General features: G+C 39.8%; 49 protein-coding genes (1 of these 49 only partly in view). 13 read left to right on the forward strand and 36 right to left on the reverse strand.

What is annotated here, in order from left to right; all coding sequences use genetic code 11:
• Window positions 1–8: 8 nt before the first annotated feature.
• The 13 genes from R9C00_07215 to R9C00_07275 all read right to left on the reverse strand — a co-directional run bounded on the left by R9C00_07215 (window position 9) and on the right by R9C00_07275 (window position 10,873).
• Complete coding sequence (locus R9C00_07215; GenBank protein WPO37234.1) at window positions 9–242, reverse strand: SDR family NAD(P)-dependent oxidoreductase; 234 nt, start codon at window positions 240–242, stop codon at window positions 9–11.
• A gap of 242 nt (window positions 243–484) precedes the next feature.
• A complete protein-coding gene (locus R9C00_07220) occupies window positions 485–1,168 on the reverse strand; it encodes a DUF6503 family protein (protein ID WPO37235.1) in 684 nt (227 codons plus the stop codon).
• Between the two features lie 273 nt (window positions 1,169–1,441).
• Complete coding sequence (locus R9C00_07225) at window positions 1,442–2,095, reverse strand: peroxiredoxin-like family protein (GenBank protein ID WPO37236.1); 654 nt, start codon at window positions 2,093–2,095, stop codon at window positions 1,442–1,444.
• A 253-nt stretch (window positions 2,096–2,348) separates the two neighbouring features.
• Window positions 2,349–2,906 (reverse strand): carboxymuconolactone decarboxylase family protein, encoded by a 558-nt coding sequence (locus R9C00_07230; protein ID WPO37237.1) that lies wholly within the window; start codon window positions 2,904–2,906, stop codon window positions 2,349–2,351.
• A 60-nt stretch (window positions 2,907–2,966) separates the two neighbouring features.
• Window positions 2,967–3,530 carry a TetR/AcrR family transcriptional regulator gene (locus tag R9C00_07235; protein ID WPO37238.1) on the reverse strand — a complete coding sequence of 188 codons (564 nt, stop codon included), beginning with the start codon at window positions 3,528–3,530 and terminating at the stop codon, window positions 2,967–2,969.
• 202 nt (window positions 3,531–3,732) lie between these two features.
• Window positions 3,733–4,401 carry a peroxiredoxin-like family protein gene (locus tag R9C00_07240; protein ID WPO37239.1) on the reverse strand — a complete coding sequence of 223 codons (669 nt, stop codon included), beginning with the start codon at window positions 4,399–4,401 and terminating at the stop codon, window positions 3,733–3,735.
• A 12-nt stretch (window positions 4,402–4,413) separates the two neighbouring features.
• Complete coding sequence (locus R9C00_07245) at window positions 4,414–5,577, reverse strand: MFS transporter (protein WPO37240.1); 1,164 nt, start codon at window positions 5,575–5,577, stop codon at window positions 4,414–4,416.
• A gap of 134 nt (window positions 5,578–5,711) precedes the next feature.
• A complete protein-coding gene (locus tag R9C00_07250) occupies window positions 5,712–6,596 on the reverse strand; it encodes a helix-turn-helix domain-containing protein (GenBank protein ID WPO37241.1) in 885 nt (294 codons plus the stop codon).
• 84 nt (window positions 6,597–6,680) lie between these two features.
• Window positions 6,681–7,592 (reverse strand): helix-turn-helix transcriptional regulator, encoded by a 912-nt coding sequence (locus R9C00_07255; GenBank protein WPO37242.1) that lies wholly within the window; start codon window positions 7,590–7,592, stop codon window positions 6,681–6,683.
• Between the two features lies 1 nt (window position 7,593).
• Window positions 7,594–8,106 carry a hypothetical protein gene (locus R9C00_07260; GenBank protein WPO37243.1) on the reverse strand — a complete coding sequence of 171 codons (513 nt, stop codon included), beginning with the start codon at window positions 8,104–8,106 and terminating at the stop codon, window positions 7,594–7,596.
• A gap of 11 nt (window positions 8,107–8,117) precedes the next feature.
• Window positions 8,118–9,068, reverse strand: coding sequence for an SDR family oxidoreductase (locus R9C00_07265; GenBank protein ID WPO37244.1), 951 nt, complete (start codon window positions 9,066–9,068; stop codon window positions 8,118–8,120).
• Between the two features lie 463 nt (window positions 9,069–9,531).
• A complete protein-coding gene (locus R9C00_07270; GenBank protein WPO37245.1) occupies window positions 9,532–9,960 on the reverse strand; it encodes a putative quinol monooxygenase in 429 nt (142 codons plus the stop codon).
• A 1-nt stretch (window position 9,961) separates the two neighbouring features.
• Window positions 9,962–10,873 (reverse strand): MBL fold metallo-hydrolase, encoded by a 912-nt coding sequence (locus tag R9C00_07275; protein WPO37246.1) that lies wholly within the window; start codon window positions 10,871–10,873, stop codon window positions 9,962–9,964.
• Window positions 10,874–11,506: 633 nt separating this feature from the next.
• Between R9C00_07275 and R9C00_07280 the strand changes: the two genes are divergently transcribed.
• The gene (locus tag R9C00_07280) at window positions 11,507–11,896 is read left to right on the forward strand and encodes a helix-turn-helix transcriptional regulator (protein ID WPO37247.1); all 390 of its coding nucleotides are present in this window, start codon (window positions 11,507–11,509) and stop codon (window positions 11,894–11,896) included.
• A 522-nt stretch (window positions 11,897–12,418) separates the two neighbouring features.
• Here the strand turns inward: R9C00_07280 and R9C00_07285 are convergent.
• Both R9C00_07285 and R9C00_07290 read right to left on the reverse strand, forming a co-directional pair.
• The gene (locus tag R9C00_07285; protein WPO37248.1) at window positions 12,419–13,333 is read right to left on the reverse strand and encodes a hypothetical protein; all 915 of its coding nucleotides are present in this window, start codon (window positions 13,331–13,333) and stop codon (window positions 12,419–12,421) included.
• Window positions 13,334–13,829: 496 nt separating this feature from the next.
• On the reverse strand, window positions 13,830–15,257 hold the full coding sequence (locus tag R9C00_07290; GenBank protein WPO37249.1) for a DUF1593 domain-containing protein: 1,428 nt from the start codon (window positions 15,255–15,257) through the stop codon (window positions 13,830–13,832).
• 297 nt (window positions 15,258–15,554) lie between these two features.
• Between R9C00_07290 and R9C00_07295 the strand changes: the two genes are divergently transcribed.
• A complete protein-coding gene (locus tag R9C00_07295) occupies window positions 15,555–16,361 on the forward strand; it encodes a carcinine hydrolase/isopenicillin-N N-acyltransferase family protein (GenBank protein ID WPO37250.1) in 807 nt (268 codons plus the stop codon).
• 73 nt (window positions 16,362–16,434) lie between these two features.
• Here the strand turns inward: R9C00_07295 and R9C00_07300 are convergent, their stop codons facing one another.
• The gene (locus tag R9C00_07300; protein WPO37251.1) at window positions 16,435–17,394 is read right to left on the reverse strand and encodes a family 16 glycosylhydrolase; all 960 of its coding nucleotides are present in this window, start codon (window positions 17,392–17,394) and stop codon (window positions 16,435–16,437) included.
• Window positions 17,395–17,430: 36 nt separating this feature from the next.
• Window positions 17,431–19,668: a T9SS type A sorting domain-containing protein gene (locus R9C00_07305; GenBank protein ID WPO37252.1), complete on the reverse strand. Its 2,238-nt coding sequence runs from the start codon at window positions 19,666–19,668 to the stop codon at window positions 17,431–17,433.
• A 521-nt stretch (window positions 19,669–20,189) separates the two neighbouring features.
• Here R9C00_07305 and R9C00_07310 point away from each other — a divergent pair.
• Together R9C00_07310 and R9C00_07315 are read left to right on the forward strand one after the other, a co-directional pair.
• On the forward strand, window positions 20,190–21,110 hold the full coding sequence (locus R9C00_07310; protein WPO37253.1) for a ThuA domain-containing protein: 921 nt from the start codon (window positions 20,190–20,192) through the stop codon (window positions 21,108–21,110).
• Between the two features lie 132 nt (window positions 21,111–21,242).
• Complete coding sequence (locus R9C00_07315; GenBank protein ID WPO37254.1) at window positions 21,243–23,348, forward strand: FUSC family membrane protein; 2,106 nt, start codon at window positions 21,243–21,245, stop codon at window positions 23,346–23,348.
• Between the two features lie 3 nt (window positions 23,349–23,351).
• Here R9C00_07315 and R9C00_07320 read toward each other — a convergent pair whose 3' ends face one another.
• The 6 genes from R9C00_07320 to R9C00_07345 form a co-directional block, all read right to left on the reverse strand.
• The gene (locus R9C00_07320) at window positions 23,352–24,068 is read right to left on the reverse strand and encodes a hypothetical protein (protein WPO37255.1); all 717 of its coding nucleotides are present in this window, start codon (window positions 24,066–24,068) and stop codon (window positions 23,352–23,354) included.
• Complete coding sequence (locus R9C00_07325) at window positions 24,058–24,723, reverse strand: energy transducer TonB (protein ID WPO37256.1); 666 nt, start codon at window positions 24,721–24,723, stop codon at window positions 24,058–24,060. The genes R9C00_07320 and R9C00_07325 overlap by 11 nt, the downstream gene beginning before the upstream one ends.
• Window positions 24,724–25,128: 405 nt before the next feature.
• Complete coding sequence (locus R9C00_07330; GenBank protein WPO37257.1) at window positions 25,129–26,901, reverse strand: RagB/SusD family nutrient uptake outer membrane protein; 1,773 nt, start codon at window positions 26,899–26,901, stop codon at window positions 25,129–25,131.
• A gap of 39 nt (window positions 26,902–26,940) precedes the next feature.
• Complete coding sequence (locus R9C00_07335) at window positions 26,941–30,267, reverse strand: SusC/RagA family TonB-linked outer membrane protein (protein WPO37258.1); 3,327 nt, start codon at window positions 30,265–30,267, stop codon at window positions 26,941–26,943.
• Window positions 30,268–30,454: 187 nt separating this feature from the next.
• A complete protein-coding gene (locus tag R9C00_07340; protein ID WPO37259.1) occupies window positions 30,455–31,501 on the reverse strand; it encodes a FecR family protein in 1,047 nt (348 codons plus the stop codon).
• An 81-nt stretch (window positions 31,502–31,582) separates the two neighbouring features.
• Window positions 31,583–32,185 (reverse strand): RNA polymerase sigma-70 factor, encoded by a 603-nt coding sequence (locus R9C00_07345; protein ID WPO37260.1) that lies wholly within the window; start codon window positions 32,183–32,185, stop codon window positions 31,583–31,585.
• Between the two features lie 294 nt (window positions 32,186–32,479).
• On the opposite strand from R9C00_07345, the gene R9C00_07350 reads away from it, so the two are divergent.
• From R9C00_07350 to R9C00_07385, 8 genes are all read left to right on the forward strand, one after another.
• Complete coding sequence (locus R9C00_07350) at window positions 32,480–33,844, forward strand: TolC family protein (protein WPO37261.1); 1,365 nt, start codon at window positions 32,480–32,482, stop codon at window positions 33,842–33,844.
• A 7-nt stretch (window positions 33,845–33,851) separates the two neighbouring features.
• Window positions 33,852–34,913, forward strand: a complete 1,062-nt coding sequence (locus R9C00_07355) for an efflux RND transporter periplasmic adaptor subunit (protein ID WPO37262.1) — start codon at window positions 33,852–33,854, stop codon at window positions 34,911–34,913.
• 256 nt (window positions 34,914–35,169) lie between these two features.
• Entirely contained in the window at window positions 35,170–38,286 is a 3,117-nt protein-coding gene (locus tag R9C00_07360; protein WPO37263.1) for an efflux RND transporter permease subunit, read from the forward strand.
• Window positions 38,287–38,298: 12 nt separating this feature from the next.
• The gene (locus R9C00_07365) at window positions 38,299–39,327 is read left to right on the forward strand and encodes a DUF6268 family outer membrane beta-barrel protein (GenBank protein ID WPO37264.1); all 1,029 of its coding nucleotides are present in this window, start codon (window positions 38,299–38,301) and stop codon (window positions 39,325–39,327) included.
• Between the two features lie 34 nt (window positions 39,328–39,361).
• Complete coding sequence (locus tag R9C00_07370; protein ID WPO37265.1) at window positions 39,362–40,411, forward strand: histidine kinase; 1,050 nt, start codon at window positions 39,362–39,364, stop codon at window positions 40,409–40,411.
• A complete protein-coding gene (locus tag R9C00_07375; GenBank protein ID WPO37266.1) occupies window positions 40,392–41,159 on the forward strand; it encodes a LytTR family DNA-binding domain-containing protein in 768 nt (255 codons plus the stop codon). Before R9C00_07370 ends, R9C00_07375 begins: the two co-directional genes overlap by 20 nt.
• A gap of 37 nt (window positions 41,160–41,196) precedes the next feature.
• On the forward strand, window positions 41,197–42,273 hold the full coding sequence (locus R9C00_07380; protein WPO37267.1) for an adenylate/guanylate cyclase domain-containing protein: 1,077 nt from the start codon (window positions 41,197–41,199) through the stop codon (window positions 42,271–42,273).
• A 431-nt stretch (window positions 42,274–42,704) separates the two neighbouring features.
• Entirely contained in the window at window positions 42,705–43,571 is an 867-nt protein-coding gene (locus R9C00_07385) for a lysophospholipid acyltransferase family protein (GenBank protein WPO37268.1), read from the forward strand.
• 77 nt (window positions 43,572–43,648) lie between these two features.
• On the opposite strand, the gene R9C00_07390 is transcribed toward R9C00_07385, so the two are convergent.
• From R9C00_07390 to R9C00_07435, 10 genes are all read right to left on the reverse strand, one after another.
• Window positions 43,649–43,954, reverse strand: coding sequence for a GNAT family N-acetyltransferase (locus tag R9C00_07390; GenBank protein WPO37269.1), 306 nt, complete (start codon window positions 43,952–43,954; stop codon window positions 43,649–43,651).
• 217 nt (window positions 43,955–44,171) lie between these two features.
• Window positions 44,172–44,459, reverse strand: a complete 288-nt coding sequence (locus R9C00_07395; GenBank protein ID WPO37270.1) for a family 43 glycosylhydrolase — start codon at window positions 44,457–44,459, stop codon at window positions 44,172–44,174.
• A 275-nt stretch (window positions 44,460–44,734) separates the two neighbouring features.
• Entirely contained in the window at window positions 44,735–46,312 is a 1,578-nt protein-coding gene (locus tag R9C00_07400; protein ID WPO37271.1) for a hypothetical protein, read from the reverse strand.
• A 31-nt stretch (window positions 46,313–46,343) separates the two neighbouring features.
• Window positions 46,344–48,119, reverse strand: coding sequence for a cellulase family glycosylhydrolase (locus R9C00_07405; GenBank protein ID WPO37272.1), 1,776 nt, complete (start codon window positions 48,117–48,119; stop codon window positions 46,344–46,346).
• Window positions 48,120–48,380: 261 nt separating this feature from the next.
• The gene (locus R9C00_07410) at window positions 48,381–49,493 is read right to left on the reverse strand and encodes an AraC family transcriptional regulator (protein ID WPO37273.1); all 1,113 of its coding nucleotides are present in this window, start codon (window positions 49,491–49,493) and stop codon (window positions 48,381–48,383) included.
• Between the two features lie 209 nt (window positions 49,494–49,702).
• Entirely contained in the window at window positions 49,703–50,074 is a 372-nt protein-coding gene (locus R9C00_07415; protein WPO37274.1) for a hypothetical protein, read from the reverse strand.
• A 147-nt stretch (window positions 50,075–50,221) separates the two neighbouring features.
• Entirely contained in the window at window positions 50,222–50,389 is a 168-nt protein-coding gene (locus R9C00_07420) for a hypothetical protein (protein WPO37275.1), read from the reverse strand.
• A 141-nt stretch (window positions 50,390–50,530) separates the two neighbouring features.
• Window positions 50,531–52,429: a PAS domain-containing sensor histidine kinase gene (locus tag R9C00_07425; GenBank protein WPO37276.1), complete on the reverse strand. Its 1,899-nt coding sequence runs from the start codon at window positions 52,427–52,429 to the stop codon at window positions 50,531–50,533.
• Window positions 52,430–52,976: 547 nt separating this feature from the next.
• On the reverse strand, window positions 52,977–53,546 hold the full coding sequence (locus R9C00_07430) for a dihydrofolate reductase family protein (GenBank protein WPO37277.1): 570 nt from the start codon (window positions 53,544–53,546) through the stop codon (window positions 52,977–52,979).
• Between the two features lie 294 nt (window positions 53,547–53,840).
• Entirely contained in the window at window positions 53,841–54,743 is a 903-nt protein-coding gene (locus R9C00_07435) for a LysR family transcriptional regulator (GenBank protein WPO37278.1), read from the reverse strand.
• A gap of 93 nt (window positions 54,744–54,836) precedes the next feature.
• On the opposite strand from R9C00_07435, the gene R9C00_07440 reads away from it, so the two are divergent.
• On the forward strand, window positions 54,837–55,433 hold the full coding sequence (locus R9C00_07440) for an NAD(P)H-dependent oxidoreductase (GenBank protein WPO37279.1): 597 nt from the start codon (window positions 54,837–54,839) through the stop codon (window positions 55,431–55,433).
• Between the two features lie 144 nt (window positions 55,434–55,577).
• Here R9C00_07440 and R9C00_07445 read toward each other — a convergent pair whose 3' ends face one another.
• From R9C00_07445 to R9C00_07455, 3 genes are all read right to left on the reverse strand, one after another.
• Window positions 55,578–56,072, reverse strand: coding sequence for a hypothetical protein (locus R9C00_07445; GenBank protein WPO37280.1), 495 nt, complete (start codon window positions 56,070–56,072; stop codon window positions 55,578–55,580).
• 344 nt (window positions 56,073–56,416) lie between these two features.
• On the reverse strand, window positions 56,417–57,523 hold the full coding sequence (locus R9C00_07450) for an acyltransferase family protein (GenBank protein ID WPO37281.1): 1,107 nt from the start codon (window positions 57,521–57,523) through the stop codon (window positions 56,417–56,419).
• Window positions 57,524–57,612: 89 nt separating this feature from the next.
• Window positions 57,613–57,671 carry the 3' portion of a LytTR family DNA-binding domain-containing protein gene (locus tag R9C00_07455; GenBank protein ID WPO37282.1) on the reverse strand. Its footprint extends 817 nt past the window's final position, so 59 of the gene's 876 nt are visible here — the last part of the coding sequence; the start codon falls outside the window, past its right edge — the gene reads right to left on this strand; its stop codon occupies window positions 57,613–57,615.

The raw sequence follows: 57,671 nt of genomic DNA on the forward strand, positions 1-57,671 counted from the left end.
TTCGGAGGCTAGGTAAACAACTGCTCGCGCGCTACGTCAGCTGCATTACCTGCTCGTTGGATGGGGATGCTGGCTGTTGTTGCTGCCGCTCGCGTTACAAACATCATAGATGTGAGATTGATGTCCATTACCTTATGCCAAAATTCAGTCTCCATTTCATCCAGTATTGTACGTGCTACAAGCGAATCTGCGTTGTTGATCAGTATGTCTAGACAACCCAATGCTTCTATCGTTTTTTTCAACCATTGCGTTCGTATCGGCTTCTTTTGTTAAATCACCACTAATTGGCTTCGTTATCAATAAAATATCTGGTGATTGATTCGCCAATTTCTTGAGCACCAGCGGTAATTAGTACGTTTTTCTTATTGATTTATCAGTGTTTTTTATGTTATTCTTATATCCTCTAAAGCAAAAAAGCAGTTAAGAATCAAGTGTTTAGTTTAGCTCTTAACTGCTTTTTATATATATATGTTGCTGAATCTGGTTATTTTGAGAATTCTTCTTTTTTTAGATTGTTATCAAATTTAATATCAGACCAATCAACGAGGATCCAAGGCGCATCAGTTACTTCAGCATCCCAAGTAGATTTTTTGTATTTACGTTTACTAGGTATTAAAAAACCATCTATTTCTTCATGTTCCATTTGCATGAGTAGCGGTTCTTCTATAATACCAAAATCGGCTACAGTAAACAAAAATTGATCTACTATTCCTGTTTCTTTATTGATATAAAGCTGATAAATGTCGGTGGGTTTATCATTTTGAGATTCAAAAGAAACCTTTACAATATCAAAGCTTTTGTTATCCAATTCTTTCTCACCCAAATATTCATACCTCAAACCTGGATCTAACAATTTTTGAAACATGGCAAACCAATAAAAATTGGTAGGTCTGCTGAACATGACTCTTTTTAGTGCTGTTGTGTCATTAACTAACTTTCCATTTGCCTTTAGCCAATATTCCTTACCGTCATACCCTTGTTCCATTGTACCTTCTAGCTGAGGTAAAGTACGCTGGTGTTGCTTGTATTCTCCATAAGATAATTCTCCATCAAAAATGTATTTCTCTGTAGAAATGTCCGCCTTGCCATCTGGTGTGGTATAGGTGTAGGTGTACGCCACATCCTTTTTAGACCTTAGTTTTTGATAATCACCTACTTTTTTTACCATATTATACACCAGTTCATGCCCTTTGTTTAGAAAATTGAAAGTGGTTTCTTCTTGGGCAATTACCACCTCTTCAACTTCCTTTTTTGAAGTGTTGGTACAGCTAACAATGGTTAAAAAGCTTAATACTATTGTGAGTGTTTTTATGTTCATTTTGTAATTTTATTTAGTAGCTATTTTGAAATATATTGTGCATGCCTATCACAAACTTATTTAAGTTTTGGATGTATCACCACTTCGTGAAAGAAATGGTTAATCCCAAAAGAAATTCTTCTTTTAGGGTTTTTCATTTTGGTTTTTAATAACTTCTAAAATAGTCTCTGGCTCTAGGCGCTCGGTATAATCTTCTGGGACAAAACTGTAAATAACTTCTCGGTCTTTATTTACAATGTAAGTTGCGGGCATTGGCAATTCAAAATCGTTGTTTCCATTGTGTTTATCCACCTCGATACCAAAATCTTTGTAAACACCTTGTAAGTCTTCTGGTAGTTGAAAGACCAATCCTAGTGACTTTGCATACGTATTATCAATGTCGCTTAATACTGCAAACGTTAATTCGTTTTTTTCTAAAGTAGTGAGTGAATTGTCTGGCGTTTCTGGTGTAATAGCAATTAATTCGCTATTTAGTGCTGTTAATTCGGGAAGAATATTCTGCAAAGCTTTTAACTCCATATTGCAATAGGGACACCAGCCGCCTCTATAGAATGATATTACTAAAAATTGGGATTTAAAATGCTCCAACGAAACATCGTTACCTTCAATATATTTTAAGGTAAAAGGTGGCAGTATTTGTCCAGTTTTCAGTGCTTTTTCACTCAAGTGTTGAGACTTAAGATCCGCTGTGCTTTTTAGCATTATCGAACGTTTTGCCTCCGGAATTACCTTTGCGCTGTTGTTTCTTCTTTCTGATAATTGATCTGTAAGACTCATTGCTTCTATGTTATTTAATAAACTATATCACGGTTAGTGGCATTAATGGCATTTTCAAAGATCAATAATGCGCATAGTTTAGGTTAAAGCCGAATAGGTCAGAGGTATTCAATGGGCTAAAGCCTGTGCTAGTGAAAAAGATCAGCAGGTATGGCTTTTGGCTCCGTTTGAAATAAAAAAGACATTGGCTTTTAACCTCAGAAGTCTATACAAATTAAACCGTGATATAGTCTACTGTTAGGGCTATTGGGTTTTATACTGTTTGTAGTTCCCAAGCGAATTTTTGGAATGCTTCGTCTACGGGAGTGTTGGCTATATGGTTGGTGTAATTACTGATCACTTTCTGTGATAAACCTAAGATAACCTCCAAGACTTGTTGCTCTCCATAACCTGCTGCATAGAATGTATCTAAATCTTCTTGTGTCACGTGCCCACGATTACGTACCACCTTTAAAGTGAACTCATGTAAGGCTTGCAATTTATCAGTTGGCATAGATGCCCTATTTCTCAATGCCTCTGTTAATTCGGGACTAACTTTCATCATATGGGCAATTCCGGTATGAGCAGGCACACAGTAATGGCATTCGTGTTCTACATTAATGGTTTGCCAAACTACGGTAAGTTCTTCTTCGTTAAATGACGTATCTTGGAATAAGCCATGTAATGTTTTGTAGGCTTCTAATACTTGTGGTGAAGAAGCTAAAACTCCATGCAAGCCTGGCAGCATTCCAAATGCTTTTACCGATTGGTCCAATGATTCTTTGCTTCCTTCTGGAGCTGATTCTATTGTGTGAACTTTTAATGTTGTCATTCTTTTAAAGTTTATTGTTAAATATCTAAACAATCGTTTAGATATAGGTTAAAAAAAGGTTTATAGATTTTTAAATGTCATTTCAATATAGTCTTCTATTTCTTCTGTAGTATTCACTTTGGACGCTGCAGCCAAGCCGTGCTTTGCCAATAGTAAGAAGTTAGCCTGCTTCAAAACAGTCTCTTCATCTTTATTGGCATCCATTTTTAATTTTTCAATGAACAACTCTTTCAGACTGTTCATAAAGGAATTCATTTCTTTATTTATAAGTTCATCTTCTCCTTCTGAGAACTCATAGTAAGTATTTGTAACGAGACACCCTTTTTCATTTCCATTTTCATTACAAATTCTAACTGAATTATAGAAAAAGGTTTTTATGTCTTCTATGCCGTTGTTTGAATTTTTAAATTCTTCGAAAATAGAGTTTACCTTTCTTTTGTAGCTTTTTAAACTTTCGAGAAATAAGCCATGCTTGTTTCCAAAACTAGAATATATAGAAAACTTGTTAATGCTCATTTCTTTTTCAAGCATTTGCATAGAAGTAGCTTTATAACCATTTCGCCAAAATAGGTTCATAGCTTTTTCTACTACTGCGTCTTCATTATATTGTTTTTTTCTAGCCATTGTTTCAAATTATTGATACAAAACTAAACAATCGGTTAGAAATATAAAACTTTTTAACTCTTTTTATGAGAATTAAGTGTAATTAGTTGGGTGTGAGAAGGGGGGTGTGTTTTATAACAGACTGACTTAAAGGTGGTTTATCTGTTTTTAAACCCTATTGAAATATATTAAGTACCATTTGTATTGTTTTAAAGGTTATCAGTTATTTTGTTTGAAGTGTTTTTAGCACTTCTACTATTTCGGAAATATTGGCTCTGTTGCGGTAATCTGCATCTAAAAAAGCATATTTAACTATACCATTTTTGTCTATGACATAGGTAGCGGTAATAGGTAATTCACTACTGTCATCTCCATTGTAATTGTGTAAGCCAAGGCCGTTTTTATAAGCTTCTGCCAAAGCATCTGTTAGCTTGTAAACTAAGCCGTATTTTTTTGCCACTTTGTTCCCAACATCACTCAATACCTGAAATTCTAAGTGGTGTTTTTCTTTGGTAGAAAGCGATTTGTCAGGTAGTTCTGGTGTTAAAGCCAATAGGCTAGCTCCATGCTTTTTAAATTCGGGTAAACTGTTCTGTAAAAACTGCAAGGTTATGTTGCAGTATGGACACCAACCACCTCTGTACCAAGTGAGTATTACAGGCTCTTCTTTTAAATTGGTTTCTAAATTGGTACAATTGCCTAAAGCATTTTTTAGCGTAAAATCTATAGCCTTATCACCCAGATTAATAGCATTTTCCTCAAAATGTGTGTTGATGATAGCTTCTATATTTTCGGTAGCCATTGCTTTTTGATCACTGGATGCATCGGTTTCCCACGCTTCTTTTTTAGCTTTTAATACATCCTGCAGACTGTTTCGTTCTATGGTATTCATCTTATTGTATGTTTAAATATTTGTCTTTAATAATGGAGATTTTTTGAACCCGTATTTTGGTTTCTTCAGAATGTGATATGTTAGTGCGATTGCTACTAGAGTAAAGCCAAACGTGGTAAGTCCTAACCAGCCATATTGACTAATAACCGAAACACCTAAGGCAGAGCCTAATGACGCTCCAATATAGTAGAACAGCATATACACAGCGTTGGCTCTACTTTGTGCATTGGTGTCTACAGAAAACACACGCACCTGATTGGGGATTTGTGAGCCGAAAACACCTAAATCTAATAGTACAATACCTATGCAAAGTGCTATGATCGAGTTTTGCCCAATGGCCATTACCACAAAGCTTATTAATACCACGGTAATAGAAACTATCATTACTTTTCTAGAGCCTATTTTATCTACCCATTTTCCAGCTATTTTAGCCCCAAATATTCCAGCTGCGCCTACAAAACCCAATAATCCAACTTGCTGCACGGAATATGAAAAAGGCTTGTCCATAAGGTGAATGGCAATGGTTGCCCACATCGCATTGAAAGCAGCGAACCACAATGCGCCTACAAAAGCAGCGTCACGCAATAAGGGTTTTGTTTTTACCAATGTGAACATAGAGCCCAATAGTTTTGGGTAGCTTAACCTTACAGTTGGTTTATTGGCAGGTAAAACCATATGCAAGACCACGCCGATGACAGCAGCTATAATTGCTGCTCCCAGAAATACGGTTCGCCATCCAAAATGTTCTGCTATAAATCCACTTACTGTTCTTGAGAGTAAAATTCCAGTGGTTAGCCCTGTCATTAAAGTGGCTACTACCTTGCCTTTGTTTTTGGGTGTGGTTAAGGATATACCCAGCGGTAATAGTTGTTGGGTAATATTGGCTCCTAGCCCCACCACAAAGGTGGCAGTTATTAGCACGCCAAAGTTTGGAGCCCAATACACCCCTAGCAATGCAAGGGTTAGTGTTATGGACAAGTTTCTTATAACTAGTTTTCTATTCATCACATCGCCTAAAGGCGATATAAAAAAGATAGCCATGGCATACCCAATTTGTGATGCAGATGGTATAAAACCCAACATACTCTCTTGTAGTACTAAAGATCTGCCAATAGAGGGGATTAAAGGTTGGTTGTAGTATAAATTGGCTGCTGTTGCGGCTATGGCAGTAGCCATAATGAATAGGAGTTTTTTGCTTAAAGGTTTATGTTGTATAGTGTCCATTGTGTGTCTCTAAATTTGTTATAGTACAAAGGTAGAGCAGGACACAAAGCTGTGTAAGGTTAGTATTTTAGGGAAAATGATACTTTTTAAGGTGGTTTTCTGTAAGCGGCAGGAGTTATACCTTCATTATTCTTAAAAAACTTGATGAAGTTGGTAGGCTCATCAAAACCCATATTATAGGCAATTTCAGCAACAGAATCGGTGGTTTGTACTAATAAAGCTTTGGCACGTAGCGTCATATAATTAGACAAAACTTTTTTTGCCGTTAGGCCAGTGGCTTTTTTTACACATTCTGATAAATAAATAGGGGTTACATGCATAGCATCGGCATATTCGGCAATGCTTCTGTATTTAGCAGTTTCTTTAAGGATTAACTCTTCAAAATTTGCGGTGATTTCTTGGTAGCGTTTTAGTTTGACCATACCAACAGCATTGCCAACAATTCGCTTTGTTTGAAGTAATAGTACCACAAGATAAGAGCGTACCAGTTCTACCGTATGGGTATCGTCCTTATAAGATTCTTCATAAATGGTATCAAATAGTTTTTTTATCAAAGGTAAATCTGTTGTAGTTAATTTGTAAGAAGGATTAGAATTCAGCTTAAAATAAGGAAACTCGTGTTGTATTTCATATTGATGTTTTTTTGGGACAAAAAACTGTGCATCAAAAAGTAAAGAATAGCCATTGACCCCTGGCTTGCCCTCAAAAGGTGTTACAGAAAACAATTGCAAAGGAGAATTAAAAGCAATAGAGTTGGTTAAGTCTTCAATTTTAGTTGTGCCTATTTGTCTTTCAGATAAATTATCGGCATAAAAATCTATCGTAAAAAAGGTTTTTAAATGTGGGTTTAGCGCATCTTTTGCAATGTCTGAAGTTTCATGAAACTTAAAGATATGGAAATTAGGGTCTATAGGCTTTTTCTTTACATTAAGATCAACTAGTAATTCCTTAATATCTTGGTAGGTTTTCATTGATGTTTTAGTGGCTGTTTCAAATTACCTACAACACTCTGGCTTCGATTCCTGCTCCACATCGGAGTATTTCAATAGGTTAGGTTAATTCAATTTATACTTTTCTCTGTATTCCGTAGGGCTGATGCCTTCTTTCTTTTTGAATAATCTTGAAAAATAGGGCGGATATTCAAAGCCCAAATCATAGGCTACTTCAGCGATCGTTTTATTGGGGTTCAACAGAATATTTTTGGCCTCGTCAATTAGGTACAATTGCAGATGTTCGGTTGAGGTTTTCCCTGTTTCTTTTTTAAGTGTGTCGCTTAGGTAGCGCTGCGAAACCGATAGTTTGTCCGCAATTTTCTCAATGCTTGGAATGCCTTTTTCCTGTAATTGTCCTGAATCAAAATACGCTGATAATTGCTGGTTAAACTTCTCCAATAAGCTATTGGAGAGTTCTTTTCTATTCAAGAACTGTCTTTCATAGAACCGGTTGGCATATTTTAAAAGTGTGCTGAGTTGCGAAACGATGATATCTTTGCTGAACTTATCTTGGTTATTCTGGTATTCGATGTCAATATTCTCCACAATCGATTCAATCTGCTTTTCTTCTTTGGGGGAAAGATGAAGGGCTTCATTGGCCGAATACGAAAAGAAACCAAATTTCTTAATCTGGTGAGCTAATTCTGTCCCTTTCAGAAAGTCTTCGTGAAAGTTAATTGAAAAGCCTTTTTGGTCGTATACCATGCTGTGATCCCATTGCAGCACTTGCCTTGGGGCTATGAAAATCAGTGCCCCATTGGTAAAGTCATAGTGTGTTCGTCCGTAGTTTACCTCGCCCTTCACAATCTTCTTCAAACTAATGGAATAGCAATCGTTGGTAATGGGCGGTGAGCTTTCTTTTGGGCAAGGCAAGAAACCATCGGCTGTAGCAGAAAACACACTCAACATAGGATGCTCTGGGCGCGGAAGCTCCAGGTAATCTAAATAAGCAGATAGTGTTTTGAAATGTTGCATATTACTTTTTCAATTCTTTTTCTACGGATATCAATTGCTCATTATAAGCTTCAATTCTGGCGCGGGCTGTACCGTCAATTAACAAAATAACTGTCATCATTGCAATAGTTGTGATCATGCTTGCCCGCCAAATAGGCGTGTTGATGAATATAATACCGAGGGCACAGGCAGCGATAATTAGCGGGATTGCTTTAAAAACAATGGTTTTATATTCGTTTATAGTACTTTCGGCACGTGCAAGTTCTGATGCTACAAAAGCTGGGGCATCCGTATTGTAGGCAGTTTCAAATTGTGTAATTCTCGATTTGTTGGTAAAGAATAACCCAAGCCCAATAATTACCAGTAAAGAGCCTGCCACCAAGGTGGGGATGATGTAGGCTCTTGCCATGTCGGTTTTTCCCAATTGCCAAAATCCTAAGCTTGCCGCCATAAACACCACTCCAAAAAGAATGAAAAAAGGAGTTGAAAAAAGCTCGGCTTTCGCCCAATCTGTTGCTGATTTTAATATATCCATTGCTAACTTTTTTATATGTTCCACTTAATACCTGTTTCTTTTTCTGACAGATCCCAGAGTTTTTTGGATACTGCTTTGTCTTTAGCGTGCGGCTTTAATTCATGCGCCCCAACAGGCCCTACCCAATTGCTACGCCCAGTTGGACCATAAAATTCGGTTTGGTCTAAATCAGGCTCGGTAGCACACATTAACTCAGGATATGCGCCATTTTCGGCAGGCTGTGTTAATGGCGACAATTTCATCATACCAAAAATCAATTTCATCATAAAGCTACCACTAGTACTGATGAGGTTTGTTCGTGACGAACCTGGATGGCAGGCATAGGCTTTCACATCTGTCTTTCCTGCTTCTTTCAGTCGGTCTTGTAGTTCGTAGATTGACATGATTTGCGCCAACTTACTTTGGCTGTAAGCATCGTTTGGCGTGTAGTCTTTATCCCAATTCAAATCGTCGAACTTGATGGTTTTAATTCCCATATCATATCCCATACTTCCTACTGTTACAATTCGCCCCTTAGATTTTTCAATGAGTGGGAACAATAAAGCTTGAAGTGTAAAATTCCCATAGTAATTCGTTCCCATTTGACTTTCCCAACCGTCAACAGTTAGTGTTTGTTTTGGCACTTGAGCAATAGCAGCGTTACACATCAATGCATCGATTTGAGAAACTGTCTTTAGCACCTCCTCTGCAGCTTTTTTCACAGAAGCTTGTTCCGCTAAGTCCATACGTATGCTGGATACATCTATATCATTACCAAGCTCTTGTTTTAAGGTTGCGATGGTGTCCTCCGATTTTTTCGAGTTACGGTTGAGCATCACCACTTTTGCTCCTTTAGATAGCAATATGCGCGCTGCTTCAAATCCCGTACCGCTGGTAGTACCTGTTATGGCGTATGTTTTGCCTTTTAGATTCCCTATTCTTTCCGGAGTCCAACCTTTTTTGCCAAATTGATGTGTGTTCATCTTTGCTTATTTTTTGTTGTTTAAAGAATAAAACAAAGATCGTTATAAGGCTCATTCAAAGCCTTATACACATTTTCGTATCATGTATACTTTTTGGTTTTTTATCACACTTAACATTCGCATATCACTACAATTCTTGTTTGGGCGGGTATCCACACCACCATTTCAAGTACTGTTGTTCCTGTTCCATAGCGTTAGTTATTTTCCCCGCTCTTCGGCATTTAAAATTCTGAAGCCTTATCGTAGGGTTTGCAACCCGTGTTTATTCAAGTTGCAATAAGGCAGAAAGTCGGAATACAATTCCTATGATAGGTTAGTTCGAGGTTGCAATGAGCATTATGACCCTTGTTTTGGACAACAGGAACAAGTAAAGCCCTCTTCTCGCTAGGATAAAGACATTGAAAAAATTATATTTTTAAGCTTGGTTTTTCAGACAGTACCTCGATTAGCGGCTGGCTTTTTTCTATTTTGATAATTTTTCAAAAATTTTAGGCATTGTTTCTTTATCTAAAGCTTCCATATCAACCAAATTCAAGGATTTTACCATTTTGAAAGTAGACGTCTTATAATGCTTGAAATGAGGTGTCTGCAAATGCAATTCGTATGCTTCCTTGTCTTTATAGATTTCTAAAATTTTGATTTTATTCGGATTTTCTTTTATGTACATTGGATAAATAGAAATCACTCCTGCTTCTAATCTAACCGAAGCCTCAGCTTCTTCTTTTAGAATTATTAGATATTCATTAAGATGTTCAGGGTATATTTCTAATTCTGCAATTCTTATCATCATTTCATTAGCAATAAAGACATTCTGGTTTTGTTCTTTTTGTCCGCAAGCACTAACTACCAAAATCAAGACAAAAATCTGATATTTTAATTTTTGTAGTTTCATATCAATTTACTTTCTCCAATCTTTTTAGGGTAAATGGTTCTCCTGGTGCTAAAAGAACAATCCTTTCTGGGTTGTCCACAAAATCATTCAATTTTTCAGGGTCTCCATTAAATGGTGGAAAATCTGGTGCATCTACTGAACCCCAATGATGTAATAAAAGGGGAGTATTTGGATAAGCGTTTGCTAATTTTACAGCTCCCTCTAATGTGAAATGCCATTCACTATCCGAAAAATCAAAAAGGATTGCATCAGGAGTTGGCATTTTTAAATGTTCTGGCATCAGTCTTGAATCTCCCGTATCCCAAATATTTCCATCAGGCGTTTCAATCCAAAATCCTGTGCAATCTTCTTGTTTCCAATATCGACCTTCGTTCATTTCAGTAAGAGCGTTTTGCCACGCATGGTCGGCAGGAGTTAATGAAACTTTTATTTCACCGAGTTTGAATGACTCTCCAATACTGTGTCCAAAGGACGACAATCCTTGATTCTTCATTAATGAATCAACATAAACAGTTGAATGAAATTCTTTTGTTACAGCTTTCAAATCGGCACAAGTTGGCCTGCTATAATGGTCATTATCACTATGGGTAATTAAAATGGCATCCAAACTTGGAACTTTTTTGGCATCAATCGGAAAGTCAATCATTACTGGCATATCGAATCCTCCAAGTAATGGGTCTATCATAAAAGTTGTACCTCGACTATTGACTAAAAAACCTGCCATTCCCAACCACCTTAAAGTTGTTTGGTCTGATTCTTCAAATGCCTCCTTTCCAAAAAAATGAGTCGGGGGTGCTTTTGCTTGATATTTTTTCTCAGTTTTGGTTTCTTTTTTATCACTATTTTCTTTCTTCTCCGATTGGCACCCAACTGCCATTATTAGGATTCCAAGAATTAAAAGTATTTTATTCATATTTTCTTTTTTCTGCTTGCCGCTAACGTTTGAATAACAGGACAATTCCTGTTATTTCCCTTATGGGATGATTTGCTCCTTTTATCTATTTCCAAGAAGAAACACTCTATAAACATACAAAAAAACTTTGTTTGAAGGGATGTATGGAGAAGATATTATATATTCCTGTTCACCCTTCTAACCTCACTCAGCCTCTCCCAACTACCCCTTTCCACCCAATTTTTCAAAAACTTTGTAGAATGAAGAGTAATATGTCTTATTTGAAAAGTAAATATGCTATAAAGGATAGTAAGTATATTATAAAAGATAAATGTTATTCTATAAAAGGTAAAGGTGGTTGAATAAGAGATAAGCATTATCTGATAAAAGATAAGAGACATTATATAAATAATAGTTGAGACCTATAAGGGAAGAGTTGTATGCTTCAAATAAAGAGATTTTACTTCTTTTAGAAGAAGTGTTAGTTATCCTTCTAAGGTAATTATACCTTTTGTTAAAGGTACTAGTATATAAATAAGAATTTTATAGGAGATAGTTAAAGGAGTTGGCTAACTATAACTATTGTTTATATTTGAAGAAATAGTTATATTGTATGTTACTTGCAGTATTCACCTTCAAACTCTCCTTACTGTTATGATGTACTACAATTTTAAGCGGGTATTTAAGGCGAGAGGGATTGAACGTCCTTTCTCTTTTCTCCAAAAAGCTGGGTTCTCGGATAATTTTGCCTCAAAATGCAACCGTAACTTAATCAGGCGGTTGGAGCTGCGGGAACTGGAGAAGCTATGCTACTTGCTACGCTGCACTCCCAATGACCTGATCGTATGGGAGCCCGATGATGCATCGCCCTTGGATAAGAACCATCCGCTCATGGAGATCAAAAAGCCTGAAAAGACCGTGGACATGACCAAAGCCCTCAACTCAGTCCCCCTTCACCAGCTCGCAGAGATAGAGCAGATGATCCTCGATAAGATAAAGTCGAATGCGGGGAAGAAGCAGGAGGATAAGGACTTGGATGAGTAGTACGTATTCCTTACTTTTTAGGCATCCCGATGAAAATCAGAACCTCCAGCTAGGTTGCAAAAGGGCTGCCCTCAAAAGGATAGGCAGGAGATTCCGCATCTACGTGCGGAATGACTCCTTGTTTTTTCTTATATAACCCCAACCCCCGCTCTTCGGCACTTGCAATTTCGAAGCCTCATCGTAGGGTTTGCAGCCCGTGTTTATTCAAGTTGCAATAAGGCAGAGGTTGCACCTCGAACAGCGGGGGAAGTAGGGGAAGGCTGTTATATGGTTTTGACTTATCGAAGCTGTTCATGACGAGAGTAAATTTTACACTTAAGATTTAATCAAAGGTAAAAACACCAATTATTTACTCTCGTTCTTGGCATGGGGCACGACGCCTGCCTATCAGCCGTGGCATTGACGTCTAATTTGTTTCGGGTACAATGTAGGAAAATCGAAGATTTTCCGGTGCGAGTAGAATGTAGAACTGCTCGAACTAGCAGAGTCTGGCATGGCTCGATTAGGCTAAGTTAGCATCTTTTATTCAATTTCTTCAAGTAATAATTGACCTCCTTCTTTTCTAATTACTTCAAAAAGTCCGATTTTATTTTGACTTAAATCAACCCAGTCAGTGTTGAAATAGTGACTAAATGATATGTTCGTTTTAATTATTGATACGCTAAATGCATCTTCCATGTAAGGCACATGAAAAAGACCATTGTAATTAACATTTGAAGGCTGTTCGTTTGATTGAATTACTTTGTTAATGTTGCTGACCGACATCTTGCTTTCCGCAAATGACCCATCATATAGCTTGAATTTTGCACCTTGAAGAAGACTTAGTATACATACCATTAGATCATTTTGCCGCTCATTTATCGATGGAGTAAATTCATCTTCAATTCCATTTGATTGCAATATTGAACTGAAACTATTTACTAACTCTAAAATTAAATCGCTTTGAGAAAATACACCTGATGGAATTACAATTCTCATAACCAATTGAATGATGTCTATGATTTTTGATCGATTTCTGGGGCGAGATAGAACTCCTTTTTTTGAATAGCTTTTGTCAATTATTTCAATAGCCTTTATCTTGGAGAACGCTGTTGCTTCGAAATATTTATCGGGCGTTTTCTCTATTACGTTTTTGAGTATTCTTTTCTCATCTGGATTAATCGGATTCATATTAAATTGAGGTGGAGAGAATGGAGATATCTTCGCATACTTGAGTTGCATGAATAGAACATCTAATTCCTGAAGGCAAATTCCCTGATCTCTTAGTGTGGGGTGGGCAACAAAGTGACATATTTCTTTCAATAGACTTTCTTGGGTGAGCCCACAGTCTCTAATTTCAATAAGCAAGTTTTTAACCGTGCCCTCATCAAATTCATTCTTCTGAATAGATTTCAGGTTTTTAACTATTGAAGATATTAACTTCGGGTTGAGTTGCATAGTTATTGGTTGATGCTAACATTTGTATAACAGGACAATTCCTGCTCCACAGCGGCTGTTATTTTTCTAATGGGCTGAACGTTCTTTTCCTGTTTTAAGAAGAAGCTCAACACGGTATAAATGTACGAAAAACTTTGTTTGAAGGGATGTGTAGAGAAGATGTTTTTTATACCCCTGTTCACCCTTCCAACTCTCATTAACCCGCTCTTCGGCAATTGAAATTCCGAAGCCTCGAAGAGGCGACATGTTTATAGCCACATAATAGCTTAGGGTACAGCCCTGAAGGGGCGAAATAAGTATATCGCCCCTTCAGGGCTAGTTTGTTTTTTTGCCCTTTCTATAAATATACCGTCCCTTCGGGACTTAAGAACCTGATTGTTTTAAGTCATATAAAGTTCCATGCCGAATAGCTGATTTTATATGAACAGGTACTTAAAAGGATAGGCGGGAGATTCCGCATCTACGTGCGGAATGATTCCTTGTCATAACCTCAAGCCTATTTAGGCTGTATTGTTACTATCACCCTTTTGTACCTAGTCAGTTGAGGAGTACCTCTATCTGTCACCTTCAATATGAAGTGGGCAGTAACTTCTTGCTCTACTTCTGGAGCTTTGGCATGGGCGCTATGTATATTTTCAGCTCCTTCTATCTTTATTGGTTTGGGGTAAGTGCCTGCTTCGGGGTAGTTGAACCACAAAAAGCTGAAGCTGTCCCCATCGGGGTCGGTCGTTTCAAAAGCATCCAAATGAATGCTTTCCCCTGCTTTTACCGTAAGCCGGTCGGGGTGGCTCAGCACGGGAACAGGTGGGTGGTTGGCTTCTTTATAAGAGCTAGTGCACCAATCCATTCGGGCAGCAAAATCGTTTTGGAAATCGTCTCTCCAGCGCCATAAAGTTACTTTATCATCATTGAAGGAAACGGTGTCTTGTTTGACTGTACGGCCATATTTCCTGTGAACGTAAGGCGTATAGCTATCGGCGGCATTCGTCCAAATATCTCTTGTTTCAGGAGCTATGGTAACAATGGAGCCGCCTTCTTTCATGGCAGAGAAATCGGGCTTGTAGAGTTCGTAGCGACCGCCCCAGCCGCCCCACTGGGGATGCTCTGCCGCATTCAGCCCATTGGGGATAAGCGATAAAAAAGCCGGTGTATCGCCTTCCACTCCCCATGCAACGTCAGGATATACCGCACCGAGAGGACCATGCCCTTGCTGTATGTGTTGGGCTATCCAGCTATTGCTTATGCTGGTATTGTCTATGCCTTTTATATAACTATTAATCCCTGTCCAAGTGGCAGTGCCATAATCATCGCCAGGGCTAACGATGTACTGCAAATCGGGGAAGTTGTTCCTTATCCAAATACCGCTATCGTCTTGGTCTGAAATGGTATAGACCCTAAGCTTGGCGATAAGCTTTGCTGCCTTTTTCTTGCTTTTCTTTTGCTTTATCCTGTCAAGGGCTTGGGCTAAGGTATTTACCCCTCCCCAAACAGATATCCATAAAGGGCGATCGTCGTCTTCCTCCAATATTTTTATAATCCAATCCGACCCTTCCGAATCTCTTTTTTTACCAACGCCTTCCATGCCATATACAGGAAGCCCGCTTTTGACCACAGCCGATAATGCCTCTGCCGTAGGATAGCCAGCCTCGTGTTTGAGCAAGTTCGGTTGAACTTTCCCATATGCCTGAATTACTTTCTCTATCGACTCTGGAGCTACCCTGTTTTGCATCCAGCAAGATGTGGTAGCCACAATCCCTTTGATATCGATTTGGTTGGAATATAAGAGTAGGCGAACCAATGATTGGGTATCGTCGGGGTCGGCTTCAATATCGGTTAGGATAATTACCCTGTTTTTCTGTTCTGTTTGCCCAAAAAGGGAACTGGTTATCAGAAGGCTAAGCACAAAAAGGTAAATGATTTTCATATTTAGTGATTTGGTAAGGAGATAGGGGTTAAATATAGCATTTCTATTTAGAGCATGTTTAAAATTTTATGTAAACTGAAAATCAAGAGTTTATGGTTCTGACTAAATGTTTCCGATTGAGTTTATCGGGATAAGTGAATGAGGAAATATGACGTCAGGTTCATGAAATATTGGTTTTCAGGAAGCAAAAATTTACACATGCTCTTAAAGTTGAAGCTGTAAATAGATATAAAGTGTAGCAAGCAACCCTTTAAGGCATTTCTCCATTTACCCCATAAAACCTAAACCCCTTAACTTATGCGAACCTTGCTTTTTCTTATTTTCTTGATTGGAACTTTCTCGTCCTCCTTTGCCTGTTCTGTAGTCTATTATGTGGATAAGGAAACGGGGAAGGTCTATGTGGCCAACAACGAAGATTATTGGTACGATGTAAAAGCATTTATCCAGCTAGAACCAAGGAGGGGCAAGGAGCTGGCAAGGCTCTGGTACGGCTGGGACGGCTTTGCCCAAGGAGGTGTGAACGAGGCTGGGCTGTTTTTCGACGGAGCGGTTACGCCAGAGCAAGAGGATGTGGAAACCAAAGGAATGAAGGGGAATATGGGCGATCAGCTCCTTGCCGGTTGCCGCACGGTAGAGGAGGCGCTTAAGTTTTTGGACGAAAATGGAGTTGCCCTCTCCAATGCGCACATGATGCTAGGCGACAAGGCGGGCAACGCCGTAGTAGTAGAGTGGGTGAGGGGCAAACGGGAGTTGCACTGGCTAGCTGATAACAAACTTGTGATGACGAACTTCCTTCTTTCGGACACTACTCAAGGCAATTACCCCTGCCCTCGGTATGCTTCTATCCAAGAGAATATCGACTTGCTAGAGCAAAAGGAAGAGGCTGCTACTTTGCTGAGTGTGGGGAATGTATTGGGCAGGGCTGCCCAGCCTCCCAAGCCCGATGCTGATGGAAAAGTTGGCGGCACGCTTTATTCCTCGTTTATCAACCTGAGCGATATGGAATTTGTGATGGTCTATAAGCTAGACAACCAGAAAGTGACTAAGCTGGACTTGGCTACCGAGTTTGCCAATACCAAAAGGCAAAAGATTAAGCTGAGATAAAGTAAAACAAGCCTTTAGCAAAGCTAAAGGCTTGTTTGGTTAAATATGAAATGAATTATATTCTACTTCTTTTCTATTGCTGAATAGGCTTATACACCCGTATCCAATCTACGTACATCTTATTTAGGTTATCATCAGCAAGTTCTTCGTCAGTAGCAATAAGCTGAGGAGAACCTTGAACTGGTGTAGACCTCCATGTTTGGTCTTCCACATTGATGATGATATCCATTTCTTTGGACAAACCAGTTCCTTCGGTAAAGTTCTTAGGGTCTATGGTGTCTTGCCCTGTAACAGTTCTTACGAGTTTTCCATTTACATAATACTCCAAGTTCCAAGGGTCAATCCAGTATACGCCAATTGTCACCCAGTCATCAATCCAGTTTCTTACCCCTTCATAATACCAGCTTCCTTTGTCAGTTGGTTGGTAGTCTTGCAAAGGCTCTCGCACAAATACATGGTGGCTTAGGTGTAGCCTTTCCGAGTACCATTGGTTGTCTTGGCGGGTACTTCCGTAGGCTTCCAAAATATCAATTTCTTGGGTATCGTCGGGGCTGAGCAGCCACACATCAGAAGCTAACACCAGCTTGTTGAGCTTTGCTTTTGCTTCTATAAAAACAGGGTACTGGACCCTTGTTTTGCTGGTTATGCAGCCGGTACTTACTTTATCAGTACCAGGTTTCCTGTTCGACTCTATAATCAAGTGCTTATTATCTACAGAAACCTGTTCGGGTGTCCAGGCGGTAAGTCCTGGTCCTTTCCATTGGTTGTGGTAGCTATCGTACCATTTGCTGTTGAATTCAGGGCTTTTGCCTTCGGGTGTAGCCGTATAATTGAAATCATCCGAAACTTCGGATTGAAGTTCCCAGGTCATTCCCTCACCGGCATTTGCAGGTACGGGGATGCTGGCCCAGTCATAGGTAATAGGCGTTGATTCTTGCTCGGTTTCTTGTGGAACCTCTTTCTGAGGGCTAGCGCAAGAATAAGCGAGGGTGATAAGTACTAATAGAGAGAAGTGCTTCATTGAGATTTTCATTTTCTGTAAATAGATTTAGTTGGTAATGAATAAGTGCTAATTCAAAATGATTTTTTTACGAAGTGTGAGGTTGCTACTATCCAGTGATATGAAATAAATCCCTTTAGGGCGACCTGTTAGGTTAAGCGTATGACTTGTTCCAGCTACTTTTTCGGTAAGAATTTTTGAGCCGTTGATATTGAACACATGAATGCTCCCCTCTTTCATTGCTTCAGAGAAATTGACAGTGAACTCACCTTTGCTAGGGTTGGGGTAAACGATTAGTTTTGCCGCAGCTAAGCCGTCTTCTACCCCCAATGGGTCGGAAGGGGTTGGGTCGTCTATCTGTACCGTGCTGGAAAATACTTGCATAGTTACGGTGCTGATATGCCCACCATCGTCTATAAAATTGATGGCTACTTCATTGTTAGTTTGTAATAAACTATCAGGTACTTTTATTTCGAGCATACCAAAGAACTGGTTTCTCAACTCTTGGTCATCACCTCTGTGGTTTTCGACGATAGGAAGTGATTTTCCGTTAAAAAGTATCCTTGGTAATTTGGATTTATCATGGCCTCTGCCAATGCCTATGCGCAAGATCCCACTATTGAAATTGCCTTTTACAACATTGTTGATCTGGAATTTTTCAAAGGTATTTGCTTGGATAGGTTTAAGGTAGGTATCGGCATAATACTTCACTTCCTCCTCCACTTCGTCCACCGTTACGTTGCTGGCAAAGGTGTATTCCAAAATAGCCGTAGCTTCGGTGTCGAGGGTGAAGTTGAGGCTTTGCCCTGGGGTTAGGCTTTTTGTTTCCAATACAGGGGCATTCCCTTCCAACCTTAGTTGTTTAGATTCAATAGAAACGACGCTGTTAGTTGTATTTCCAAACAGGTTGAGCATGATGCTTTCAGGGTTGTAGTTCAGGTTGCTCAAGATTACATAAGCCTTATTTCCGTCCACATACGTGTCTGTCATAATATCCAATCCGCTAGATCGGCTATCTACCCGAGTGCCTTTTACATCTGACCACAGTTCGTAAAGCTTTATCATTTCCGTGAATACCCATTCCTCACCTGTCTCGCCAGCTCCTTCTTTAGCTTGGCGCATCAGCCTCCATGGGTAAGGCACGCCTGTTCTGCCCCATTCAGCCTTGTTTACTATGAAAGGAATGATTTTTAACATGTTGTTTGGCCTCTCCATAAACTGCATCATCATCGGGCTTATCGCCTTCATGAACTGCCAGTCCCTTATCGGGGTCCATTCTTTCCATTCTATAGAATGATCGCGGCCGCCAAATTCGGAGATCAAGAAAGGTTTTACAGTACCAAACTTCATCTGGCTGTATTGTTCCATCATGTCTAGGGTAGCTTCTGTGCGACTGCCTTTGAAGTTGATAGGGCCATGAAATGCAGTGCCATTATTGTAATGGTGTTTGTTGAAATCGTAGAGATGGATGGAGAAGAAGTCCATTTTCTCACCAGATACATCCATGAAGAGTTTCATCCGGTCTTCCCACCTTTGGAAGTTGTTTTCGTCAAAATAGGGGAATGCAGTAGTGTAGCCACCTATCATAATATCTGAGTTGTGCCTTCTGATGGCATCGGCAACTTCGTTGTGGTAATTGAAAACATCAATTGGCTTTACCGTGCTGCCCGGGTGTCCATCTATCAGCTCATAGAGTGGCTCGTTAATGATTTCCATGAACCTTGGTCGGGGAAGTCCTTTGGTAGACGGCTCGCCTTCGTTGCGGTAAAATTCATTGAAATACTGCCCCATAAAATCTCCAGAAGCATCTGAACCTCCCATTGCCCAAGGTGTTCCTCCACAACAAGGGTTTGTCTCTTGCCCTGGCCAAAAAGGTCGTTCTTGCCCGCCTACTAGTACATCAACTTTGTCTTCGTATTTGTGCCTGGCCGCATTGTTTACACCATAAACAGTTTCTCTCACATATTTTCCTTGTGAAACGGCATAATTAGGGTCGACATAGCCTGGCTTGGAAGGGTGTTCTGTTGCCTGGTTCATGTACCATCCCATGCTGCCATTGTCCCTGCCTAGGTACACATCCAAGTCATTAAGAACATACTCCATTTTATCTTCTTCACCAGTCCAGTCACTTTCTGTAAGGCTTGAGTGAAGCACAACAAATTTTTTCCTGTCAAAGGCAGAGATGTCGCCCACTTTATGCTTCATGTTCAGGTTTACATGCACTGTGGTACTTTGGGCAAAAGTTGGAGCCGTAGAGAAGAGGAGTAGTAGAAGTAAATAGTTTGTCTTTTGTAAAATTGAGCTCATAGTTTGTGCTGTTTTGTTCATTTCATTTTTCATAAAATACTTGTGTCAGTTTGTTTGGGTATACCCGTTTTTGACTTGCTGCTTCCGCAAAATGAAAAGCAGATGAGTGTTTGAAAATATAGAAGAGCGGTGGCTATGTAGGGAGCGAGTTGCTAATGTTGAATCGTTAGTTCAAAGATAAGAGGCTTGGTTACTGCCTGACAAGTTTTTAAAATAGAATTAAACTAGACAAGTATTATATTTATAGGTGTATTTGCTTTGTTTTGGTTAAATAGAAAATTGGTGAGCTAGATTTTTGGTAAAGAAATAGATAAACCTTGACAAATAGTATTTGTAAGAAAAGGAAGTGTTTGAAGGTCTGACAAGTCTTGATTTGCTTAAAAAATAGAGGATTGGGTTTAGCCAGATGAATGCTGTTTTCTTTCTCATTTTTTGCATTCGATCCCTGCTGCTTTACATTTGGGAAAAACGAGGATGACCAAGCCTTTCTCAAACACTTTATTCACACTTACCCTTTTACTATGAAAACATATTTCTTAATTGCCCTCTTACTATTAGTACAAGCAAGAATTTGCTTCTCTCAGACGACTTCCCTGAAGCCCATTCCTCTTACCGAAGCTTGGGAAAATAAGATTTACGAACTAGCTCCCAGCAAAGCTGAAGCTTCCATTTCCAAAAAACACAAGGTGCTGCTTTTCTCTCTCCATACTGGTTTCGAGCATTGGGTAATTCCTCATGCCGATGTGGTGGTTGAAGCACTTGGGCAAAAGTCTGGAGCTTTTGAGGTGGTCAAAAGCAAGGATATTTCCATATTTGAGAAGAAAAACCTAAAGCAATTCGATGCCATTGTCCTGAACAATAACTGCTCGGAACGAGAGAAAAGAAATATTTTTTACGATGCCCTAAAGGGGGGGCTTACCGAGGAAGAGCGAGTAAAAAAAGCTGTTCAACTAGAAAAAAACTTATTGTCTTTTGTGAAAAAAGGGGGAGGGCTTGTTGTTTTGCATGGAGGCATAACTATGCAAAACAAGTCGGCTGCTTTTAGCCAGATGGTAGGAGGGAGCTTTGATTACCACCCTCGCCAGCAAATGCTTGAGCTAAAAGTGGTAGAGCCAGGCCACCCTATCACCAAGGTGTTTGAAGGGAAGTCTTTTTCCCATATAGACGAGCCTTATTTCTTCAATAATGCGTATTTGGAGAAGGACTTCAAGCCCCTGCTATATGTAGAAACAGCGAAGATTAAGGAGATGAAACATCAGCCGGAAGACAAGCTGAACTATGTGTCATGGATTAAAAGGTATGGAAAAGGAAGGGTATTTTATGCATCCCCATCGCACAATGCCCAAAGCTACGAGAACACTGTAATGCTCCAGTTTTACCTCAACGGCATCCAGTATGCCTTGGGCGACTTAGAGTGTGGCGATTCCCCCATTGGTCGGTGAGGAGATTAGGAGAATGAAATTATAAACCCTTTAGCTGTTTAATCATAAACATCATTCACTAGTTTTGCTGGGTATATAGGTAAGTACCATAAGAAGCTGGCAATGAGCAATGAAACTATACATGTATTAAAAATGAGGTACAATAGCCTGAAGCAGGCTTTTTGGAGGCATCCTAATAGGTTGTTGGCGTTGCGTTCCACTGTTTCCATGGCTCTTGTGTCTATCCCGTTTATATTGCTGGACGGGGCTTTTTTTGGTGTTACCCTAGCCTTGGGAGCAATGGCGGGCGCTCTTTCCGAAACGGATGACCATCCCCAAGGTCGGTTGAAAACACTGGGGCTTACGGTGCTGAGTTTCTTTATTTCCAGTTTTATGATTGGCTTGCTGTACCATAATCCTTGGTGGCTGGGCTGTTGGTTTATCGTTTCCACCTTGGCTTTTATCCTCATTGGGGGGATAGATGAGCGGTACCGGGCTATTACATTTGGTTCTATCCAGATTGGGGTGTATGCCATGCTTGGTGCAGATACTAGCCCCGCTTGGTATTGGGGCTCAGTTTTGCTTTCAGCAGGTGCACTTTTGCATGGTTTGATTTCTCTCTTCCTTCTTTATAGGCGTCCTTGGAGGTTATTAGATGTATATATGGCAAGAGGCTTTTTGGCGCTTTCCAACTACTTAAAAGAAAAGGCGAGGCTATTTCCCAGCGAAGAAAAAGACCAGATTGATATTCGTAACAATCTCGCCTTGCTCAATATTGAGATGGTGAGCGCTTTGGAAAAGATAAAAGAAGTACTTAACAATTACGATGAGGAGGTAGAAGATAAGGAATTACTGCGGCCGTATTTACAGCGTTTTATGTTATTGCAAAGTTTGCACGAGCGGGCAGCATCGAGCCACGAACGCTACGAAGTACTCTATACTGATGAGGAAAGCAGAGGGGTGGTAGAGGGCTTGGGAGAAATGCTGCGGCAATTTGCTTATGCTATCCGACAGCTATCCGACGATATGCTTAATGGAGCTACGTATCGTCACCCCATGGTTTTGGATTGGATTTCAACTGCTTTGGAAACCAAACTCCAAGCTATGGACGAGGACAAAGCCGAACCATTGGTGCTTTTGCATCACAACCTTAGTCGTTCGCACCTTTCTCTCAAACATTTGGACGATTTGCAAGAAGGTTCGTCCATTCCCCGCTTGAGGAAAGATGAGCGTAGCTTGGGGGAACGACTTCGTGCGCAGCTTACGTTCAAGCACCCTCGGATGCGCTATGCTATTCGATTGAGTATCTGTTTTTTAGTAGGGTACATTTTGGTGCAAGCCCTTGAGCTGGAGAAAGGTGCTTGGGTGATGCTTACCAGTTTGTTTGTAAGCCAAATTAGTTATAGCGAAACGCGGAGGCGCTTGTTCCAGAGGGTGCTTGGTACCGTAATGGGCGTAGTGATTGGCGTGTTACTCATTCAGATATTTCCTACTAAAGTTGGGCAACTGGTACTCCTACTCATTTCTGGCTTTGCTTTTTTTTATTGGGTGCGCACGAGGTATTCCCGTGCTGTGTTATTTATTACCATCTTTGTGCTCTGTGGTTTCAATCTGATCTCAGGAGCTGGTGGGGCAACCATTATGACTTCCCGGTTGATCGATACGCTCATTGGTGCTTCTTTAGCCTTTTTGGTGGCTCGTTACTTGTGGCCAGGTTGGCAGTATCACAGGCTGCCTGTACTTATTTCCCTTGCTATGGCTAAGAATGCAGCTTATTTTAAGGCAATTGTGAAAGAGTACGACCAAGCCAGTCCCGATGATTTAGCTTACCGAATAGCCCGAAGGGAAGCACACAGGGCAGATAATGAATTGGCTACCGCTTGGCGTACCATGCAGGTAGAACCTAAGCGCAAGAGGAAATTTATGCAATATGCATTCACTTTTACCTATCTCAATCACGCCTTGCTGTCCTACATCTCCGCTTTGGGAATCCATAGAAGTACTTATGACCTTAGCTTCGAAAATGCTCCAGAAATGACAACGAAACTCGGAGAAACGATGACCGAAGCAGGGGAGTTGCTTTCGGGAAATTCTTCCGTTACCTCCACAGACTTAGTGCCTGTGTTACACTCTTTGCGTCAGCAAATCCTTTCCATTCCCAGCTCGCTAAAAAAGCAGCAGCTTAGGGTGTTTTATAACATCACCGATGTGACCATGAAACTGGTAGCAGAGTTGGAGAAGATTAAGAAAGAGGGGTAGGGGTTAAAAGTCTTCTGATAAATCAATGGCTATTTCTTCGACGGAGTCCTCGTTAAGAGTCATTTTTTTTAGTAATCCAAGCTTTTTTATTTCGTTTTCACATATTTTCTTTGCATCTGGATAAAAACCTTCATCTTTTTTCATGCAATTGAAGATAGCGGCTATGCTAGTTTTTTCTGACCCTTTTGAAAGTAGTCTTTCGGAAAAATGAAAGCGTGAAGTGTATTCCTCTAGTACTCCTATTTTCTCGTTGAAATAAATTGTTGAAATCGTTTCATTTCCTTCAATGCAAAGATTTTTTCTGAATCTTATTTCCACAAACTTTAATATTTCAAGTTGATTGTTTTGTAGTATAAGTATTTTTTTATCAACAAGGGTCAGGTTATGGTTTTCAGAACCATCGATTTCTGGAAATACCTGAGTTAGGGTATTTTCTTCCCGATTATAGGTAATCATTTTTGTGTTCCCAGTCGAGTATGTATACTTATATTTCAAATGTTTTTTATGGTCAGGATATATCGTTAATCCCATCTCCAATGTTTTGTCAAGTGTAGTATCGAGGGTTATCCTTGACAGGAACAGGACGTCAATAGTTTTATGTGCAACTGAGGATGAAAGGTCATTTTTAGATGAATTTTGGTTACATGAAAATGTAAGTAAAAGAATGATTGAAGACGTTAATAGATTTCCAATTAAAATTGCTGCTATGTTACTCTTCATCTGTTTTTTCAACCTTAAAATGTACCGGAAAAATAATGTTTGATTTAACAGTAATTCCCCTTTGGGTAACAGGAGTAAAGGGATAGTTTAATGCTTTTAAAGCCCTCAACGCCTCTTTGTCAGCTATCTCATTAAAGCCTCTTATTACCTTGATTTGAGTTGTCTTTCCCGTTGTATCTACTACTACGGAAATATAGACTTTTCCTCCCTTTTTGAGCCCATCAGGGTAGTTTATTTCTTCTGATAAAGCTTCAAGAAACTTTTCGAACCCTCCAATAGGCTCAGCAATTTTTTCAATACCATTTACTATAATAGCTTCGTCATAACATGATACTGTATTGGTTAACTCTAACTCGATTATCGAGTCTATTTCAGCTTCTTGCCCAAAGGCTGGAAAAGCTATTGGCGAAGTTGCCAGCATAGTAGCGAGCGCATATTTCAAGAAGGAATCGCTCAATTGAGTGCGCTTGAAAATTCCACAAATAGGCTGCAGTGAATTACCGATTAGCTCTTGAGTTTCATTTCCATCCTTTGTTCTGAAATCTTCTATAGGCTTAGAACAATTAGTACAAAAGTAGCCCCCTTCTTTTTTAACAAGTGAATTCAGTTGGATGGGGCATTTGAATGCTAAGCTGGCTTTTTGGTTCTTTTTCATTTCAGTTACTTTTTTTACTTTAACATGTAACGGAAAAGTGGGAAAAAGATACAGGATGGATCAATTCTCCTCATTACAGCAGTAGTTCTTACTAGAGATTGAGGACAATTTTATCAGATTAATATAAGTTTCCATTCCCAGCTCGCTAAAAAAACAGCAACTCAGGCTGTTCTACAACATCACCGATGTGGCCATGAAACTGGTAGCAGAGTTGGAGAAGATTAAGAAAGAGGTAGAGGGGGATGATTTTGTGAGGTCAGTGTAGAAGGGGAATTTGTTTCAAACCTATAGGTTCATGAAATGGGTTTTTGCAGTGAAATAGATAAATTTTAAACCTGCTCTTAAACTACAAAAAAAACCGCCTCATAAAATGAGGCGGCCACCTTTCTCAAAAAAAAAGCGATGTTAGTTTACGTACCCTGAGTTCTGGGTAAATGCGTCACTTACATCAATGGTTTCTTGTGGGATAGGGAATGCGCGACGGAAAGGATCGGTGGCAGGCTTGGCAGTATAGGCTTTGTCAAACGTTCCGAAACGGATCATTTGTGGGCGGCGGTGCATCTCCCAATAAAGCTCGTAGCCAATTTCCTTGTACAAGGTTTCTTCGTCCAACGAAGCGATAGCAGTACCAGAAACATTGCCATAAAGGCCTTCACGGGTACGGCTAGTACGCAACATATTGATGTCAGCCATTGCTTTTCCAGTTTCTCCTTTGCGGAAGTAAGCTTCTGCACGCATGGTGTAAATTCCTCCCAATCGGTAGATTGGAATATCAAATTTACTCGCTCCATTGCCATTTTCCGGATCAAACTCGTACTTGAAAATACGTACACCTCTGTTGATCTGGTTTTGCTTGAAAACGGATTCAGATGGATTGTCAAAATCTAGTTCAGGAGTGAAATCCATCGGAGTATCGGAGCTTTTTTCCATATACAATAGGGAAACTTTGATTCTTCCTTCATCGGTCATGATAAAGCCGCCTTCTCCATCCAATACAGGGCCGTATTGCTGGCCGTACAACAATCCGCGGTTAAAATGGAACCAAGGCAAGTCAGTTCCAGGGACTTTATCATCTGCCGGAACGCTTCCAGTAGTTCCATCATTCATGAACCAAGTGCCATCGGCATATTGGTATTTCCTGCTGAAACGTGGGTCTTCGTGGTTTCCATCCCAAGATGCGAAGAAATCGGGAGTGGTGCAAGAAGCATTTGTTCCCCTGTTCCCAGGAGATGGGCGCTGGTTACGAGCTTGGTTTACATACCCCAAATCGTTATCGCCATTTCGGATGTTATCTATCATTTGTACTACCGCAAAAATGTGCTCTGGTGCGCCTGAATTATCAATGTTGAAGTTGCTGAAATAATTGCTTGCCAAACTGAAAGAACCATTGTCAATCAGCATAGAAGTGTACTCGATCACTTTATCCATATCGGTTTTGCTCCCGTCCAAAGATGTTTCGTTGAAGTCGAAGCTGGAAGAAGGGTTAAACCTGTCTTTAAACACCGCACGGTTCAAGTACATATCAGCAAGAAGGGCGTAAGCAGCTTCTTTGGTGAACCTTCCCGTATGGGTAGACTGTTGGCCTAATGACGCCAAATCTGGAATGATAGATTCTACATCGTTAATCAATTCGTCGATGGTTGCTGCTGCTTGTTTTGCTTCCAAAGCAGCACTGTTGTCCAAAGGATCGCGGTAAGGTGCTTGATTGTAAAGGTCGAGCGTGAGGTAAACATAAAATGCGAGCAAGCCTTTTGCTTCAGCAAGAAACAAGGTTTTTTGTGCATCGTCATTTTCGCTGATTGCAGCAACAGCTGTGAGTGAGCGAGTGATTCCATTGGTGAGCCTATTCCAATTATCTACTATGGCAGGAGTGTTTGGGGTCCAAGTAAACTCATGCATCGCGCGCCATTTTCCACCATCGCCCCAGTCACTTCCTCGTGTAGGTAAAAGGGCTTCATCGGTGCTGTATTCTTGCATGGCAATCATTCCTCCATTGTCAACGAACAACTTGTCTCCTAGTCGGTCGTATGCCGCAGCGAGCGTACTTTCAGCGGTAAGCGATTCCCCGCCGAGCACTTCGTCGAGTACTTGTTCTTCAAGGTCGGTACATTGCGTAAAGACAAGTAGAATGGTCAAAGCCAAAAAGTGGGTTATTCTATTTTTATATATGAATTTCATAGTTGTAATGCTTTTTTGGTTTTATAGAAAGAACCTAAATTAGATTTTTACGGAAACCCCTAGGATAAATGTCCGTGCAGAAGGGTAACGAGGGTAATCGATACCAAGAGACTGGTTTCCACCTGAAGCCTTAGGGCTGTTGATCAATGGATCGTACCCTGAGTAGTCTGTTATGGTAAAGAGGTTTTGCCCGGTTACATAGATCAACGCATCGCTCAACCAGTTTACTTTTGAAGCGTTGAACCTGTACCCAACCCTGGCGGTGTTCAACCTCAAGAAATCAGAACTTTCAAGGTAATAAGTAGATAACTGAGGAGAGTTTGCTGGGTTAGCACCAGACTCGTAATACTTGGTAGATACATTTCGATCAGATTCCAAGTTATTGATATTAAGTGCATTAAGACCTGTATTGTTCAAAAGGTAAGCACCTGATTGTCCAATGATAGAGAAGGAGAAATCGATTGGTCCATAGGTCATGTTACTGTTGAGGCCGTACATGAACGTTGGCAGTGCGCTTTCAATAATGACACGGTCGTCACCAGAAATAACGCCATCATTGTTGTTGTCTTTGAACTTGTCAAATCCGTCTTCGTCGAATCCGTCGTGCTCTAGCAAATAGAATGAACCAGCAGAGTACCCACTTTTGTAGATGTTAGCTAATACACCTGACTGGCCTGGCCCAGAGATTGACCCAGAATAAATTTCTGATACAGGAAGGTTTTTGATCTCATTGTCTAAGAAAGTACCGTTGAAATCTACCGTCCAAGAGAATTTTTCTTTTTGGATTAGCTCTGACCCTAGCATGAACTCAAAGCCTTTGTTCACTATTTCTCCATCAATGTTTACCCAGATATCATCTGTAGGGGCAAGGGGTTCTGATGGGATGTTCAAAATCGCATCGGTGGTGGTTTTGTTGAAATAATCTACTGTACCGAATAGCTTTCCTTCGAACAAGTTGAAATCGGCACCAATGTTATACTGGGTAGAAACCTCCCATTTCAAGTCGGGGTTCGGAGTTCTTGCAATTGACAATCCGTTTACAAGTGCTAGGTCATCGTACAAGTAGTATCCATCTGCGCCAGAAAGAGAATAGCTTGCTTGGGTAATTTTGTTTTGAACTTCTTGGTTACCTGTTTTACCCCAGCTAGCGCGCATCTTCAAGTTTTTTACCCAAGGTGTCCCGGTTAAAAACCCTTCGTCCGACATGTTCCATCCTGCGGCAAATGATGGGAAATATCCATATTTGTTGTTCTCTCCAAAACGGGTAGAACCGTCGGCTCTCATTGATGCAGTAAACAAGTATTTGTCTGAGAAAGAATAATTCAAACGACCGAAATAAGATTGCAATTCGTTTTCTTGTGCAAATCCTGAAACACCCGTTTGGTTTCCAGTATATCCGGGGTTATACATTGGAGGTATACCGTCTTCTTGGTCAGCTATTTCGGTCAGGCCAAAGCTTGTGGCAGAACGCTCAAACTTTTGATAAGAAAAGCCTCCCAATAGGGTGAAATTGTGCTTGACAAGATTGAGTTTATATGTAAGATAATGTTCCAATAATGAATTCTTGGACTCAAGGTTGTTTTGCACATACCTGCCAGTAGGGTTCAAGTCGGTTAGGTTAGGGTATACCGTGGTGTTACGCTCTGCCATTGAGCGGTCAATGCCTACGTTCAACTTGTATTCCAATCCTTTCAAGATTCTGAAAGAAGTTTCCACATTTCCCAATACCCTGAGCGTGCGGGTTTCATCGTCATAAATGCTCAACAAATACGCAGGGTTGTAGTGGGCATTCATGTTAAAATTGGTGTATTCTCCATCCTCATCAAACACTGAGCGGGTAGGGTTGGCCATCAGCGTATGGATGATAAGTTGTCCGTTCGAACCGCCATCGTCACTGGTGGGTACACCTTCGTCTACGATCTCACTTGCCGTAAGGTGAAGGTCAACTTTCAACCGTTCGTCATCCAAAAATGATTCGGAGATATTGATACGGCCTGAAGTTCGGGCCAATTTACTGTTTGTCACTATTCCTTCTTGGTCCATTCGACCGAGGGAAACATAGTAGTTGCCAGAATTGGTCTGTTTTGAGAATGAAAGTGCATGGTTGTAAGTGAGTGCCGTACGATAGATTTCATCTTGCCAATCGGTATTTCCTCCATGGTCGTAGTCAGAGGTTGTGATCGCATTACGGTACTCGTCAGAAGACAATACATCCAGTTTTTTAGATAGATTAGAAACGCCCATGTAGCTATCGAGCGATAGCGTTCCTTCTCCTTTTGTTCCTTTTTTGGTAGTGATGATGATCACGCCATTCGATCCTCTTGCACCGTAAATAGCAGTTGCCGAAGCATCTTTCAATACGTTGATAGATTCAATATCATTGGTATTTAGGAAGTTTAGCGGGTTTTTCGCTTGTGAAGAACCAAATCCAACATCCGAGCCGCCAGGGCTTACATCATCGTTAGTCAATGGAACTCCATCTACTACAAAAAGCGGGGTGCTACCACTTCTGATAGATCCTACGCCACGGATGGTCACGTTCATGCCTGCGCCAGGCTCACCACTTGTGCCTACCACGCGCACACCGGCAATCTTACCTTGGATAAGGTTGTCGGCCGAAGTGTTGATTCCTTGGCGGAAGTTCTTTTCTGTGATTTGGGTGACTGCACCCGTAACATCGGCTTTGGTTTGACCTCCGTAACCAATCACCACGATTTCATCAAGCTCCGAAGCTTGCTGTACCATGGAAATATTTATGGTAGATTGGTTTGTGATTTCAATTTCTTGGGTAGCATAGCCTATGAATGAGAAAAGGAGTTTCTCTGCATCTGCAGGAATATCTAGCCTGTATTTTCCATCAATATCGGTAACTGTACCGCTGGTAGTTCCGGCTATCAGCACGGTGACGGCGGGCATCGGGTCACCTGTAATTTGATCCGTTACTTTTCCAGTAATCGTCCTTTTTTGGATCTCAATTACTGCGGCTTCTTCTATATTTTTGTCTGACCTATCCCTAGTCACTACTATCTGGTTATTGATCCTCTTGAACTTTACTTGATAATTATTGGCAATTATCTGGAGCAAACTTTTGAGGTTTTCTTCTTGTATGGACAAGGAAGTTTTCTTGCGCAATGGGAGGTCTTTCCGTAGGTAAAAGAAGCGGAAATCAGTTTTCGTCTCGATGATGGAAAGCAGATCCTCTAGGCTTGCATTCTCAGCTTCCAGAGTGATGTTTACTTTTTCAAGCATCTGACTATTAGCGGGCTCGGCAGCCAATAACAAGGTAGTTAGGCTACACTGAATGATAATGCTATATAGAGTATATTTTGTCATGGCATAAACTGCCTTAAGTAATTTATTTTTCATAAATTTGAGTGTTTTGTTGAAGCCCAACTACGTAAGTGTTATAGGACTTTATGAAACATTAAGTTGAATTTGGAGAGTGGTACTGCAATACCTTTGCTCCCAGTAAAAATTAATTAGGAACGCCCCTGCAAGGGCGTTTCTTTTTTTGAGGTTTTCCTTATAGGCAAATCGGTTTAGGGATTAAAAACTATTTACTTTTCAGAATTACTTTTTCTATTTTTTGCTCATTGGAAATAAGCTCATATTGAATATTATCTGTTCGTTTCAACACCTCCAATACAGTCCACAAGGGTTCGTTACTGAAGTTTGCCCGTATTTTATAATCCATTAATTTTTTGTTTTCAAATTCAAACTGCACATTGTAACAACGGGAAAGTTTTTTAGTGACCTCTTCTAAAGCCACTCCTTCAAAAACAAATTCATTGTGTTGCCAACCTATGATGGCAAGTCTGTCGAAAGGCTGTACAGATTCTTTCTGATTTTTCTTCTCATACAAGAATTGCTGCATGGGCTTGAGCTCCTTCTTTTCTGTTTTGGACTTGCCTACTATTACTTTTCCTTCCACAAGGGAAACCGCAATAGCCTCGTCATCGGGGTAGGCGTTTACATTGAATGAGGTTCCTAGTACCTTGGTTTCAATTGTTCCTGCATGCACTATAAATGGCTTTTCTGGATTATGGGCTACTTTAAAAAATGCTTCTCCTTCTAGGTAAACTTCCCTTGTAGAATCACTAAAGTTCGTTGGATAACGAAGTTTGGAGACGGAATTGATTAGGATACTTGTGCCATCGCTCAGTACAAGTTTTACTTTTTGCCCAGCAGTAGTTTCTTTTTCTTGCCAAGCAGGAACTTCGGCAACTTCTTGCTTAGGTTGTTTATTAAAAAGGTTTATTGTGAATACTGTTACCATTACTATAGAAATAACGGCGGCATATTTTAATATCGGGGAAATAGAAAAAGTTTTCTGTTTCCCCAGTGATAGCTTTTTATTGTTTCCAAGTTTCTTTTGCTCCTCCAGCTTTTCAAACAAAAACTGTTTTCCTCTTTCTTTCGAAAAACTAGTTCGGGTGAGCAGGTTGCTTTCGAGCTCCCATTTTTTAGAAAGCCAAACAAACCATTCTTTGTACTCCTTTTCTTCCAAGAAAATATGAAGTTGGTTGATTTCTTCTATATCCGCCTCGTCCGATAAAAACAAACTTGCCAGTTCTATAAACTTCTCTTTTTTATGATCCATGTCGTCAATATTTTCATTCAACAGACAAGAGCCAAGGAAAAAATCTACTAGTGGATAAGGTTAACTTTACATTAAGTGTAGTTAAACAAAGAGGAAGAGGAGCAGAAGCGAGACCAAGGTTTTAAGGTACGCTGGTCGTGGGTATTTTCGGGCAAAATAGCTAGTTGCTTCTACCATGTGGTTCTGTACTGTATTCACTGAGATGCCGAGTACTTCGGCTATTTCTTGGTATTTCATCCCATCTAGCCGGTTCATTCTAAAAATGAGTTTTCGCTGTTTGGGCATCTTGTCTATAATGTTTTCTATGCTTTTTTGAAGTTCATCAAACATCAGTAGCTGATCAGCTAAGTGCTCGCTATCCGAAGGTTTCAGGGTAGCTTCAGATAAATCCGTATAAAGGTCAGCGCCTTCTTTTTTGAGGTAATTTAATGATTGGTTTCGGGCGGCCCTATATAAATAAGCCTTTACCCCCGATTGTATGGAAATTTGATGTTTGTTCTCCCAAACCTTGATGAACACATCCGAAACGGCTTCTTCCGAAAGGTCTTTGCTTTTTAAAAACTGGTACGAAAAATCGCACAATACTTCGAAATAGCGATCGAACAAAGTTTCGAGTGCCTGTTTTTCCCCTCCTTTTATCCTCTCTATCAAAAACTCGTCGCTTTCTTTCTTTTGAAGTTGCATATTTTCCCTGTTGCTTTTCAGGTTCAAAGCTAGATATCCGAAATGCCTAAGCCAAAAACAGGCGATTAATGCTTGGTTAATTGTTTGTGTAGAAATTAACCGAGCAAGCTGAAGTGGAAAGTGCACCGCTAGATTTGTGAGTCAGTAGAATACCCCATTAGCTTTGCCCCATTTCGCTTCATTTTCTATAATGTCGGTTCATCCGGATATTTGTCCGCTTCACGTTCAAACAGCTGTTCTTCCCTTGTCCCATCCGGTATTTTTGGTGCTCATTTACTAATGAACAAGACGCTAATGATGGAAAAAATATGGATGGTAATTAGGTCAACAAGCCTCCTGGCCTTTTTTATTTCTGCAACTATTCTTGAGGCACAAAGCCAGTCGATGTCTCTCAAAGAATGTATCGAATATGGGCTAGAAAACCACAGGAGCAATAAGATTTATACCAATGATTTGCATGCCGCCGAGGCAAAAATTCAACAGGGCAAATCGGCTTACTTGCCCCAAGTAAGTATTAATGGGGAAATCGATGACAATTTGAAGGTGCAAACTTCGGTGATTCCCGGAAGCATTGTAGGCTCCGACCAAGATATGCGCGTGGCATTTACCAAGCAGTTTAGTACAAATATAACTGCGCAGGTAGAGCAAACCATTTTTGATCAATCGCTGATCACTTCTTTTAAAGCATATAGGTACACTAGGCAGGAAGCAGAACTGAACAAAGAGCTCAATGACGAGTCGATTATTTACAATGTGGTGACGGCTTATTACCATGTGTTGGTTAGCCGTGAGCAACTCGCCTTTCTTAGTGAAAACATCGAAATTTATAAGAAACAGATGGCTATTGCCGATTTGCGCGTAGCCAAAGGGGTGATGACGGAGGTGGATCAGAATAGGATCAAGGTTAATTACCACAATACTCTTTCCCAACTGAACGTGGCGGAAAACACCCTCACTTTTTCCGAAAACCAGTTGAAGAACTATATGGGCTTTCCACTGGCAGATCAGATCCAAATTGATTCGATCGCACTTTCTGAAAAGATTTTTGACCTAGCGGCGCAGCACGATAAAACTGCTTTTAACTCCGAAGTACGTACCGATTTTAAGCTGTCCCAAGTAAATGTTTCTTTGTTGGAGATAGACGAGAAAAGGTTGCGCGCCCAAGCATTGCCCCAGCTGAAGGCTTTTGGAAGGTACGGTGGCGTTGGTTTTGGCGATAATTTATCAGAATCATTCTCTACCATTGCCGATTTTGCTACAGTAGGCGTGAAGCTCAATATCCCGATTTTTACTGGATTCAATAGGGTTTCTCAAGTAAAACAAGCACAGTTCAGTTTGCAAAACGCCAAAGAAAATTTGGAGCTTCAAAAAGAGAATTTTGCCTTAGAATATGAAAACTCGCACAACAAACTCGTGCAATCCCGAGCAAATTTGGATAATGACGATCGAACACTTGAGCTGTCGAGGTCGGTATTCCAATCGACCGACCTTCAGTACGAGAAAGGCGTGGTCGGGCTTACCGATTGGTTGGACACACAACGCTCTTTAAGAGACTCACAATCTAGTTATCTCACTTCGCTATTTTCATTTTACGAGTCGTTGGTAGAGCTCGAAAAAGCAAATGGTACTTTGAAAAATTTCTATAACTCTTTGCAATAAAAAAAACATGAAACGCAAATACACTATTCTCATCATTAGTATAATACTTGTTGGATTAATGGGCTTCAAACTTTACTTCAACAAGGAGAAGATAAATGAGAGCAAAAATGCTGCTGTGTCTGAACCGGTGTTGATCCCCGTAAAAACAGCAACGGCTGATGTGCTCTCGGTTAACTTGAAGATTATCAAAACGGGTAAACTTGCTCCATTTAAAGAGAGCAAAGTGATGCTACCTACTGGTGGGATTGTCCAACAAATTCGATTTGAGTTGGGCGATAATGTCCGTGAAGGCCAGGTGCTTGCGGTGATAGATAACCGTGCTAACGAACTTGAGCTAGAGAAGATGGAAACGAAAGTAGCCAAGCTTAAAAACGACCTTGAAACGTACAAGGAATTGTACGAAGGAAAGGCTGCTACTAGAGAAAAGCTAAAAGATGTGCAGCAAAGCTATGACGAAGCAGTAAACCAAGTAAAGCAACTGAGCAAAAAAGTAAACGATGCGTATGTGAAAGCGCCCATTAGTGGAATAGTTGCCAGCAAATCGCTAGAGAATGGAGCGTTCGCCAACATGGGTGCCGAATTGACTGAAATAGTCAACCTTTCTACCATGAAGGTTGAGGTAAACCTGACAGAAACGGAGGTGTACCAGGTTGCAAAAGGCCAGGAAGTAAAAATAAGTACCAATGTTTTTCCAGATAAAGTATTCACTGGCAAAGTGACTTTTATAAGCCCTCAGGCAGATGCGGCATACAACTACGCTGTGGAAGTGACTTTGGACAATAGGGGAGATGTAGTATTGAGATCAGGAACATTTGTGTATGCGGACTTTTCGAAAGAATTGAACGAAACTGTACTCGCTATCCCTAGGCAAGCGCTTATGGAGAGCATTTCACAGCCTTCTGTGTATGTGGTGAAAAAAGACGAGCAAGTGGAAGAGAGAAAGGTTGAAATAGGCAAAGAAATCAATGGAAATATTGAGATTTTGAAAGGCTTGAAGCAAGGAGAAGTGGTGGTGACAACGGGCCACATCAACCTAAAGGATGGTACTAAAGTTCGAATAGCAAACTAAGTACCTGACCAGAAGAAACAAGCTATTTAGCATACAACTTTGTGTGCAAGAAAGGGAGTCAGGGATGTAAATCCCCTCCAGCGGAGGGGTGGCCTGCAAGGCCGGGGCGGGTTCAGGATGTTGCCTATACTTAAAATGATAGATATTATTGCAAAATAGGCCACCCTGCGAACCCCCTTCCGACCACGCAAAAAGCGTGGCCACCTTCCCGGGAGGAAGGGCTTTTCAATTTGTCCACTTACTTAACAAATGAATTATGTCAATATCAGAGATAGCCATAAAACGGCCACTGCTCATAGTGGTTATTTTCTTTTCGCTCATTCTTTTTGGAACAATGAGTTATTTCAACTTGAATTATAACTTGCTTCCAAAAATACAAGTCAACGTGGTAAGTGTTACCACTGTGTATCCAGGCGCTTCGGCATCGGAGGTAGAAAGCTCCGTTACCAAAAAACTGGAAGATGCCATAGCATCGATAGAAGGATTGGACCAGATCACCTCAAGCTCTCAGGAAGGTGTTTCCCAAATAACGGCAACATTAAAAGCAAGTGCCGACCTCGACAATGCCGAACGTAAAATTCAGCGGAAAGTAGATCAAATAGGCAATGAGTTGCCTGAGGATATCAATAAACCAATCGTCTCCAAGGTAAGTTTGGACGAAACGCCGGTAATCAAAGCGGGTGTTACTTCTAGTCGTTCACCAAAGTCTCTTTACGATTTGGTGGACAATCAAATTAAACCGATCCTTCAAAATATTGCTGGTGTTGGTCAGATAAACATCATTGGCGGAGATGAGCGGGAAATTCAAGTAAATATTTTACCTGAAAAGCTCAAAGGATATCACCTCAATATCGATCAAGTATCACAGGCTATCAGCAGTGCAAACCGCTCTTTTCCAGCTGGTAGGGTTAAAACCCAACAGAGTACCACCTCCATTCGTTTTGATGCCAACGTGACTTCTATCGATCAGATCAAAAAGATCATTGTGTTCAAAAGCAGGTCGAGCACGATCTATCTGGAAGATATTGCGGAAGTGGTAGATGCTACTGCCGAATCTACGGCTATCAACCATGTGGATGGATTGCCTTCCATAGGTATTCAGGTGGTGAAGCAAGGCGATGCCAATGCGGTGGACGTGAGCGACTTGGTAAAGAAAAAATTTGCGGAGCTAGAGAAAGAGTATGAGGGCGATGAATTGGCATTTGTGGTCTCTAGTGACCAGAGTACCTACACATTGGCTTCGGCGCATGCGGTAATGGAAGACTTAGGCTTGGCAGTGGTGATTGTTGGTATTGTAATGCTGGCATTTTTGCACAGCTTTAGAAGCTCGATGTTTGTCATGATCGCCTTGCCGTGTTCTATTATACCCACGTTCATAGCAATGTACATATTTGGCTTTTCCCTAAACCTTATGACCCTTATGGCCATGTCGTTGGTGGTAGGTATTTTGGTGGATGACTCCATTGTGGTATTGGAGAATATCTACCGGCATATGGAAATGGGCTCGGATAAGAGAAAGGCGGCACTAGATGGCAGAAATGAGATTGGGTTTACCGCTCTTGCCATCACCCTCGTCGATGTTGTGGTGTTTTTGCCCTTGGCTATGAGTGGGGGGATCATCGGATCCATCCTTAGAGAGTTCGCATTGGTTGTGGTTTTTTCTACGCTCATGAGTTTGTTTGTGTCCTTCACCATTACCCCGCTATTGGTAAGCAGGTTTGGTAAATTAAAGCATTTGACAGGGAATACCTTGTGGGGGAAAATAAACCTAGGTTTTGAAGATTTTATTACGAATCTAAAAAATGACTATGGCGATGCCTTGACCTTCCTCTTGAGAAAGAAACGTTGGCTGCTATCTGCGGTGATTCTCATGATTGTCGGCTCTATCACCCTGCTAGCGAAAGGATTTATTGGGTTTGCCTTTATTCCAAATTCTGACCAAGGAGAGATTTCTATTACCTTAGAACTTGAACCTACGGCCTCTATTTATCAGACCAATATGCTTGCCCAAGAGGCTGAAGAGATCATGATGAAGCGACCTGAGGTAACGAGGGTGTTTACCAGTGTGGGCTTTTTGGTTGGCGGAGTTTCTGGTGCTGGAAACAACAATAACATGGCGGAACTTACCGTTTCGCTTTGCGATAAAGAGCAGCGGAGCCAAACCTCACAGGAATTTGGGTTAGAGATGCAGCGATTGTTGACAGCGACTATCCCTGGTGTGAAAGTATCTGCGGCAGCGGTTGCCATATCTGGTGGGGGCAGTTCAGTTCCTATCCAAATAGCGGTGTTGGGCCTTGACCTGAAACAAGTAAGGCAAATTGCCGATCAGATAATGGAAGTGACCAGATCAGTGCCCGGAACCCAGTATGTGGCTTTGTCGGTAAAAGACCAAAAGCCCGAAATAGAAGTGAGTTTGGATAGGGACAAAATGACCCTGTTGGGCTTGAATGCGAGCCAAGTCGGGATGGCAATCCAAAACTCATTTAGTGGCAATGACCAAAGCAAGCTCAAAGAAGCAGGCGATGAATACGACATCAACATTAGGCTAGATCCTAACCATCGTTCCAGCATCAGTGATGTGGAGAATCTGTCTTTTACGAATATGGATGGGCAGACTTTTCTTCTTAGCCAATTTGCTAAAGTAGGGTATGTAATGGGAGAAAGTGTATTGCAACGAAGCGATAGGATTGGTGCTATCACGGTTCAGTCTAACGTGATCGGTCGCCCAGTAGGTTCTGTTACTGCCGAAATAAAAGATGAAATTGCGAAAATGAGTTTGCCTGCTGGGGTTTCAGTCGAATTCCTTGGCGATGCAAAGAACCAAGGAGAGGCATTTGGCAGCTTGGGCTTGGCATTGATCACAGCTATCATCTTGGTGTACCTCATCATGGTGGCGCTGTATGAAAATGCTGTCTACCCATTTGTTGTATTGTTTTCCATTCCTGTAGCACTGATCGGGGCTTTGCTTGCCTTGGCACTTACCATGGAATCGCTCAATATTTTTACCATCATCGGTATTATCATGCTCTTGGGACTGGTGTCCAAAAATGCAATCCTGATCGTCGATTTTACCAACCAACTCAGGGGAGAAGGCAAATCGGTAAGGGAAGCCTTGATTGAGGCTGGGAAAGAACGTCTCAGGCCAATTTTGATGACCACCCTTGCAATGGTTTTTGGTATGCTTCCTATCGCCATAGCTAGTGGTCCTGGAGCTGAGATGAAAAACGGGATGGCATGGGTAATTATTGGTGGTCTTATCAGCTCTATGATTTTGACACTATTTGTGGTGCCAGCTATGTACCTCATTATCGATTCGATCATTAGCAAGTTTCAGAAAAAAACTGAAGTACAACTTCAAGCACAATCCATCTAAACACTAAATGTTATGATTAAAAAAACCTCTCTTCTGATTGTACTTCAGCTTGTTGTTCTTTATGCCTTTGGGCAACAAGCCCAAGAAGATTATAGAAAGCATATGATGGATTCTATTAAGGAAGCTTATATAGATGAATTAGCTTTTAAAACTCCTGCGATGCGGCAGTTAATTTTTTCAACGGAGTACCTTGGTTCAGGAGATATCAGCTCAAAATTAAATGGGGATCCATTTTTTGATGGAACCACGCAAACTACACGCTATTTTGTCAATATGAATATTCCTATCACGCATATTGGTAAAAATAGTATATCAGGCTCAATAGGTGTCAGCCATCAACGTATTTCGATGAGCGAAATTGAGAGCTACAATTCAGATATTCAAGTCCACGATATGGATATTGAGAAAACAGTTTTGAATGGTTCTCTGAGGCTGACAAGAGTAGACTCTTTATTCAATCGTCCCATAGTTTATATGGTTTATACTACGGGTTTGATAGATCCTGAAACGTCACAGATTAAGTTGCTTGTTGGCGGTTTGGGCTTGCTTACGCTCAGAAAGACTCAAAAATCTGCCTTGTCACTAGGTTTAGTACTGACCACTGACCCTACCTCTCCTTTACCAGTGATTCCATTTATCACTTATGAGACAAAGCTAAGCCCAACAACGGATTTGTCATTAGGCATCTCTGGGGTTGGTGTACGAAAAATGCTAGGGAAAAAAGCATCAATCGCCTTTTCGAATGGCTTGGGGGGAAGCTTGATGTTGCTTCAATATGATATGCCAAGTTTTGATGGCCTATATTTCCCAAAGAAATCCACCTATTCAACACTTGAGTTAAAATCGGGTCTTACATTTGAATATTTGATAACAAAGAAAACTATATTTACGCTGAATACAGGAGCAACTTATTTTGCAGCCTCTAATACAATAGAACAAGGCAAAGCTTCGGATCCTTTTATCAAAAATAAATTGGGGATAGTGCCTTTTGCTCAGGTTGGCGTTTCATTCCTGCCATTTTGGAAAGGGTTCGGCAAATAGTATATTAGAAGTTGATCATGTCAATAAAAGAAAAATGGGATACAAGCCAACCTTCATAAACCTGATTAGAGTGACTATATTGCTGTCACTAGTAATAGGCTTGATATCTTTTATTTCCCTTTTAATTGCTGAAATGGATGTTTATCAGGCAAGTGTGTTGGCTCTTATGGGCGTAGTGACCATTATATTGATAGGGATTGCCGATATTTATATTTTTGATGCAGGGTTTGATAATACTACTGTACGATCAGAAAAACGGAAGCTGAGGGGACGTTTTTTAGTCTCTTTGGCTGTCAGTCCAGTAGTGTATGTTGTAACTTGGATATTATTTACACCATTAACAGGTAATGCCCCTTTTCTCTGGCTACAATTACGTGGCCTTATCATTTTACTATTCTCAAGTTGGATAATGAATGGCTTGATCATAATGCTTTATAAATATGTCTTTTTACGTCATTCTAGTACACAGTCTGAAATAGAGAACCTTCAGTTGAAATCGTTGGTGAGTGAAACGGCAAATCAAGTGTTGAAGCAGCAGATCCATCCGCACTTTTTGTTTAATGTACTGAATACGATAAAATCTTTATACAAGCAGGATATCCAGCAAGGTGAGGAGTACTTGGTTCATTTGGCTAACTTTCTAAGGGCATCCATATCGGGACCTACTTCCAAAACGGTAAGTGTAGATGCTGAACTCCAACTTTGTAGGGATTATATTGCAATGCAACGTATTCGTTTTGGGGATGCGCTCACGTATAAGGTGGATTTGCCGCCAGAGGTTCTTAACCAACGCTTTATACCCTATTTCTCTGTACAGCTGCTGTTGGAAAATGCGATCAAGCATAATGTGCTTACAGAAGAAGCTCCGCTCAATATTTCTGTGACCAAAGAAGGGGAGTATATCAAGGTAGCCAACAATCTCCAACAAAGAACATCATCCAAAGAATCTTCTACCATGCAAGGGCTGTTTAACCTAACGGAGCGGTATAAATTGATTTCGGGAGATGAAGTACATATTTCCCAAGAGGAGCGTTGTTTTTCCGTTAAGATAAAACTGTTGAGCGATGAATATAGTAATAATTGAAGATGAAAAGTTGACTGCCAATGACTTGGCAAATACAATCAAAGAATATGACCCTGCTATAGAAATAGTAGCAAAATTACATTCTGTCAAAGATGCGCTTCGGTACTTTTACGAAGGAGTAAAGCCGGACCTTATCTTTAGCGATATCGAGTTAGGAGATGGCTTAAGCTTTGAAGTATTTCAGGCAGTAAAGCTGTATGTTCCTGTGGTTTTTTGCACCGCATACGACGAATACGCATTGGAGGCTTTCAAGGCTAATGGAATAGATTATCTGTTGAAACCCTTTACGTTCAAAACGGTAAGTGCTTCCTTGGACAAGTTTTACAAAATAACACAAGCATCCAAGACCGCAGAGGTCGATCAGTTGGGGAATGTGATGCGCTTATTAGAAAAGCGTGAACCTGAGCCTCCATCGACTATTCTCGTGCATTATAAGGACAAAATATTGCCCATAAAGCTGCAAGAAATTGCCGTGTTTTACCTCGAAAACCAGGTTGTTCATTTGATTACCTTTGACCGTAAAGTTTACTTTCCAGATAAAAGCTTGGAAGAGCTGGAGAAAATAACGGGCAAGGGTTTCTTCCGCACGAATAGGCAAAGTTTGGTGAACCGCGAGGCAATCGTGGATGTTTCACATCGCCTTAGCCGCAAGCTTTGGGTAAACCTCTCCGTGCCCATCAAAGAAGCCGTGACCATAAGTAAAGAAAAGTCTACCTCATTTCTGAATTGGCTTGCCATGGGGAGCTAACGTTTTTGTCTAACAAAAAAATAACCTGTTTATAACCATGCCCAAGAATATCATTACCGCAAAAGGACTCTCTCGAATAGAAATAACCGTTCATGTGATTTGCTATATTCTTGGTTTGAATTTTTTCTTGTTTATAAAAACGAGCGGAGATATCCCGATTGAAGAAGGTTGGGTAAAAGAGAATACCTATATCATTACTAATTTTGTTGGTACTGTGATTGGGGGTGTTATGGCATTTTTGGAATTTCGAGTGTATCCCCAATTTGCGGGGCTGAAGTACCGAGTTTTTATTGCGTTAAAATTCGTATTAAACTCAATTACAATAGTAGTTGGCAATGCTGTAAGTATTTTATTTTTAATACTTTTTTTTAATAAACTTCCGATTGCTGAGGCATTATCTGCCTTGTTCTCCTATTTTCGATCTGGAATTTTCCTTTCCTTCTTTCTATACCTTACTTTTTTCAGCTATGTGTTGAGTATTGTCCGCACTGTGAGCGAAAGGGTAGGTTCTGGTGCTTTTTTGGATTTTATGTTGGGAAAATACCGAACTCCACAAGAAGTGGATATGGTATTTATGTTTTTAGATTTGCGCTCTTCTACCTATTTGGCAGAAAAGCTTGGCCATGTGAAATACAGCCGTTTCCTCAATAAATGTTTCAATGATCTCACGGAGCCGATTTCTATTTATGGGGCAGAAATCTATCAGTTTGTGGGCGATGAAGTGGTGCTGACGTGGAATGCCACCAAAACAAAGCGGGGTGTTCCGTTTATCCAATTGTATTATGCTTACATCCAAAAGTTGAATGAAAATGCGAAAGAGTACGAGGAAAAATTTGGGGAAGTACCCAGCTTCAAGGCCGCGGTACACAGCGGTTGGGTAACCATCATGGAAATAAGGTCACGCAAACATGAAAAGGTGTACCATGGAGATGTGCTAAATACTTGTTCAAGGATTTTGGAATTGTGTTCCAGGTATAAAAAAGACCTGCTCGTATCGGAGCAGGTAGCTGCATGGGTACAGGAAAAGGAAGGATATAGCTGCAAAGAGGTTGAGAACTTAATATTGAGAGGAAAACAACAAAAAACTAAGGTAATGGAAGTCCAAGGATGTTAGGGAACTTATGTTCCCTGATGTTTTGACCACAGTCGATAACATGTTGTTTTGTATCCCAGTACCTAACTAGGTCGAGGTCGTTTGCAGTAGGATTTTCTGAGTTAAATTATTCGATTAATATTTTTTGTGCTTTACTTTTAATGATGAAGTGGGGGCGTATTTGATAGTAAGACTAAAACTTTTATTCTTTATATCTTTTTTCTTTCCCTTGTTATTTGAAAGCACTATACGTTGACAGTGTTCTATATCTCAAATTTCTTATAGTCAGCATATGTTATTTAATGTTAAATATTGGGCATGTTTGGATAATATTGAACAAAAATATTCAAAAATTGATTAAACCTGTAACTAGGTTTACGTCTTTTTATGTGTGTTGGTAGAAATAACAAATTAGGATGATATTTCCTTTCCTTAATGTCAAATTAACTAGTATGAAAACAATTAAGTACGCACCTATTTACTTGGTTTCTTTCTTACCACTCTCGGTTCTTTATGTATTTTCAGATATGTTGTATTTTATGGCATATTATATTTTGAAGTACAGAAGGGAAGTTGTTAATGAAAATCTGAAAGACTCTTTTCCCGAAAAAAATGAAGGTGAACTGAAGCTTATTGAGAAGAAGTTTTATAAACACTTTTGCGATGTGTTGTTTGAAGCTTTGAAGACACTGACCATTAGCAAAAAAGAAATACAAAAAAGAGTTCAGTTGAAAAATCCTGAGCTGATTGATTACTATTATAAATCGAAGCAGAATATGTTGCTATATGCGGCGCATTTTGGCAATTGGGAATGGCAGGCTTTGTTTCCGCTTTTTTTGAACGATAAATTACAACTTACCACCTTTTATCAGCAGCTATCCAACAAATACTTTGATGAACTGATGGTGAAGATAAGAAGTAGGTTTGGGGTGATGTGCGTAGAATCTAAGCAGGGTTACAAAACCTTGCTGAGGCTTACCCAGCAAAACGTTGTTTCCCTAAGCTGTATGATAGGCGACCAAAGCCCTGGACGAAACTCGGCAATGCACTGGACAAGTTTTTTGAACAGGGAAACGGCATTTTTGGTAGGGCCAGATAGAATGGCTAAGAAAAGTAGACAGGTAACCATATTCCCAGCTTTCCGGAAGGTAAGGAGAGGATGCTACGAAGTATTTTTTAAAATAGTAGAAGACTTTTCTGAACCGACAAAAGGCGAAGAAATTATCGATAAATATGCTAGGGTATTGGAGGAATCGATCAAAGAATCACCAGAGCTTTGGCTTTGGAGCCACAAGCGCTGGAAGTTGCAGAGGTCTTAAAACTTCTGGCTTCCCTCCTCCACTCTCTTCGTATTTATCGTAGCGATCCTTGATAAAGCTTTTTTAGCTCCTCAAATTTAAATAGATGCATCCACCATCAAATACATATCATATCCTTTTGCCCAAAAGTCTTTGTGGGTTTCCTTCAGCACAAACCCATTTTTCTCATAAAATTTATAGGCAAGTTGTGAAGTCCGCACCATGATCAGTTCAATGCTTTCCATGGATTTTAGTAGCTCGATTCGGTGCTTTAGCAGCTTTCCTCCAATTCCCAAGCCTTGGAAAGTAGGGTCGATAAAGTCCCAGCTGATTTTCCCTGTTTTATACTCATTTTCAAAGTTGATTCCACCCGCACCAATAAGCTGCCCATTATGTTCCACCACAAGTATTTCTCAATTTCATTCTCAAGATACTGCTTCAAATCCTCTACCTCGCTCTCTGCAAAATAGGCTGGAACGTTCATCTTTAAAATGTCAATAACTTTAGCTTTGTCTTATTGGCTATATTCTCGAATGGTGATTTTTTCGCTCATATTACGTGGATAGCTTTGCTTTGAAAGAGGGAATATAAGACTTTTGAATTGTACTATTTTACACTTTTCTAATGCCCATAGCTAACGACTCGGGTCAGCTCCCAGGTTTCCCCTACTTTTTTCCAGATATGCACAAACTTGAACGTCCCGCAATCCATTTTCCCTTTTTCATCCATTACGTGCCCAGGATCAATCATGGAAACTTTTAACTCCGCGGGGTCGCTCCACGACTCTTCAATATGGTCGGACGTGATTACATAATTGGTATTGTCAGCAGGAAAATAGATATAATATTTCCCCTCGTATTTGACAAGGTCGGGAGCCCAAACCGAGCCCCACATACTTATGCAATGCATTGGTTACGGGCAACCAATTAATTAAATCGGTTGAGTGCCAAATGGGAAGACCGGGATAATATTCGAATGAAGAAGTGGTCAAATAAAAATCGTCTCCCTCGCGCAAAATACTTGGGTCGGGGTTGTCTCCCGGTAAAATCGGGTTTACAATACGTCCCTTTTTCCTGAGCATGGGCAAAGAGATATATCAGGGATAATAATAGGACGAGTACTGCTTTAATTCGGTTCATATAGTTCAATATTTATTGTATTAAAGTGGTAATTGCAGCTTCGTTCTATAATTTCTTGAAGCAAATCAAAAAGACGTCATTCTCATGGAGCGGGATTTCACGGGTGAAGTTTCCATTTGCAGTGATGCTGATCAGTTCGGAAACCTCAGGTGCTGCGTTGCTTTTGCCTTTTAGGAAATCAACCTGCTTTTTGTTTAACTGCTCGGGTTTGCCCAGTTTGTGATACAAAGTGTAAGGATCGTTGTGCTGATAGCCCACTTGGTAGATTTCCAATTGGTAATTTCCCTCAGGAACTCCTGAGGCCGCAATGCTTGCCTTGCCTTTGTTTTTCGCTGGAAGGTCTTTGATGTAATAACCTTGGTTATTTGTCGAATCGCCAGGATGGGTATAGGTATAATCCCAAAACAGCAGCTGGAAATCGCCATTTTTATCTTTGCAAGCCCAAGATGCGGAATCAGCATTTTCCAATTCAACCTCACCCAGTTTGTTCATGAACGAATATGCATGATACGCTGGCTTTTTGATGCCTTGGGTGTTCATCAACCCAAATCCGCCATGAAACGGGGTGAACCGTGGTCCAGCTTCTTCAAAAATATCCGTAAACACCCAATAAGACATGGAAGTAGCCGCATCGCCAATTTGCTTGATTTTGTTTAAGATGTAAGCCGCTTCGTGGTAGCTGTCATGCAAAGGATCAGCAGGGGTGTAAGAAGAACTCCATTCTGTGTAGTGCAATTCTAGGTTGGGCATGGCAGATTCGGAAATCTCTTTTCTCGACTCGATGACCTCTTGGCTTACTGCCCAGTTGTTCGGGCTCAAAACCGTTCCTGTTCCCCCAAATTCATCGAGAAACCCAACATCTACGCCATAGGCATGCGTGCTGACAAAATCTAGGGGAACATTATTCTTTTGGCAGAAGGCAATCATCTCAGGTTCCCAAGTTGCACCGGCGGTAGCGGGCCCTCCCACTTTATAGGCAGCATTTACGCTTTTTACACCTTGGGCGGCATATTTATAAAGCTTGAAATATTCTTCTTGCGTTCCCGTCCAAAAACCGGGAGTTAAGTTAGGTTCGTTCCACACCTCAAAATACCATGTTTTCACTTCTTTTTCACCATAGCGTTCCGTCCAGTGCTGAACCAAATTGCGGATTAGGTCTTCCCATTTTTGGTAGTCTTTGGGAGGAGTGACATTTCCCCGCCACCAAAAAATAGTTTGCTCGCCACTAGCCAAAGCAGAAGGCATGAAGCCCAATTCCACAAAAGGCTTTATCCCAATTTCGAGGATGTAATCGTACAGCACATCAATGTATTGGAAATTGTAGATAGGATTTCCCTGCCTGTCTTCTTTGTACACCGCCATGTCGTCGGTGAGCAGCCCGTGCATGCGGATGTACTTGAAATCGCACTCTTCCTTCACTATTTTCAATTGTTGTTGCCAGTCGGCGCGTAGCCCTTCGTTTGCCCTTCCGGCACCAATGCATTCTTTGAACATGGTATTCATCGCTCCTTTTTCTTTCTGGAGATTGATGGAAATAATTCGAGTTCCAGTATTGGTTTGGGCAAAGGCAAACGTGCTGGTAAACACGCTGATGAGTAGGTAAATAAATGTGATAATCTTCATGTTGTTATATTTTGCTGTTTGGGTAAAAAAATTATTCGTTTGCTCCTTCTATCAAAGCGTCTAAGGCTTGCTGGTCGTGTACCGTATTGTTTGAGCGGTTGAAAATGGTCATTTCGTGCTCGCCTATGTTTCCAGCATCCCAGTAAAATGGAAGCATCCCGTTGGCTTTTGCTTGTTTTACCACATACTTGAGGTAGTAAGCACGCGAGGCTAGGTGTAGTGCTAGGTTTTCTCCTGTCAGATAGGTTCTCTTTATCGCTCCAAATTCTCCCAAAACAACAGGGATTCCTTTGTCGGTAAATTGGGTCTTCATGCGTCCGAACATATCATCTATAAAATCTTCTTCGCCCCAAGTAGAATTCCTATCAGGAAGGTTGTCGGAATGGTAGCCATTGCCCCAATAGTAGAAAGCTTTGCCCCAGCTTGCGTCCTCTGTCATCAAACTGAACTGGTAAGGGTAAAAATGAACTTCAGACATCATTCTTCCGGCTACTTCATCCGTTGGCATGGAAGTCATGAGTGTGTTGGTTTTTTCAATGTCCGTAGCAGGTCCTTGTACTATCAATACTCGGTAACTATTTTTCCCGCCTGTTGAGCGCACTGCATTTACAAAAGTCTGGTGGTACGATTGCAACACTGCCATTTGCTCCGCATTATCCACATGGGGCTCGTTGGCACTGGCAAAAAGCAAATGCTCGTCAAAGTCTCGCAAATGCGTAGCTATTTGTTCCCAAAAAGCCTTTTGCTTAGCGTTGACTTCCACTTGCTTGTCAGGGGTGCAATTTTCTTCTAGCCAACCTTGGTCCCAGTGGATATTTACTATTACATACATATCGTTGTTCACACAATACTCTACCACTTGCTTCACCCTGTTGAGCCATTCGGCTTTGATTTCGGCGGTCACACTGTTTTCCATATATTGATCCCACGAAGAGGGAATTCGGATGGCGTTGAAGCCGCTTTGTTTCACCAATTTGATCAAATCCTCCGTCACTCTCGGATTGCCCCAAGCCGTTTCTCCTCCTATGGCTTCCAAGGTGTTTCCTATGTTCCAGCCAATTTTCATTTTAGCAGCCAATGCTACCGCAGAGCTTTCCATTCCTGTTTGGTCGGGGCTAAGGGGAGAGAGGTTGTAGCTGGGATAAATCCCCGCCGTTTGCGAGAAGGATATTTCAATGGATGGGGTGTTGTTTGCTTGGAGCGTTACGGTTGCAGATCTGTCAGCATTCGTTTCGTTTTCCAAAATGCTTACGCTGATGGTAAAATCACCCACGCCGCCAGAAACTTCGCTGAAAGTTACCCAATCGGGGGTGTTGACAAAGCTCCACGAAGGTGCGGTAGAGCTGACCTTAAGTGTAGCAGAATTACCTAGGCTGTTCGCCTCAAACACAGTTTTGTCTGCCGAAAGCTCGTGCAGGTAATCGGATGCTGGCTGTGTAATTACGATGTCGATAGGGCTTGCATTGCCTGCGCTGAGAGTTAAAATAGCTTCGCGGGCAGTCAGTGTTTTGGAAGAAACGCTGATAGCTACTTTCCCAGGAGTATACGGGCTAGAAGTTTGTGAAAGTTCTACCCAGTCGGATGCGGGATTCGAGATCTGCCAGCCATCTAGGGCATCGGTTTTTAAGTGGACGGTAGTAGCGCCACCTTCGGCAGGGAAGTCAATTTGCTCTTGGGAAACCCATAAGATGTTGGGGTCTTCTTTGTCACATGAGCCAAAAATTAGGAATATACAAAGAACGGATAATAAGCTGTTGAACCGACCACGGTTCAACATACATGTAAAGTCATTTTTTTTCATAATCATTTTACGATGTTGTGAATTGAAATTCAGTACTCTTTCTGTACGCTTATAATTTTTTTCCAGCTTTTCTGATAGTTACTGGTTGCGAGTTACTAGTTCTTAAATTTTCCTACCATAAAAATTGAGGTTAAAAGCATTGATGATTGATTTGTTTTTCATTTGAAAACAAAGGAACCAGTAACGAGAAACTCATTTAGGTAGCAATGATAGAAAATCAACGCATTCGGGCTTTTACAAAAAATACAAATCCTTTTACAAAACCTGTCAGCTTTTGTTTTCGCGGTATTCTGAAGGATTTATTCCCATTTCAGCTTTAAATACCCGATTGAAATGGCTCTGGTTGTTGAAGCCGACTTTGTAAGCCACTTCTCCTATATGAAGGCTGGTTTCATCTAGCAATCGCTTGGCTTCGTTGATCCTGATACGGTTGATATAGGTTTTGAAGTTGCATTGAAACTCTTCTTGAATGGAATTCGTGATCCGTCGTTGCGGCATTCCCGTTTCCTTCGTAACTAGTTCGAGATTGAGTTTGCTGTTATGGAAATTCTGGTTGATATATTCGATGCATTTTTCTTCACCGGTAGGTTTGTCCTCAAGTTCCAAAGGTTTGTAAGAGACCGTTACTTGCACCTGTTTGTTTTTTTTGTAACCCATCAAATAAAGAATTCCAAAGACCATAGAAATGGAAGCTGCATAGCTACTTCCAAGCAACATGTACAGCGATTGGTTGTTTCGGGTGAAGACAATAGAACGGATTTCGATCGCCTTTTCCTCCTCAATGCTTGGAGAAAAGGCAGAGCCAATGTTGATATGGAGAATGTGGTCCAAATCTGGTTTGTTCTTTTCCGACTCTGGGATTTGATGTAAATCTTCCCACCATTCTGGGTGTTTGAACTGACTCAAAGGAATTGAATAAGTATTGGGCTGATCGGAAAAAGTCAAATAGGAGTGATAAAGCGCTTGGTCAGTGGTGGTGTTCTCCCCAAAAGTGAGCGGGGGCATATAAAAAGCAATTCCCACTCTGTCGATGTTCTCCCCCGATATATTCAGGCGGATTTCATTGTACTGTCCCGCCTCTATGTAGTCTGCGGAAGAAGGGGCGATACTCAAGCCCACATAAGGACTATAAAAGCCCTCTTTCAGCAAAAACTCCAACCGTATGGTAGAGTCTGAAAAGATATGATTTAGTATTTGGGACTTTCCCTCATTGGCAGAATCTGTGTAATACTCATTGGTATAATTCTCTAGGTTGGGGAAGATGATTTGATCCTTTATGGAGGAAAAATATAGAAAAATACAGGAGAAAATAAAAGATATAGCTATAGCGGAACCTTTGAAATAGGTCGATTTAAATGTCTTTAATGCCAGTCGCTCCATGATTATTTCTCCAACTAATGTTTGCTGTATGAATAACGAGGGCAATAATAAGGAAACCAAAGGGCACTGCAAAGCAAGCGGGTGAGCGGAAGCAAAGAAAAGGGAAGTTTTAGGTAGGTTCAAAAGAAATCCCGCTATTCGGCAGTTGGGAGCTCGAACAGCGGGAAGGGTATGGTCTTCATCTTGTATCCTAAGGATAGGAAATACTTTTATTTACTGGTCAACGCACTTTCTTCTACATAAAGCCATGCTAAGGCTTTGTCTTTATCTGAAAAATTTTCTATTTCAAATTGATTGTCTAGTTGCAAATTGAAGAACTCTCCAAATAATTGCTCAACAGATAATTCCGTGATCAATTCTTCGGGCATCATATGTGCATATTTCTTCAAGCCTAGGTCAATCCATGCCTGGTTTAACAACATAGCCATCCATATTTGTTGATCAGGGGAAATGGGGTATTTGAAATCGTTACATCTGTCGTATAAAAATTTCGGCTTACACTTTTTAAATGCATTTAACCATTCCTGCATTTCTGTTTCAAAGTCTCCCGCACTCATGTTTTCCGTTTCAGAATCCCACACCGTAAAAATAGTTTGGGTCTCTGGTTGGTAACTGTGTGTTGAATACTTTGATTGATAAAGTATCGGAGGTATTAAATATTGGATAACTAATAGGTGAATATGAAGCAGAATGAGTTTGCCTTATTTCTTTTCCCACGAGTAAACTAATTAAATTTCATAGCTTGAATTTGAGGAAAAGATCAACACTAACGCTTCATCTAAAAGAACTTTTTTAAAATCATCCTGAAATTTTTGCCAAGCTGCTTCAAATTCCGGCTTCTCTGCCGAGTTTTTTATTGGACCGGGGAATAAGCGCTGGTCAATCTTATAATCCAAGGGTATATCAGTGACCAAAATAGCGTAAGTGGAGTGTAGGTAATCTAACAATGCTTGAAGGCTATTAAATCTGTACAAGTAGTTTTCAAGCAGGTTTTCACCAAATAGATCAAGCCTTTTACTTTATACAACTTTTTACAGTTAGAATTTTTCTGTTTCCGATTTGCACGGCACTGTAAAACTGAAAGTTGACCCTTTATCAACTTCACTTTCTACCCAAATCATGCCTCCATGTTTTTCTATAAACTCTTTGCTTAGTATCAAGCCTAGTCCAGTGCCTTTTTCATTTTCCGTTCCTTGTGTCGAAGTATTTTTATCTATGCAGAATAGGTTGTTTATATTATCTTTTGAAATACCCACACCACTGTCTGCAACTGAAATCTCAATAAAATCTTCATCGTGTTGTTTGTTTGACTTGATTATAATTGTCCCACCTGTTTGAGTGAATTTTATTGCATTTGAAATTAGGTTTCTAAACACCGTAGCAAGCATATTACTATCTGCAAAAACAACCTCGTCTTCCGAAATCAAATCTGAAAGTTGAATATTCTTTTCGTTGGCAACTTCTTGTAAAGCCGATATTGTTTCAAGCAAAAGCTCCTTCAGCTGCAACTGTTCAGGTACATACTTGATTTTACCAGATTGTGCCCGTGACCATGTGAGCAAATTCTCCAATAGTTTGAAAGCATTGTTTGCGCTGTCATTGACAGATCTAATGATGGTTTCACGGCTTTCCTCATCGAGTTCCCTATGATTTGCCAATAGAATTTTCGTGAAACCTAGAATTGCGTTGAAAGGATTTTTTAAATCGTGAGCTATTATTGAGAAAAACTTATCCTTTGTATCATTGCTTTCTTTCAACTCTTTTTCAGTTTGTTTCAAGTCTGTTATGTCATGCCCTATATTTATAACAGTTCCGTCATCAAGACTTACGTTTGCCCACATTACAGTGAGTTCTTTCCCCCCCTTTGTTAAAGGATACCACTCTTTAAAAACAAGCTCAGGTTGATTAGTTACACTGTCCAATACTTCCTTTTGGACGTTAGGGTCGGGATAAAATAATGCTAAGGAGTTATCAACGGCATTCACTTCATCGATAGTCCAGCCAAATACTTTTTGGCATTCTTTATTCCAATAAATGCATTTACCGTTCTCATCAAAAGCATCTAACAATGCAGGTACTTCATCAAAAAGCTTTCTGAATTTTTCTTCACTTGCCCTAAGAGCTTCTTCGGCTTGTTTACGGGCTGTGTAATCCTCCTTTACCTCCAAGTAATTTATTATGTTCCCTTTTTTATCTTTTATAGGGGTAATGGTAGCATATTCCCAATAATACTCACCATTTTTTTTCTTGTTATGGAATTCGCCTTCCCATGTTTTGCCAGATGAAACCTTAGCCCACATAGCTTCACGATACTCTATAGGTTGTGTTCCGGCATTTAATAGGTTAGGGTTTTTCCCAAGTATTTCTTCAGCGGTATATCCGGTTAAGTCAGTAAACTTTTGGTTTACATATTCTATATTTCCATCTGTATCTGTAATCAAAGTTGCATTTGCGCTTTGATCTACAGCAATATTGAGTTTCTTTACTTTATTTTCCGTTTCAATTTGCTCCGTGATATCTATAAAGTTAACTATAACCTTGTCGACATTTCCTTCTGTGTCAAATTTGGGCAATGCTTTTACATCTACCCAAGTAATATTTTCTACATTTGGCTTGACTATTCCCAGAATACAATCTTTTAATACCTTTTTTGAAGCGATTACTTTTGATACCGGATAATCTTCCACAACAATGTTTTTTTTATCCATATCCACGAACTTCCATATAGGATCTATAGCTGTTTTTCCTTGCATTTGTTCCTTTGTCAGCCCTAAAATTTCATGTGCTTTTGGGTTGCTTAATAGGATACTTGTATCTGCAGCATGGACTACCAAGCCGACTAAAAGACTATCAAAAATAGATTTAAAAAAGTCATCTTCCTGTTTGAGCCTTATAACTTCAGCTTGAAGCTTCTCATAAGTTAACTTAGTTTCCATACACTTTTTATTACGGTATCATTCAGTTGCTACAAGCAGCTGAACATCTATTTCTTTAAATATAGTGTAGAAGACTCGTAATTATGAGCTGTAGCTTTAAAAGCTTATAAAAAAAATAAGCTATTAAGGCTTGGAGAGCATTATTAAAAGAGTAAGCATGCTTGTTTTCCCTTTCTATTTTTAATAATATATGGAAATAGAATTTTGTAAGCAAAAATAACTTGACTAATTGTATTGTGTTGTTGGAGTGATGTTCAAGTGCTCTTTGGAGTTCCGAGCTTTGTCAATAATTGCTGCCCAATGGGCGAAATATACGACATGGGCTTTTGTTTGACGCCCACGCGCTTCAAGGAAAACCGAAATCAGCTGGGAGATGGGTTGTAAATCGACAGGGCTTTTGGGAAGATCCCGTCGTTGGTAGTTTTGACCTCTTATTTTGCTAACGACCATCACCGAGGTCGGTCTAAAGAAGAGAGGTTACGAAAGTATGATTGGCCACTACCAAAAAGTGAAGGTCTGATTTAGTGGATCATTGTTCTTTCCATTTCTATTTGTCAAGTTCGTAACAAGTTAGAGTGATTCCGCAGTCAAATTGTTTCGCTGTTTTTAATTTCAGTTTTAAATTCTTGTCTAAACCTTTAAAAATTGTCATTCCGTTTCCCATTGCTGTCGGATTGATAAATAAATGAAATTCGTCTATCAGTCCTGCATTTATGAGTGCAGTTACAAAAGTCCCACCACCGTAAACTATTATGTCTTTTCCGTTTTGGTTTTTAAGTTTATTTATTTCTTCAACCAATTCTCCGTTTGCAACGTCCGTATTTTCCCATATTGATTTTTTAATTGTCTTAGTAAAAACAATCTTTGGGGTTGTTGCATATTTTATTCCTCCTTCATATTCTGGATTATTCGGGTCTTTGGCAACATTTTCCCAATGAGGAATAAAACCTTCTGCAAGTTTTCTACCTAACAGAATAGTGTCAACATGTTCTGTAATTTCCCGAACATAATTCATGATGTCATCTGTCCAAGGAAATTTCATCCAATCCATTTCTCCATTTTTTCCTGAAATGAATCCGTCAATTGTTATTTGTACTTGAAGTTTTAATTTTCTCATTATCCATTTTGTTAATGTATTTTATCCTTTTTGCGGTTTCGTTTTACAACGGTCTCGTGTATAAGCCGTAGCGAATTTTAAACCACTAAACTGTCAGATAGCATCGACCATTGATTTATAGTTTTCTGTTTCAAATTAGCACTAAACCTGCTATGCATTATACATATTGTGTGCGCCTTGAATGGTGAATATAGCTCATGAACTTGAGTGTTCCAAAGGCACGCCCAGTGAGGCGCACCGTAGGCTTATGGGGCATGCCTAGTGGCTCTCGGCGCCTACTCGATTGTACTGCGTTTATTTCATTTTTGATGTGAATATATTCTTAATCGTATCTAATTCCTTTTTGTATTTCATATCTGTTCTTGAAGCAAAATATAAGGTGTTTTCCGTTTTTACTTTTCCTTCCCAAACTAAATTTATTTCATTTCTTAAGATTTGTTCTTGACATAAAAAATCTGGAACTAATGCAAGTCCGTTTCCATTGTTTAAACATCTAATAATAGAAGTAATATTCGGTAAAATATAGTTTGGTTTGAAAGCAGGTTTCTTATTAAAATTCTCAAACCAAAAACGTCTAAAATGTTCCATTTCATTTGATGAACTATACCAAACATTTTGAAGCAGTTCGTCTTCTAACTTACTTAAATTTTTTGATTTAATGTGTTTTTGTATTTTAGTTATATTCGTTTTATTTCCAGCTATTAAAACGATTCTTTCTTTTGAAAATGGAATATACTCAACTAGTGATTTTTTTTCATTCTGCTTTTTAGGTGTTATTACTAAATCTAAAATTCCATTGTTTAGGTCTTTTATTAAATCTGTATGTGCTCCAAATCTAGCTACTAAGTCAAAGTCTAGTTTTGGAATTTCGGGTTCAATAATTAGTTGAAACATTTCTGAACACATTCCAATGTTTAGAGATGGATTTTTTTCTTGAGTTGTTTTTTTAAAATGCTGTTCTGCTATTTCAAGTTTTTTTAAAGATTCAATAATATATTCATATAAAAATTTCCCATCCTCTGTTGGAATCATTTTTCTCGAAGTACGTTCAAATAGTTTTTTGCCAACATAAGCTTCTAGTGCATTTAAGTGTACACTAACTCCAGGCTGGGACGCATATAAAGCAATAGAAGCTTTAGTCAAAGTTCCGTTTTCATATATTTCTTTAAATGTTCTGTACCATTCTAAATTTACCATAGCTATTAAAATATTGATACAAAGGTATGATTTGTATTATTTTTACAATAATAAATATTGCTTTAATTTTGCCTCAAATAAAAAAAGAGACAAATGAAAAATATATTTATAATTAATGGAAGTCATCCATTTGCACATTCTGGCGGAAGATTTAACGAAACACTTTTCAATATTACTATTTCATATTTTGATACGCGTGAGGAATTTGACGTGAAATTTACCCAAGTGGGCGACAATTATAATGCAAAGGAAGAAGTAGAAAAATTTAAGTGGGCAGATATAGTGATTTATCACACGCCAATTTGGTGGTTTCAAATACCTTTTGGATTCAAAAAATATATAGATGAAGTTTTTACGGAAGGTCATCAAAATGGAATTTACGCAAGTGATGGAAGAAGCAGAAAAAATCCAAACATCAATTACGGGACTGGTGGTTTAATGCACGGAAAAAAATATATACTTACTACAAGTTGGAATGCGCCTAAAACCGCATTTACTTTAGAAAATGAATTTTTTAATCAAAAAAGTGTAGATGAAGGTGTCATGTTTGGGTTTCACAGAATGAATGCTTTTACAGGAATGGAATTATTAGCAACACATCATTTTCACGATATGGAAAAAAATGCAGATGTTCCTTTTGAGTTGAATAATTACAGTACTTTTTTAAATGATTTAATAATTAATTTGTAATTATCTGGTTTGGTTGCGAAATGCAGTACAACGGTCTCGTATAACCGTCAGTTACGGGTTAAAGTACGCAAATTTTTCGGTTTAGAACTGGTATTAGCAATTCCGAGTGGATTCGGACGTAGTCGAATCCACTCGGAATTGCGGTTATACATTGTTGTGTCCAAGTTCTTGTTCTGTTATGATTCGTTTTCTTTCCGCAATTCGTTTCTCAAATTTTGGGTTCAGTTCAATTCGGCTAATAAATTCAGATTCAAAACTCCCAATTGTTATGAACTCAAAGTCTATAAAAAAGAAGTGTTTTAATCCGTTTTGTTTCAAAATCAAATTACGATTCTTCTCCGGCAATCTTTGGATTTCGAGCGTGTCTGAAATCGGTTTCTCGAATTGATAAATTCTTAATTGTCTATTATTCAGTTCAAGTATTTTTTTCAATCCGCTCAAGTCGGTTTGAACATCCATTTCCATTTGACGAACGGACAGATTTTTGAATTCAGTTCCGTTTTGTATTTTCAAATCCGTTTTCCACCATTCAATTACTTCGTTCGGCACAAATCTGTGGATAAAGATTGAGTCTAAATCCTTATCAAAGAGTTCCCAAATTTCTTCATTAGATTCTATTTCAAATATTAGTTCTTGCATTTTCTCAAATTGGGTACAACGTCTAGTATAAGAAACGTAAGTGATTTCGATGCACTTACCTGTCAATTTGCACTGAGCCAAATTTGCGTTTTGACACAAATTTAAGACATTAAACAAACCCGCCAAATCGCAGATGTGACGGGTTTGTTTAATGTGCAAAAGCTCTGTAAAACACTGAACCACTTATGTTTTTTATACATTGTGTGCGCCTTGAATGGTGAATATAGCTCATGAGCTTGAGTGTTCCAAAGGCACGCCCAGTGAGGCGCACCGTAGGCTTATGGGGCATGCCTAGTGGCTCTCGGCGCCTACTCGATGGCAACTGGCTTTTATCCGGGAGTCTTTTATTTATTTTTCATTCCGAAAAGCACTCTTGTAACTTTAAATGGGTAAATGAAAAAGCAATAAATTAACGCAATTATTAAAAAAGAACTAGTTAAAAGAATAACAATCTTTAAGGGAATATTTAAGTCAAGTTGAATGATATAATATCCCAAAACTACTATAACTGTTTGATGTAAAATATAAAATGGATAAATCGCTTCATTCATTTGTCTTAGGTAGATACTTGGTCTGTTAAAGTAAACCTGTCCGTATCCCAGTATTGCCAAAATAAAACTCCATCCTAATAAACAGCACAACCCATACCAAATATCCCACCGAACAGAAAGACTTAAATAGGGTTCTATAAGATTATTTGGGATAAAATAGTAACTATAAAATAAAAGTGAACTAACTATAAGAACAACTACGTGAAAGTGTCTAAATCTTTTCAAGTTGTCCCAAAATATTTGTGAAGACGCAAACAAAATACCAACTATAAAAAAGTAGGTATAAAAAAATGTTTCGGAAAAATTTGTCAGAGAGGACGAGCCTGTTGGGTAGTATCTTTTAAGTATTATCGTTCCTAACATTAAGGGCAATCCTCCTAATAAAAGCCCAATTTTATATGATGACATTTTCTCAAACCAATTCCTAAGAGCTATAGATTTTTGAGACCTAAGAAAAATTATTAGAGGAATTACAAGTATAGAAATTATGTAAAGATTTTCTATAAACCAGAGATGGTTTGTTTCAAACCGCCCTTGTGTATACAATTGCCAATAGGAATTAAATTCATTAATATATTGATAATAAGTCTGTGGCGGAACAATAAATAGCACACCAAAAAGTAATGGAATTAGCAATCTACCTGTACGCTCTTTTAAAAATTGTTTCCAAGTTCGCTTAGAAAATGCGAGAACTGTTCCTGTACCAGATATCAAAAATAGTAGAGGAAGTCTAAATTGCTCAAAGTAAACCATTATATCGTCTAATAATTTGCTAGATTCAGCATTCATAATATGAAAGCCATCTCCATTAAAAGGCATTCCTATATGGTGAAGGTAAACCGCCAAAATTGCGATAACTCTTAACCAATCTAAATCGTATCTTCTTTTTGAAATATCCATTAATTTTGTTTTTTGGCAATAATAAAAACAAAATCAGCGTGGTTTTTTGTCAAGTGATGGATTGCAATAGATAGTGACGAAATGCAAGTTTAGTCTCTTTTGAGTTTTGCATAGGCTTGGTTAAACTCTTCAATTTTTGAACGAGAAA

Source organism: Flammeovirgaceae bacterium SG7u.111 (assembly GCA_034044135.1).
Taxonomy (GTDB): Bacteria; Bacteroidota; Bacteroidia; order Cytophagales; family Flammeovirgaceae.

Bases quoted from the DNA above. Each gene is read 5' to 3' on its own strand.
- R9C00_07330 (WPO37257.1), bottom strand. From the start codon at position 26,901: ATGAAATTCATATATAAAAATAGAATAACCCACTTTTTGGCTTTGACC.
- R9C00_07300 (WPO37251.1), bottom strand. From the start codon at position 17,394: ATGAAAATCTCAATGAAGCACTTCTCTCTATTAGTACTTATCACCCTC.
- R9C00_07365 (WPO37264.1), top strand. From the start codon at position 38,299: ATGATTAAAAAAACCTCTCTTCTGATTGTACTTCAGCTTGTTGTTCTT.
- R9C00_07280 (WPO37247.1), top strand. From the start codon at position 11,507: ATGATGTACTACAATTTTAAGCGGGTATTTAAGGCGAGAGGGATTGAA.
- R9C00_07360 (WPO37263.1), top strand. From the start codon at position 35,170: ATGTCAATATCAGAGATAGCCATAAAACGGCCACTGCTCATAGTGGTT.
- R9C00_07225 (WPO37236.1), bottom strand. From the start codon at position 2,095: ATGAGTCTTACAGATCAATTATCAGAAAGAAGAAACAACAGCGCAAAG.
- R9C00_07385 (WPO37268.1), top strand. From the start codon at position 42,705: ATGAAAACAATTAAGTACGCACCTATTTACTTGGTTTCTTTCTTACCA.
- R9C00_07445 (WPO37280.1), bottom strand. From the start codon at position 56,072: ATGCAAGAACTAATATTTGAAATAGAATCTAATGAAGAAATTTGGGAA.
- R9C00_07220 (WPO37235.1), bottom strand. From the start codon at position 1,168: ATGGTAAAAAAAGTAGGTGATTATCAAAAACTAAGGTCTAAAAAGGAT.
- R9C00_07245 (WPO37240.1), bottom strand. From the start codon at position 5,577: ATGGCTACTGCCATAGCCGCAACAGCAGCCAATTTATACTACAACCAA.
- R9C00_07340 (WPO37259.1), bottom strand. From the start codon at position 31,501: ATGGATCATAAAAAAGAGAAGTTTATAGAACTGGCAAGTTTGTTTTTA.
- R9C00_07270 (WPO37245.1), bottom strand. From the start codon at position 9,960: ATGAAACTACAAAAATTAAAATATCAGATTTTTGTCTTGATTTTGGTA.
- R9C00_07345 (WPO37260.1), bottom strand. From the start codon at position 32,185: ATGCAACTTCAAAAGAAAGAAAGCGACGAGTTTTTGATAGAGAGGATA.
- R9C00_07305 (WPO37252.1), bottom strand. From the start codon at position 19,668: ATGAGCTCAATTTTACAAAAGACAAACTATTTACTTCTACTACTCCTC.
- R9C00_07325 (WPO37256.1), bottom strand. From the start codon at position 24,723: ATGAAAAAGAACCAAAAAGCCAGCTTAGCATTCAAATGCCCCATCCAA.
- R9C00_07275 (WPO37246.1), bottom strand. From the start codon at position 10,873: ATGAATAAAATACTTTTAATTCTTGGAATCCTAATAATGGCAGTTGGG.
- R9C00_07425 (WPO37276.1), bottom strand. From the start codon at position 52,429: ATGGAAACTAAGTTAACTTATGAGAAGCTTCAAGCTGAAGTTATAAGG.
- R9C00_07450 (WPO37281.1), bottom strand. From the start codon at position 57,523: ATGGATATTTCAAAAAGAAGATACGATTTAGATTGGTTAAGAGTTATC.
- R9C00_07260 (WPO37243.1), bottom strand. From the start codon at position 8,106: ATGGATATATTAAAATCAGCAACAGATTGGGCGAAAGCCGAGCTTTTT.
- R9C00_07435 (WPO37278.1), bottom strand. From the start codon at position 54,743: ATGGTAAATTTAGAATGGTACAGAACATTTAAAGAAATATATGAAAAC.
- R9C00_07410 (WPO37273.1), bottom strand. From the start codon at position 49,493: ATGGAGCGACTGGCATTAAAGACATTTAAATCGACCTATTTCAAAGGT.
- R9C00_07295 (WPO37250.1), top strand. From the start codon at position 15,555: ATGCGAACCTTGCTTTTTCTTATTTTCTTGATTGGAACTTTCTCGTCC.
- R9C00_07395 (WPO37270.1), bottom strand. From the start codon at position 44,459: ATGCATTGCATAAGTATGTGGGGCTCGGTTTGGGCTCCCGACCTTGTC.
- R9C00_07235 (WPO37238.1), bottom strand. From the start codon at position 3,530: ATGGCTAGAAAAAAACAATATAATGAAGACGCAGTAGTAGAAAAAGCT.
- R9C00_07320 (WPO37255.1), bottom strand. From the start codon at position 24,068: ATGAAGAGTAACATAGCAGCAATTTTAATTGGAAATCTATTAACGTCT.
- R9C00_07290 (WPO37249.1), bottom strand. From the start codon at position 15,257: ATGAAAATCATTTACCTTTTTGTGCTTAGCCTTCTGATAACCAGTTCC.
- R9C00_07265 (WPO37244.1), bottom strand. From the start codon at position 9,068: ATGAACACACATCAATTTGGCAAAAAAGGTTGGACTCCGGAAAGAATA.
- R9C00_07285 (WPO37248.1), bottom strand. From the start codon at position 13,333: ATGCAACTCAACCCGAAGTTAATATCTTCAATAGTTAAAAACCTGAAA.
- R9C00_07255 (WPO37242.1), bottom strand. From the start codon at position 7,592: ATGCAACATTTCAAAACACTATCTGCTTATTTAGATTACCTGGAGCTT.
- R9C00_07380 (WPO37267.1), top strand. From the start codon at position 41,197: ATGCCCAAGAATATCATTACCGCAAAAGGACTCTCTCGAATAGAAATA.
- R9C00_07355 (WPO37262.1), top strand. From the start codon at position 33,852: ATGAAACGCAAATACACTATTCTCATCATTAGTATAATACTTGTTGGA.
- R9C00_07440 (WPO37279.1), top strand. From the start codon at position 54,837: ATGAAAAATATATTTATAATTAATGGAAGTCATCCATTTGCACATTCT.
- R9C00_07250 (WPO37241.1), bottom strand. From the start codon at position 6,596: ATGAAAACCTACCAAGATATTAAGGAATTACTAGTTGATCTTAATGTA.
- R9C00_07400 (WPO37271.1), bottom strand. From the start codon at position 46,312: ATGAAGATTATCACATTTATTTACCTACTCATCAGCGTGTTTACCAGC.
- R9C00_07430 (WPO37277.1), bottom strand. From the start codon at position 53,546: ATGAGAAAATTAAAACTTCAAGTACAAATAACAATTGACGGATTCATT.
- R9C00_07375 (WPO37266.1), top strand. From the start codon at position 40,392: ATGAATATAGTAATAATTGAAGATGAAAAGTTGACTGCCAATGACTTG.
- R9C00_07335 (WPO37258.1), bottom strand. From the start codon at position 30,267: ATGAAAAATAAATTACTTAAGGCAGTTTATGCCATGACAAAATATACT.
- R9C00_07350 (WPO37261.1), top strand. From the start codon at position 32,480: ATGATGGAAAAAATATGGATGGTAATTAGGTCAACAAGCCTCCTGGCC.
- R9C00_07370 (WPO37265.1), top strand. From the start codon at position 39,362: ATGGGATACAAGCCAACCTTCATAAACCTGATTAGAGTGACTATATTG.
- R9C00_07310 (WPO37253.1), top strand. From the start codon at position 20,190: ATGAAAACATATTTCTTAATTGCCCTCTTACTATTAGTACAAGCAAGA.
- R9C00_07315 (WPO37254.1), top strand. From the start codon at position 21,243: ATGAGGTACAATAGCCTGAAGCAGGCTTTTTGGAGGCATCCTAATAGG.
- R9C00_07405 (WPO37272.1), bottom strand. From the start codon at position 48,119: ATGATTATGAAAAAAAATGACTTTACATGTATGTTGAACCGTGGTCGG.
- R9C00_07230 (WPO37237.1), bottom strand. From the start codon at position 2,906: ATGACAACATTAAAAGTTCACACAATAGAATCAGCTCCAGAAGGAAGC.
- R9C00_07240 (WPO37239.1), bottom strand. From the start codon at position 4,401: ATGAATACCATAGAACGAAACAGTCTGCAGGATGTATTAAAAGCTAAA.